The sequence below is a fragment of the Streptomyces ferrugineus genome (assembly GCF_015160855.1).
Taxonomy (GTDB): Bacteria; Actinomycetota; Actinomycetes; order Streptomycetales; family Streptomycetaceae; genus Streptomyces; species Streptomyces ferrugineus.
In genome coordinates, this window is record NZ_CP063373.1 from 7955687 (window position 1) to 8013357 (window position 57671).

General features: G+C 70.7%; 50 protein-coding genes and 5 tRNA genes (1 of these 55 cut by a window edge). 22 read left to right on the forward strand and 33 right to left on the reverse strand.

What is annotated here, in order from left to right; genetic code table 11:
* Positions 1–33: 33 nt before the first annotated feature.
* Complete coding sequence (locus IM697_RS35415) at positions 34–555, reverse strand: DUF4188 domain-containing protein (protein ID WP_194040163.1); 522 nt, start codon at positions 553–555, stop codon at positions 34–36.
* Between the two features lie 89 nt (positions 556–644).
* Here IM697_RS35415 and IM697_RS35420 point away from each other — a divergent pair, with 89 nt between their 5' ends.
* Positions 645–1298 carry a MerR family transcriptional regulator gene (locus IM697_RS35420; RefSeq protein WP_194040164.1) on the forward strand — a complete coding sequence of 218 codons (654 nt, stop codon included), beginning with the start codon at positions 645–647 and terminating at the stop codon, positions 1296–1298.
* 39 nt (positions 1299–1337) lie between these two features.
* On the opposite strand, the gene IM697_RS35425 is transcribed toward IM697_RS35420, so the two are convergent.
* From IM697_RS35425 to IM697_RS35465, 9 genes are all read right to left on the reverse strand, one after another.
* Positions 1338–1410 (reverse strand) — tRNA-Glu (locus IM697_RS35425).
* A gap of 28 nt (positions 1411–1438) precedes the next feature.
* Positions 1439–1510: transfer RNA gene (locus IM697_RS35430), tRNA-Gln, on the reverse strand.
* A gap of 20 nt (positions 1511–1530) precedes the next feature.
* Positions 1531–1603, reverse strand: a tRNA-Glu gene (locus tag IM697_RS35435).
* Between the two features lie 29 nt (positions 1604–1632).
* Positions 1633–1705 (reverse strand) — tRNA-Glu (locus tag IM697_RS35440).
* A 37-nt stretch (positions 1706–1742) separates the two neighbouring features.
* A tRNA-Gln gene (locus IM697_RS35445) sits at positions 1743–1814 on the reverse strand.
* A gap of 92 nt (positions 1815–1906) precedes the next feature.
* Positions 1907–2650, reverse strand: a complete 744-nt coding sequence (locus tag IM697_RS35450; RefSeq protein ID WP_194040165.1) for an HAD family hydrolase — start codon at positions 2648–2650, stop codon at positions 1907–1909.
* 70 nt (positions 2651–2720) lie between these two features.
* Positions 2721–3089 (reverse strand): DUF4241 domain-containing protein, encoded by a 369-nt coding sequence (locus IM697_RS35455; RefSeq protein WP_228044303.1) that lies wholly within the window; start codon positions 3087–3089, stop codon positions 2721–2723.
* A gap of 66 nt (positions 3090–3155) precedes the next feature.
* Positions 3156–4640 (reverse strand): glutamate--tRNA ligase, encoded by a 1485-nt coding sequence (gene gltX / locus IM697_RS35460; RefSeq protein ID WP_194040166.1) that lies wholly within the window; start codon positions 4638–4640, stop codon positions 3156–3158.
* Positions 4633–5418 carry a fumarylacetoacetate hydrolase family protein gene (locus tag IM697_RS35465; protein WP_194040167.1) on the reverse strand — a complete coding sequence of 262 codons (786 nt, stop codon included), beginning with the start codon at positions 5416–5418 and terminating at the stop codon, positions 4633–4635. Before IM697_RS35465 ends, gltX begins: the two co-directional genes overlap by 8 nt.
* Before the next feature lie 247 nt (positions 5419–5665).
* Between IM697_RS35465 and IM697_RS35470 the strand changes: the two genes are divergently transcribed.
* Both IM697_RS35470 and IM697_RS35475 read left to right on the forward strand, forming a co-directional pair.
* Positions 5666–6106, forward strand: a complete 441-nt coding sequence (locus tag IM697_RS35470; protein ID WP_194040168.1) for a peptidase inhibitor family I36 protein — start codon at positions 5666–5668, stop codon at positions 6104–6106.
* Positions 6107–6220: 114 nt separating this feature from the next.
* Entirely contained in the window at positions 6221–7141 is a 921-nt protein-coding gene (locus IM697_RS35475; protein ID WP_194040170.1) for a hypothetical protein, read from the forward strand.
* Between the two features lie 81 nt (positions 7142–7222).
* Here IM697_RS35475 and IM697_RS35480 read toward each other — a convergent pair whose 3' ends face one another.
* Positions 7223–7414 (reverse strand): hypothetical protein, encoded by a 192-nt coding sequence (locus IM697_RS35480; protein WP_194040172.1) that lies wholly within the window; start codon positions 7412–7414, stop codon positions 7223–7225.
* Between the two features lie 604 nt (positions 7415–8018).
* Here IM697_RS35480 and IM697_RS35485 point away from each other — a divergent pair.
* From IM697_RS35485 to IM697_RS35525, 9 genes are all read left to right on the forward strand, one after another.
* Positions 8019–11777, forward strand: a complete 3759-nt coding sequence (locus IM697_RS35485) for a sensor histidine kinase (RefSeq protein ID WP_194040174.1) — start codon at positions 8019–8021, stop codon at positions 11775–11777.
* Between the two features lie 9 nt (positions 11778–11786).
* Entirely contained in the window at positions 11787–12200 is a 414-nt protein-coding gene (locus IM697_RS35490; RefSeq protein ID WP_048580707.1) for a roadblock/LC7 domain-containing protein, read from the forward strand.
* Positions 12201–12314: 114 nt separating this feature from the next.
* Positions 12315–12713: a DUF742 domain-containing protein gene (locus IM697_RS35495; protein ID WP_003997626.1), complete on the forward strand. Its 399-nt coding sequence runs from the start codon at positions 12315–12317 to the stop codon at positions 12711–12713.
* Positions 12694–13269, forward strand: a complete 576-nt coding sequence (locus tag IM697_RS35500; protein WP_030051303.1) for a GTP-binding protein — start codon at positions 12694–12696, stop codon at positions 13267–13269. Before IM697_RS35495 ends, IM697_RS35500 begins: the two co-directional genes overlap by 20 nt.
* A 387-nt stretch (positions 13270–13656) precedes the next feature.
* Positions 13657–16905, forward strand: coding sequence for a sensor histidine kinase (locus tag IM697_RS35505; RefSeq protein ID WP_194040176.1), 3249 nt, complete (start codon positions 13657–13659; stop codon positions 16903–16905).
* A gap of 10 nt (positions 16906–16915) precedes the next feature.
* Positions 16916–17329: a roadblock/LC7 domain-containing protein gene (locus tag IM697_RS35510; RefSeq protein ID WP_004983065.1), complete on the forward strand. Its 414-nt coding sequence runs from the start codon at positions 16916–16918 to the stop codon at positions 17327–17329.
* Between the two features lie 95 nt (positions 17330–17424).
* Positions 17425–18003 carry a DUF742 domain-containing protein gene (locus IM697_RS35515; RefSeq protein ID WP_194040178.1) on the forward strand — a complete coding sequence of 193 codons (579 nt, stop codon included), beginning with the start codon at positions 17425–17427 and terminating at the stop codon, positions 18001–18003.
* The gene (locus IM697_RS35520) at positions 17984–18565 is read left to right on the forward strand and encodes a GTP-binding protein (protein ID WP_031224757.1); all 582 of its coding nucleotides are present in this window, start codon (positions 17984–17986) and stop codon (positions 18563–18565) included. Before IM697_RS35515 ends, IM697_RS35520 begins: the two co-directional genes overlap by 20 nt.
* Positions 18566–18664: 99 nt before the next feature.
* Entirely contained in the window at positions 18665–21676 is a 3012-nt protein-coding gene (locus IM697_RS35525) for an NACHT domain-containing protein (RefSeq protein WP_194040180.1), read from the forward strand.
* 64 nt (positions 21677–21740) lie between these two features.
* On the opposite strand, the gene IM697_RS35530 is transcribed toward IM697_RS35525, so the two are convergent.
* The 3 genes from IM697_RS35530 to IM697_RS35540 all read right to left on the reverse strand — a co-directional run bounded on the left by IM697_RS35530 (position 21741) and on the right by IM697_RS35540 (position 26023).
* Positions 21741–21935: an acyl-CoA carboxylase subunit epsilon gene (locus tag IM697_RS35530; protein ID WP_194040182.1), complete on the reverse strand. Its 195-nt coding sequence runs from the start codon at positions 21933–21935 to the stop codon at positions 21741–21743.
* Between the two features lie 46 nt (positions 21936–21981).
* A complete protein-coding gene (locus IM697_RS35535; RefSeq protein WP_194040184.1) occupies positions 21982–23565 on the reverse strand; it encodes an acyl-CoA carboxylase subunit beta in 1584 nt (527 codons plus the stop codon).
* Positions 23566–23719: 154 nt separating this feature from the next.
* A complete protein-coding gene (locus IM697_RS35540; protein ID WP_194040185.1) occupies positions 23720–26023 on the reverse strand; it encodes a polysaccharide lyase 8 family protein in 2304 nt (767 codons plus the stop codon).
* Positions 26024–26189: 166 nt separating this feature from the next.
* Between IM697_RS35540 and IM697_RS35545 the strand changes: the two genes are divergently transcribed.
* Entirely contained in the window at positions 26190–26744 is a 555-nt protein-coding gene (locus IM697_RS35545) for a YceI family protein (RefSeq protein WP_194040187.1), read from the forward strand.
* A 33-nt stretch (positions 26745–26777) separates the two neighbouring features.
* Here IM697_RS35545 and IM697_RS35550 read toward each other — a convergent pair whose 3' ends face one another.
* Positions 26778–27347 carry a YdeI/OmpD-associated family protein gene (locus IM697_RS35550; RefSeq protein ID WP_194040189.1) on the reverse strand — a complete coding sequence of 190 codons (570 nt, stop codon included), beginning with the start codon at positions 27345–27347 and terminating at the stop codon, positions 26778–26780.
* A gap of 68 nt (positions 27348–27415) precedes the next feature.
* On the reverse strand, positions 27416–28015 hold the full coding sequence (locus tag IM697_RS35555) for a TetR/AcrR family transcriptional regulator (protein ID WP_228044304.1): 600 nt from the start codon (positions 28013–28015) through the stop codon (positions 27416–27418).
* A 77-nt stretch (positions 28016–28092) separates the two neighbouring features.
* Between IM697_RS35555 and IM697_RS35560 the strand changes: the two genes are divergently transcribed.
* The gene (locus tag IM697_RS35560) at positions 28093–29034 is read left to right on the forward strand and encodes a DMT family transporter (protein ID WP_194040191.1); all 942 of its coding nucleotides are present in this window, start codon (positions 28093–28095) and stop codon (positions 29032–29034) included.
* A gap of 261 nt (positions 29035–29295) precedes the next feature.
* Entirely contained in the window at positions 29296–30480 is a 1185-nt protein-coding gene (locus IM697_RS35565) for a Cmx/CmrA family chloramphenicol efflux MFS transporter (protein ID WP_194040194.1), read from the forward strand.
* Between the two features lie 270 nt (positions 30481–30750).
* Here the strand turns inward: IM697_RS35565 and IM697_RS35570 are convergent, their stop codons facing one another.
* Positions 30751–32349 (reverse strand): solute symporter family protein, encoded by a 1599-nt coding sequence (locus IM697_RS35570; RefSeq protein WP_194050017.1) that lies wholly within the window; start codon positions 32347–32349, stop codon positions 30751–30753.
* Positions 32350–32366: 17 nt separating this feature from the next.
* Complete coding sequence (locus tag IM697_RS35575) at positions 32367–32822, reverse strand: DUF485 domain-containing protein (RefSeq protein ID WP_194040196.1); 456 nt, start codon at positions 32820–32822, stop codon at positions 32367–32369.
* Positions 32823–33112: 290 nt separating this feature from the next.
* Here IM697_RS35575 and IM697_RS35580 point away from each other — a divergent pair, with 290 nt between their 5' ends.
* Positions 33113–33895, forward strand: coding sequence for a serine protease (locus IM697_RS35580; protein ID WP_194040199.1), 783 nt, complete (start codon positions 33113–33115; stop codon positions 33893–33895).
* 95 nt (positions 33896–33990) lie between these two features.
* On the opposite strand, the gene IM697_RS35585 is transcribed toward IM697_RS35580, so the two are convergent.
* The 8 genes from IM697_RS35585 to ureA form a co-directional block, all read right to left on the reverse strand.
* On the reverse strand, positions 33991–35346 hold the full coding sequence (locus tag IM697_RS35585; RefSeq protein ID WP_194040201.1) for a hypothetical protein: 1356 nt from the start codon (positions 35344–35346) through the stop codon (positions 33991–33993).
* A 281-nt stretch (positions 35347–35627) separates the two neighbouring features.
* Positions 35628–36062 carry a VOC family protein gene (locus tag IM697_RS35590; RefSeq protein WP_194040203.1) on the reverse strand — a complete coding sequence of 145 codons (435 nt, stop codon included), beginning with the start codon at positions 36060–36062 and terminating at the stop codon, positions 35628–35630.
* Between the two features lie 54 nt (positions 36063–36116).
* Positions 36117–37721, reverse strand: a complete 1605-nt coding sequence (cimA, locus tag IM697_RS35595; RefSeq protein ID WP_194040205.1) for a citramalate synthase — start codon at positions 37719–37721, stop codon at positions 36117–36119.
* A gap of 315 nt (positions 37722–38036) precedes the next feature.
* Positions 38037–39290 (reverse strand): TolB family protein, encoded by a 1254-nt coding sequence (locus IM697_RS35600; protein WP_194040207.1) that lies wholly within the window; start codon positions 39288–39290, stop codon positions 38037–38039.
* A gap of 111 nt (positions 39291–39401) precedes the next feature.
* Complete coding sequence (locus IM697_RS35605; protein WP_194040209.1) at positions 39402–40001, reverse strand: TetR/AcrR family transcriptional regulator; 600 nt, start codon at positions 39999–40001, stop codon at positions 39402–39404.
* A gap of 9 nt (positions 40002–40010) precedes the next feature.
* Positions 40011–41081, reverse strand: a complete 1071-nt coding sequence (locus IM697_RS35610) for an agmatine deiminase family protein (RefSeq protein ID WP_194040211.1) — start codon at positions 41079–41081, stop codon at positions 40011–40013.
* 18 nt (positions 41082–41099) lie between these two features.
* The gene (locus tag IM697_RS35615) at positions 41100–42779 is read right to left on the reverse strand and encodes an urease subunit alpha (protein WP_194040213.1); all 1680 of its coding nucleotides are present in this window, start codon (positions 42777–42779) and stop codon (positions 41100–41102) included.
* Positions 42776–43456, reverse strand: coding sequence for an urease subunit gamma (gene ureA / locus IM697_RS35620; RefSeq protein WP_194040215.1), 681 nt, complete (start codon positions 43454–43456; stop codon positions 42776–42778). Before ureA ends, IM697_RS35615 begins: the two co-directional genes overlap by 4 nt.
* A 145-nt stretch (positions 43457–43601) precedes the next feature.
* Here ureA and IM697_RS35625 point away from each other — a divergent pair, with 145 nt between their 5' ends.
* On the forward strand, positions 43602–45056 hold the full coding sequence (locus tag IM697_RS35625) for a cytosine permease (protein ID WP_194040217.1): 1455 nt from the start codon (positions 43602–43604) through the stop codon (positions 45054–45056).
* Here the strand turns inward: IM697_RS35625 and IM697_RS35630 are convergent.
* Both IM697_RS35630 and IM697_RS35635 read right to left on the reverse strand, forming a co-directional pair.
* Positions 45053–46141 (reverse strand): branched-chain amino acid aminotransferase, encoded by a 1089-nt coding sequence (locus tag IM697_RS35630; protein WP_194040219.1) that lies wholly within the window; start codon positions 46139–46141, stop codon positions 45053–45055. The genes IM697_RS35625 and IM697_RS35630 overlap by 4 nt on opposite strands.
* Before the next feature lie 251 nt (positions 46142–46392).
* Positions 46393–47436, reverse strand: coding sequence for a 3-isopropylmalate dehydrogenase (locus IM697_RS35635; protein ID WP_194040221.1), 1044 nt, complete (start codon positions 47434–47436; stop codon positions 46393–46395).
* 142 nt (positions 47437–47578) lie between these two features.
* On the opposite strand from IM697_RS35635, the gene IM697_RS35640 reads away from it, so the two are divergent.
* A complete protein-coding gene (locus tag IM697_RS35640) occupies positions 47579–49153 on the forward strand; it encodes a purple acid phosphatase family protein (RefSeq protein ID WP_194040223.1) in 1575 nt (524 codons plus the stop codon).
* Positions 49154–49171: 18 nt separating this feature from the next.
* On the opposite strand, the gene IM697_RS35645 is transcribed toward IM697_RS35640, so the two are convergent.
* On the reverse strand, positions 49172–49312 hold the full coding sequence (locus IM697_RS35645) for a hypothetical protein (protein WP_194040225.1): 141 nt from the start codon (positions 49310–49312) through the stop codon (positions 49172–49174).
* Between the two features lie 259 nt (positions 49313–49571).
* Positions 49572–50129, reverse strand: coding sequence for a GNAT family N-acetyltransferase (locus IM697_RS35650; RefSeq protein WP_194040227.1), 558 nt, complete (start codon positions 50127–50129; stop codon positions 49572–49574).
* A gap of 161 nt (positions 50130–50290) precedes the next feature.
* On the opposite strand from IM697_RS35650, the gene IM697_RS35655 reads away from it, so the two are divergent.
* Complete coding sequence (locus tag IM697_RS35655) at positions 50291–50497, forward strand: DUF5988 family protein (protein ID WP_194040229.1); 207 nt, start codon at positions 50291–50293, stop codon at positions 50495–50497.
* A 19-nt stretch (positions 50498–50516) separates the two neighbouring features.
* Here the strand turns inward: IM697_RS35655 and IM697_RS35660 are convergent, their stop codons facing one another.
* From IM697_RS35660 to IM697_RS35670, 3 genes are all read right to left on the reverse strand, one after another.
* Positions 50517–51341 carry an alpha/beta fold hydrolase gene (locus IM697_RS35660; RefSeq protein WP_194050018.1) on the reverse strand — a complete coding sequence of 275 codons (825 nt, stop codon included), beginning with the start codon at positions 51339–51341 and terminating at the stop codon, positions 50517–50519.
* 78 nt (positions 51342–51419) lie between these two features.
* Positions 51420–53051: an L-glutamate gamma-semialdehyde dehydrogenase gene (pruA, locus tag IM697_RS35665; RefSeq protein WP_194040232.1), complete on the reverse strand. Its 1632-nt coding sequence runs from the start codon at positions 53049–53051 to the stop codon at positions 51420–51422.
* Positions 53052–53090: 39 nt separating this feature from the next.
* Positions 53091–54017, reverse strand: coding sequence for a proline dehydrogenase family protein (locus tag IM697_RS35670; RefSeq protein ID WP_194040234.1), 927 nt, complete (start codon positions 54015–54017; stop codon positions 53091–53093).
* 127 nt (positions 54018–54144) lie between these two features.
* On the opposite strand from IM697_RS35670, the gene IM697_RS35675 reads away from it, so the two are divergent.
* The 3 genes from IM697_RS35675 to IM697_RS35685 form a co-directional block, all read left to right on the forward strand.
* Positions 54145–55347, forward strand: coding sequence for a PucR family transcriptional regulator (locus tag IM697_RS35675; RefSeq protein WP_407699566.1), 1203 nt, complete (start codon positions 54145–54147; stop codon positions 55345–55347).
* Between the two features lie 96 nt (positions 55348–55443).
* Positions 55444–56937 carry an ABC transporter substrate-binding protein gene (locus IM697_RS35680; protein ID WP_194040239.1) on the forward strand — a complete coding sequence of 498 codons (1494 nt, stop codon included), beginning with the start codon at positions 55444–55446 and terminating at the stop codon, positions 56935–56937.
* Positions 56934–57671, forward strand: partial view of an ABC transporter permease subunit gene (locus IM697_RS35685; protein WP_194040242.1) — the beginning only. 1041 nt of this gene lie beyond the right edge of the window; the window shows 738 of its 1779 coding nt (coding positions 1–738); its start codon is at positions 56934–56936; its stop codon lies off the right edge, out of view. The genes IM697_RS35680 and IM697_RS35685 overlap by 4 nt, the downstream gene beginning before the upstream one ends.

The window sequence follows — 57671 nt, forward strand, 5'->3', positions numbered from 1 at the left end:
GGCAGGCCCCCTCGTTCCCCCGATCCCCCCGGGTCACCCGGCCCCCTCGGTCACCCCCGCCGCCGACCGGTGCGCGAACCGGTCCTCGGCACGGCGCCCCCGCCTCTCGACGGGCACCTGCCCGTGCGCCGCGGCGAGCCCGAACGCCGGCATATCCGCGTAGATCGACTCGTACGCGCCCTCGGGCACGACATACGCCTCGTGCCAGATCCCCACGTGCCCCCGCGTCCTGTCCGCCCGCTCCTTGCGGTTGATGATCCCCCACACCCTGTGGTGGAACATGTCGGGCGCACTCGCGTACGCGTAGAGCTTCTCCTTGGACTCCCAGTACTGGACGACGTAGTACGTCCGCGGCGAGGCCGTCAGCAGCACACGCCCCAGCAGCCCCCGGTCGCTGTCCCGCGCAAGCTCCCCCAGCATGCGGATCATCGACAGCATGACCGGCAGCCACTGGTGCACCGCCCAGAAGTGGTTGATCCGCATCCCGATGAGCAGGACCACCACATCGCCTTCGGCGTCCGCGGTCGTACGACCCAACACCGGTTTCGCGGACATGGCGGCCCCCAGGCTCCCTCACCGGATAGCGGCGCTATCCTTCTGGTCGGTGATTGGATAGTGGCACTTTCCAATGAGAGGCGCAAGAGATGCGGCTGGCGGAGCTCAGCGAGCGCAGTGGGGTGCCCATCGCGACGATCAAGTACTACCTGCGCGAAGGGCTGTTGCCGCCCGGCCGCCAGATCAACGCCCGCACCGCCGAGTACGACGAGGACCATCTGCGCCGGCTGCGTCTGGTGCGCGCGATGATCCAGGTCGGGCGGGTCCCGGTGGCGACGGTCCGGGAGGTGCTCGGGCACGTCGACGACGACTCCCTCCCCCGCACGATCCGCATGGGCGCGGCACTGTGGGCACTGCCGCAGGTCCCCGAGCCGGACGAGGAGGACGAGTACGTCCGGGGCGCACACGAGGTCGCGGATCAACTGCTTCAGTCGCTGGGCTGGTCGAACGCCCAGGCGCTGGTCACCATCTCGCCCTCCTACCGTTCGCTGGTGGTGGCGATGGCCGCACTCAGACGGCTCGGTTACGACTGGGACCCTCAACTGCTCCTGTCGTACGCCCGGTTGATGCACGGGGCGGCCGTGCTCGACCTGGACTTCGTGGAGACGCACGCGTCGGAGGCCGAGAAGGTCGAGACGGCGGTGCTGGGGGCGATCCTCGTCGAGCCGATACTGCAGGCCCTGCACCGGCTGGCGCAGGAGGAGGAGTCGGCGCGGCGGTACGGCTTCGGAGACCGGGAATGACGAAGGCCCCCCACCGAAGTGGAGGGCCTTCACCGTGCGTACCCCCGACCGGATTCGAACCGGCGCTACCGCCTTGAGAGGGCGGCGTGCTAGGCCGCTACACAACGGGGGCGTGGACTCTGCGTTTCCGCAGGCCCGAGCTGGTCTACCTGGACTCGAACCAAGACTAACTGAACCAGAATCAGTCGTGCTGCCAATTACACCATAGACCAATGTGGTTTAGACCAGTCAGTACCCCCGACCGGATTCGAACCGGCGCTACCGCCTTGAGAGGGCGGCGTGCTAGGCCGCTACACAACGGGGGCCCTAGCGATCCCGAGTTGATCGGAATCAGTACCCCCGACCGGATTCGAACCGGCGCTACTGCCTTGAGAGGGCAGCGTGCTAGGCCGCTACACAACGGGGGCTTTGCAGATGCTGTGCTTAATCCAAAGCGTCTGCGAGCTGGCCTACCTGGACTCGAACCAAGACTAACTGAACCAGAATCAGTCGTGCTGCCAATTACACCATAGGCCACTGGAACGCAAGCCCCTGAGGGGATCTTGTTCTAGTTCGCTCCCCCGGGTTTCCGGCCTTTCGGCCCGCTCCCCGGCGGCGCAGGAAGAACATTACCCGAAGGTGGACGGGGCTCCAAAACGGGTATCCGCGCCGAGGAGCGCGGGGAGTTCGGCGAGGGAGGCGATCCGGTGCGGTCTGCCGTTCGCCGGGGCGGGCGCGTCATCGCTGGTGTACGCGCCGTCACGGTCGATCCACACCGACAGCAACCCGGCGTCCGCGGCGCCGCGCCCGTCGATCTCCGGGTGATCGCCGACGTACGCCACCTGGTGCGGGGCGAGCTCCAGCGCGGCGCAGGCGGCGTGGAAGGCGCCGGCCTCCGGCTTGGAGACGCCGAGCTCCGCCGCGCACAGGATGGCCTCGAAGCGCTCGTGCACGCCGAGCACACGCAGCTTGTGGTCCTGGACGTGGATGCTGGAGTTGGAGAGCACGGCGTGCCGGTGGCTGGCCGCGAGGGCGTCCAGGACCGGCAGGACGTCCGGGAAGAGGGCCCAGGCGGTCTCGTAGTGCGCGATGTACCGCTGGAACCAGGCGTCGGCCTCCGCGTCGCTCAGCTCCTCGCCCAGGAAGACCCGCACCCGGTCCCTGCGCTGCCCCTCGAAGGTCACCGCCCCGGCCGAGAACCGGGCCCACTGCGCGTCGGTGATCTCCCGCCAGCGCGTGATGGCCTGCTCGACGCTGTCGTACCCCGCCAGCAGCCCCTCGGCCGTGAGATGGCCGCGCATGCCGCTGCGGTCGGCACCCGTGTAGTCGAAGAGGGTGTCGTCGACGTCCCAGACCACGGCACGAATGCTCATGATCCGACAGTAGCCCGGGGCACCGGGGCGTGTCCGGTGATTGCGGCCCGTCAGGACCTGTCAGGACGCGTCAGGAAGGGTCGGGTGCGACGAAGAGGGTGCGACCGGTGGCGGCGGAGGTGACCAGGTGGGGTCCCTCCGGCCAGTGACTGTTCTCGAAGGCGTCCCACAGCGGCCCTCCTCCTTCCTCGTCTCCGGGAAGGCCTCCTCGGCCGCGGCGTCGTAGAAGCAGCCGGTGGGGGCGGTCGGACGGCGGCTCCCCGGGCCGGGTGAGCGTCGCGACGGCGGCCTCGACGCGGTAACGGCCGGGCCCGACGGTGACGGTGAACGGCTCGATGTCCCCCGTGCCCAGGTAGACGAACGGATCGCAGGCGACGACGCGGCCGGTGGGCAGGTCGAGCCGCCCGGTGTGCGAGTGAGCCGGAACACTGGTGCGCACCGCTGACAGACATGCCGCGGGGGCGGCAGCCGTCCTGGCTGCCGCCCCCGCGCACGCGCGTGTGACCTACGCCGCCAGCTTCGCCAGCGCCGCGTCGATCCGCGTCAGGGTCTTCTCCTTGCCCAGCACCTCAAGGGACTCGAAGAGCGGCAGGCCGACGGTGCGGCCGGTGACGGCGACACGGACCGGGGCCTGGGCCTTGCCGAGCTTGAGGCCGTGGACCTCGCCGGCGGCCAGGACGGCGTCCTTCAGGGAGTCCGGGGACGTCCAGTCGGCCGCGTCCAGCTTCTCGCGGGCCGTGCGCAGCAGGGCGTCGCTGCCCTCCTTCATCGCCTTCGTCCAGGACGCCTCGTCGAAGACCGGCTCCGGCAGGAACAGGAAGTCGACGTTGTCGGTGATCTCCGACAGGACCTTCAGGCGGGTCTGCGCGTGCGGGGCGATGGCCTGCCACTTCACCTCGTCGAAGGCCTCGGGCGCCCAGGGGGCGAACGGGGCCTGCAGCCACGGGCGGCAGCGCTCGGTGAAGTCCTTCACATCGAGCAGCCGGATGTGGTCGCCGTTGATCGACTCGCACTTCTTCAGGTCGAAGCGGGCCGGGTTGGGGTTCACATCCGCGATGTCGAAGGCCGCGACCATCTCGGCCATCGTGAAGATGTCCTGGTCGGCGGAGAGCGACCAGCCGAGCAGGGAGAGGTAGTTGAGCAGGCCCTCCGGCAGGAAGCCGCGCTCGCGGTAGAGGTTCAGCGAGGACTGCGGGTCGCGCTTGGAGAGCTTCTTGTTGCCCTCGCCCATCACATACGGCAGGTGTCCGAAGGCCGGGATCCGCTTGGCGATGCCCAGCTCCATCAGCGCCTTGTACAGGGCGATCTGACGGGGCGTCGAGGAGAGCAGGTCCTCGCCGCGCAGCACGTGGGTGATCTCCATCAGGGCGTCGTCGACCGGGTTGACGAGCGTGTAGAGGGGCGCCCCGTTGGCTCGTACGATCCCGTAGTCCGGGACGTTCTCCGGGGTGAAGGTCAGCTCGCCGCGGACCAGGTCCGTGAAGGTGATCGTCTCGTCGGGCATGCGGAAGCGGACGATGGGCGTACGGCCCTGGGCCTGGTACTCCGCCACCTGCTGGGCGCTCAGCTCGCGGCAGTGGCCGTCGTAGCCGGAGGGCTTGCCGGCGGCGCGGGCGGCCTCGCGGCGGGTGTCCAGCTCGTCCTGGGAGCAGTAGCAGCGGTAGGCGTGGCCGGCCTCCAGGAGCTTGGCCGCGATGTCCTTGTAGCGGTCCATGCGCTGCGACTGGCGGTACGGGGCGTGCGGGCCGCCGATCTCCGGGCCCTCGTCCCAGTCGAAGCCCAGCCAGCGCATCGAGTCGAGCAGCTGGTCGTACGACTCCTCCGAGTCGCGGGCCGCGTCGGTGTCCTCGATGCGGAAGACCAGGGTGCCCTGGTGGTGCCGGGCGAACGCCCAGTTGAACAGGGCGGTGCGGACCAGGCCCACATGGGGGTTACCGGTGGGCGAGGGGCAGAAACGGACGCGAACGGGAGTGCCGGGTGCGCTAGCCACGCTTGACAACCTTGTTGGTGAGAGTGCCGATGCCTTCGATGGTGACGGCGACCTCGTCGCCGACGTTGAGGGGGCCGACCCCTGCCGGGGTGCCCGTGAGGATCACGTCGCCGGGGAGCAGCGTCATGGCCTCGGAGATGTTGACGATCAGGTCCTCGATGGGGTGGACCATCTCGCTGGTGCGGCCGAGCTGGCGCTGTTCGCCGTTGACCGTGAGCTGGATGGTGAGGTCGGACGCCTTGGCGAGGTCCAGGTCCGTCTCCACCCAGGGGCCCAGCGGGCAGGAGGTGTCGAAGCCCTTGGCCCTGGCCCACTGCTTCTCGCGCTTCTGGACGTCCCGGGCGGTGATGTCGTTGGCGCAGGTGTAGCCGAAGATCACGTCCTTGACGCGTTCGCGCGGGACCTCGCGGCACATGCGGCCGATGACGACGGCCAGTTCGGCCTCGTGGTGGAGGTCCTCGGTGAAGGACGGGTACTGGATCTGGTCGCCGGGGCCGATCACCGCGGTGGACGGCTTGAAGAAGGCGAACGGGGCGTCGGGCACCTCGTTGCCCAGTTCCTTCGCGTGCTCCGCGTAGTTGCGGCCGAAGGCCACGACCTTGTTGGGGAGCACCGGCGGCAGCAGCCTGACCTTGCTCAGCGGCACCTTCGTGCCGGAGAGCTCGAAGTCCGCGAACGGGATGCCCTTGATGATGTCGAGGACGAGCTCGTCCGGCCTGTCGCCCTCGACCGCGCCGAAGGCGACGTTCCCGTCGATGGAGAATCTGGCGATGCGCACGGGATCTTCGCGCCCCTCACTGAGAACTGGTGTGCGTGTCGGTCGCCCGGCCGACCCGCGAGCCGACGCTGGACGCTCCAGGCTAACCGGTCGGGCGGCTTGATCATCGGTCGGCGAGGCGGGGGCCGGCCCGGGCCGTCGCGGGATGTGAACTGGCCGGAAATCGATTGTTGTGATCCGGACAGACACATAAGGTCTTCACGAAATCAACCAGCCGACCACTGGTTCACAAAACAAGGGGGAAGTCATGAAGACATCACGCAAGGTTCTGTCCGCGGCAATCGCCATTCCGGCCGCGGCCGTGGCGGTGTTGGGTATGGCTCCGATGGCGCACGCCGAGGCCAGAGCCACCTGCCCGGACTGGGAAAAGGACTGCGCGGTCTTCTACTACAACAGCAACAACCAGGGCTCTCGGACCGCCTTCACCCGTGACGGCGTGTCCAACCTCGCCGGCTACAAGTTCCTGTCGTCCGGCGCCGGCAAGGGTCTGGACGTGAAGAACAACGCGGCCTCGTTCTGGAACGCGAGCGTGGACAGCATCGCCACGGTCTTCTTCCGCAGCAACTACGGTGGCGCCTGCGACACGTTCGCGCCGCTCGCGGAGGCGAACAGGCTCGCCAAGACCTACAACGAGAATGCCTCGTTCGACTTCGACCGGCGCGGCACCAACTGCTACAAGTGGGACTAGGACGCCATCCGTAGAAAAGCGGCGCTCGACCCCGTGCAGGCTTCCGGCCTGTGCGGGGCTCTGCCGTATCCGGGAAATCCAGAGTCGTGCCCTTTCCCAGAGACGTTTGGACTCATGAGACGTTTGGCGATCCCCGTTCTCTCCCTGTCGCTGCTGGTCGGCTGCGCCTCGCAGGAGTCGTCCGACCGCGGCTCCGCCGAGGCCTCCACCACCGCCCCCGCACCGCGCCCGGACAGCCCGTCACCTGCGGCGTCGCCCGGGAAGGACGACTACACCTTCCGGCTGCCCATCGCCGCGTTCAGCTACACCGACGCCGAGTACGAGGTGATCGGCTCGGCGGAGCAGGTGCTGGCCCGGGACTGCATGAAGGGCTTCGGTCTGACCTATCGGCCGGCCGGGAATTCCACGCCCCCGAAATCGGAGGACCGGCGGTACGGGATAACGGACTTGGAGGGCGCGCGGCGCCATGGCTACCGGGTGCCGCCACAGCCGGACGCGCCGAAAGCGGAACTCACCGAGGACCAGATCAAGGTCCTCTACGGCAAACGGTCCCTGGACAAGGAGGCGGAGGACCGGACGAAGCTGGAGTACGGGGGGAAGGAAATCCCGGACGAGGGATGTCTGGGGAAGGCCATCCTCGACTTCCGCAAGCCCTATGAATACCCGGCGGGATCCGCCGCGGCGAGCCGTATCGCGGGGGAAAGCTACGACGCCTCCCTGAAGGACCCGAAGGTTCGGGCCGTCTTCGAGAAGTGGTCCTCGTGCATGAAGCGGAGCGGCTACGACTACGCCTCTCCGATGGCCGCGATGGAGGCACCGTCATTCCTGGCGGGGGAGGTATCGGCCACCGAGCGGAAAACGGCGGTCGCCGACATCACCTGCAAGCGGAATACCGGCCTCCTGGAAACGTGGTTCGAGGCCGAGTCGGCGATCCAGAAGGCGATGATGAAAAAGGACGCGGCGGCGCTGCGCAAGCTCGACGAGCTGCACGGGAAAAAGGTGAACGCGGCCAGAAAAATACTCGCCGAAGCGTGAGCCGTCGCGTGGGCCGTGGTGTGAGCATGGCTTGCGCGTGGCGTGACGTGGCTCCCCGGGCGGGCCGGGGAGCCGTGGCGACTACTCGGCCGCGGCCGCCGCGCCGACGGGGGCGTCCACCAGGACCGTGCGCCGGGGGTTGGCCGTCTGTGCGGGGAGGTCGACGGAGTGCTCCTGCTGCTGCGGGGTCTGCAGTTCGTCGGCGTCCTCGAGGTGCGCCAGCGTCGTGCGCCGCGGGTTGGCTATGTTGCGGAACATCATCGTCGTCTTCACCGTTGTACCGAGTCCTGTCGTGACGAAGCGCCGGTGCGGGCCCGGGAGAGGCCTGCGGTCCGGCGCGGTTGGCGGAATCATCCCTCTTGTAAAGCGTCAGGCTAAACATGCGATTCCCGCGGGAAGTCGCGAAGACCCCTTGATCAGCGTGTGAGTTTGCTCACGACTCGACAGGCATATCGGTCAATTCAGACCTGCGCACCATGCCAACGAAACGGACATTGGCCCACTGAAGCCATCATTCCGCTCCTGATCATGGCGACTGGGACACCTTCCGCGTGCGAGCGGCTCGCGGGCATAAGTCCGTTATGGGGAAGATTGGTTTCTACGGCTGGTAATCTTGCCCTCACACGGCGTCACGTATGTTACGGCTCGACCTACGGGCCTTGTTGGAGATCCTGCACTGTGCTGGAATTCCACGGACCGCCGCAGGATCGAGCCGGCGCACAGGGGGCGCATCGAGCGCCGAGCGGCGGCGAGAAGGGGGAGCCAGCGCCGGTCAATCACGACCACCAGGGAGCGTGTTCAGGACGCTCCCTAATACGCCGACACCGTGCCCGTCCGTTCAAGCGGAGGGGCGCCTGGTCCAGAGGTTGCGACGCTAGTGCAGGGACGTTTCAAGAGGGATGGCAGCGCTTCGGCGGAGCCGGAGCACGGCGGGACCGACCGAGGTCCCTCGCCCCAGCACGCCCAGAACCCGGGCCCGACCCCGTCCGTCGACGGCGGTGAGCGCTCCGGGCGCCCCGCCGTGTCGGTGTCGCCGAGCGCGGCGAACCCACCCGCTCCGCCCGCCAAGAAGCCGCCGAAGAACCCGACCGGCCCCGGCTCGCGAATAGCCCTGCGCAACTGGCGCATCTCCACGCGTCTGGTGGCGCTCCTGACCCTCCCGGTGGTCGCGGCCACCTCGCTTGGGGCCCTGCGCATCAGCGACAACATGGACGACATCCAGCAGCTCGACAACATGCGGCTGCTGACGGACATGACCAAGCGGGCCACCGAGCTCGCCGCGGCGCTCCAGGAGGAGCGCGACCAGTCCGCCGGTCCGCTGGCGCACGGCGCCAAGGCGACCGACTACACGGTCAAGGGCTACCGGGACAAGACGGACCGGGCGACGAAGAGCTTCATCGAGGCCTCCGAGGAGATCGACAACACCAGCAAGGACGGCAACCTCAAGGGCGTCCGCGACAACCTCGTCCAGCTCGTCGGTGACCTGAGCGACATCGCGAGGATCCGCAACACCGCCTACGAGGCCCAGCGCAACTCCACGCAGACGGTGGAGGCCTACCACCGGCTGATCACCAACCTGCTCGGTCTCTCCCAGGACATGGCGGAGGCGACCAGCAACCCGGAGATGATCCAGAGCACGCGTGCCCTGGCAGCCTTCTCCACCGCCAAGGAGTACGCGTCCATCCAGCGCGCCGTCCTCGCCGCCGCCCTGCCCGCGGACAACAAGTCCGTCGGCGACCTCTCCGAGAACGACCGCCTCTACGCCGAGTCGGCCGTGACGAGCCAGCGGTCCGAGCTGAAGAGCTTCCGCAGCATCTACGGCACCCAGGCCGCCGCCGACCTGCTGCAGCCGATCGAAGAGCGCAACCCGACGATCACGGCCAGCGACAAGTACGCCAACCGCGCGCTCGGCAACCCCAACGCCCTGGTCGACCTGGAGAAGCGTTCGTACCGGGACTGGGTGGACGACAGCACCACCAAGATCCAGGGCATGCGCGCCATCGAGACCACGCTGCTGGAGGAGATGGAGCAGAAGGCCCGCGAGCTGCGCAACGCCTCCGAGCGCGAGGCGATCATCTCCGGTGCGCTGATCCTGCTCGTGCTCGGTGTCTCGCTGGTCGGCGCCTTCGTCGTGGCCCGCTCCATGATCCGCTCGCTGCGCCGCCTGGAGGAGACCGCCACCAAGGTCGCCCAGGACCGTCTGCCCGAGCTGGTCAAGCAGCTCTCCGAGGCCGACCCGCAGGACGTCGACACCTCCGTCGAGTCGGTCGGTGTGCACTCCCGGGACGAGATCGGCCAGGTGGCCGCGGCCTTCGACGACGTGCACCGCGAGGCGGTCCGCCTCGCCGCCGAGCAGGCCCTGCTGCGGGGCAACGTCAACGCGATGTTCACCAACCTCTCGCGCCGCTCCCAGGGCCTCATCCAGCGTCAGCTCTCGCTCATCTCCGAACTGGAGTCCCGCGAGGCCGACCCGGACCAGCTCTCCTCGCTGTTCAAGCTCGACCACCTCGCGACGCGTATGCGCCGTAACGGTGAGAACCTCCTCGTCCTCGCCGGTGAAGAGCCCGGCCGCCGCTGGACCCGCCCGGTCCCGCTGGTCGACGTGCTCCGTGCCGCCGCGTCCGAGGTGGAGCAGTACGAGCGCATCGAGCTGGCCGCCGTGCCGACCACCGAAGTGGCCGGCCGCGTGGTCAACGACCTCGTGCACCTGCTCGCCGAGCTGCTCGAGAACGCGACCTCGTTCTCCTCGCCGCAGACCAAGGTCAAGGTCACCGGTCACGCGCTGCCCGACGGCCGCGTCCTGATCGAGATCCACGACACCGGTATCGGCCTCTCCCCCGAGGACCTCGCGGCGATCAACGAGCGGCTCGCCTCGCCGCCCACCGTGGACGTCTCCGTCTCCCGCCGCATGGGCCTGTTCGTGGTCGGCCGGCTGTCGCAGCGGCACGGCATCCGCATCCAGCTGCGCCCGTCGGACTCCGGCGGTACGACCGCGCTGGTCATGCTCCCCGTCGATGTCGCCCAGGGCGGCAAGAAGCCCGCTTCGGGCAAGCCCGGCCAGAACGGCCCGGGTGGCTCCGGTGGTCCGGCCGCCGCGCAGGCCGCGGCCGGTGCGGCCGCCGCGCGTCGTCAGGCCCAGGCCGGCGGCGGCTCCCTCGGCCCGAGCGCGCCGGGCGGTGCGCTCGGTGCCGGTGCGCCCGGCGGGGGCCGGCTCGGTGCCGGTCAGGGACCGCGGGCCGCGCTGCCCGGGCGGGACGGTGGCGGTCAGCCGGGTGGACCGGGTGCGCCGCGGGGACCGCAGGGTCCGGGTGCTCCGTCGGCCCCGTCGCAGGGCCGGCCGGCTCCGGCCGGTGCGGGCGCCGGCTTCGGTGGCCAGGCTCCGGGCGCGCCGCAGGGTTTGCAGGCCGCGGGCATGAACGCGGACGGCTTCGGCCCGGGCCAGGACGCCTTCGGCGGCAGCCGCGGCCCCGGTCGCGAGCAGTCCCGGCCGGGCTCCTCGGCGCCGCAGTCGCCGCCCCCCGGCGGTGAGAAGGGCCGTCGTGGCCGCCAGCCGCAGCTGCCGCCGCGCGGTGGCCCGCGGGCCGAGCTGCCGGGCGGCAACCCGCCCTCCCGTCCGAGCTGGAGCGACGAGAACGCGCAGCCGCCGGTGCCGCGCACCTCGCTCGACACCCCGCGCGGACACGACGAGGACCCCGCACAGACCTCCCGGATGCCGCGCGTCGACGACCGCCAGGGCCCCGGCTCCACCTCGGAGTTCGCCCGCCCGGACTTCGACGCCCCGGCCCCCGGTACCTACGAACCGCAGAGCACGGGCCAGTTCGCCCGCCCCGGTGCGAACGAACCGCAGAACAACGGGCAGCACAACACCGGCCAGTTCGTCCGCTCGGACGTCTTCGGCTCCCCGGGCGGGCAGCACAACTCGTCGCAGACGGGCCAGTTCTCCGTACCGCAGTCGTACGACGACAGCTCGACGGGCCGGCACCCCCTGCCCGGCCACCAGAACCCCGAGTCCACCGGCCAGTTCGAGCGGCCCCAGGTCAACGGCGGCTACGGCGGCAACTCCGGCCTCGTCGGCCCGGCGCAGCCCCCGGCCCCGCCGCGTCCGCAGCAGCGGCCCGCGCGGCAGGAGCCCGAGGCGCTGCCGCCCGCGACGGGTCCCGGTGACGGGCGCACCCCGCTGTACGACACGTTGGAGACCAACTGGTTCCACGGCGGTCAGCAGGGACGTCAGCCCGGCTCGAACGGCACGGCCCCGGCCCCGTCTCCCCGTCAGGAGAGGCAGGAGCCGCAGGCCCCGGCGGAGCGGCCGCAGCCGTCCTCCGCCCCCCAGCGTTCCGCGTCGACCGCATGGCGCAGCTCACCGAACGACGACCTCGTCCGGCAGGCTGAACGCGTCAGGCAGCCGGCCGCGGGCGGCGTCACCACTTCCGGCCTGCCGCGCCGGGTGCCCAGGGCGAACCTCGTCCCGGGTACGGCTCAGCAGCAACAGCACCAAAGCGGTCCGCAGGTCTCGCGTTCGCCTGATGACGTACGCGGCCGGCTGACCAATCTCCGTCGGGGTATCGCGCAGGGTCGACAGGCCGGCACCGGCCAGACCGGCAGCTTCCCGAGCCCCACTCACCAGCAGGAGCGTTAGTTGAGCCAGATGAGCCAGGCGGCACAGAACCTCAACTGGTTGATCACCAACTTTGTGGACAACACCCCGGGTGTGTCCCACACCGTCGTCGTGTCCGCCGACGGTCTGCTGCTGGCGATGTCGGAGGGTTTCCCTCGCGACCGTGCCGACCAGCTCGCGGCCGTCGCGTCGGGTCTGACCTCGCTGACGGCGGGAGCCTCACGGATCTTCGACGGCGGTAACGTGGCCCAGACCGTCGTGGAGATGGAACGGGGGTTCCTGTTCCTCATGTCGGTCTCGGACGGTTCGTCCCTCGCCGTCCTGGCACACCCCGAATGCGACATCGGCCTCGTCGGCTACGAGATGGCGCTGCTGGTCGACCGCGCGGGCGCGGTGCTCACGCCCGATCTGCGCGCCGAACTACAAGGCAGTCTGCTCCACTGACCCGCCCCGGATCCACCCGCCTCACGAAATCACCGTCGGCCGACACAATCCCCCCACTGGCCTCACCAAGACGGCACGAATGACCGAGACTTGCTGTCCCCGCCCGGAGGATTCATGACCCCGCCCACCGCCTCTCATGATCCGTACGCGGAGCCGTACGAGGATGAGGGCGACCAGCCGCTGGTACGTCCTTACGCGATGACCGGCGGCCGGACCCGGCCGCGCTACCAGCTGGCCATCGAGGCCCTGATCAGCACCACGGCCGACCCGGCAGCGCTCATGGGGCTCCTCCCGGAGCACCAGCGCATCTGTCACCTGTGCCGTGAGGTGAAGTCGGTCGCGGAGGTCTCCGCGCTGCTGTCCATGCCGCTGGGTGTGGCCAGGATCCTCGTCGCGGACCTCGCCGAGGCCGGCCTGGTCGCCATTCACCAGCCGGGCGGCGACGAGAACAACGGCGGCGCTCCGGACGTGACGCTGCTCGAAAGGGTGCTCAGTGGACTTCGCAAGCTCTGAACCAGGCCGGGCGACCACCTCCGCGAAGATCGTGGTGGCGGGTGGCTTCGGCGTGGGCAAGACCACGTTCGTGGGCGCCGTCTCGGAGATCAACCCGCTGCGCACCGAGGCCGTGATGACCTCGGCGAGCGCGGGCATCGACGACCTCACGCACACCGGGGACAAGACCACCACCACGGTGGCCATGGACTTCGGCCGTATCACCCTGGACCAGGACCTGATCCTGTACCTGTTCGGTACGCCGGGTCAGGACCGGTTCTGGTTCATGTGGGACGACCTGGTGCGCGGCGCCATCGGCGCCGTCGTCCTGGTGGACACCCGCCGTCTCGCCGACTGCTTCCCGGCCGTCGACTACTTCGAGAACAGCGGGCTGCCGTTCGTCATCGCCCTCAACGGCTTCGACGGGCACCAGCCCTACACGCCCGACGAGGTGCGCGAGGCACTGCAGATCGGTCCGGACGCGCCGATCATCACGACGGACGCCCGGCACCGGGCCGATGCGAAGAGCGCGCTGATCACGCTGGTCGAACACGCGCTCATGGCACGGCTGCGGTAGCGCAAGTCGGTAGCACCATACGGCAGTTGTCGTAGATGCACCGGAGCCGACTGTGGCCTTTGACACGGTCGGCTCCATTGTTCATAACGTTTCGGCAGAGGAATCGGGTGGTATGGCCACTCGTCGCGGTCAAGCGGTCTCGCTGCGCGCACAGAAGCCCCGTCTTTTGGCGGGGCTCGCTCTTTATGACCGTTTTATCTGGGGCTTACATCACGTGGAATCCTCCTCTTCCACTGTTTGGAAGAGCGCAGGCCGACGTGCTGGAATGCGAGAACTGCCCAATAGTCAAAGACGTACTCAGCGGTACTGCGTACTCCATGGCGAACTGGGCTCTGAGACACTGCGGCACAACGTAGGTGCCGACCCCGCCGGAAGGTTGTTGGTCGAGTGAGGCGAAGCAAGAACAGTCCCGAGCCGTCGGCCCGGGGCAACTTCACCCCGCCGCCGCGCGGAGCGGCGCCCGCCCCTGTGCCCGGATCGGAACCAACGGCGGCGCCCGCGCCAAGCGGCGGCCGCCTCTCGCCGCGCAACTGGCGCGTGCCGACCCGGCTGAACGCGATCCTGCTCATACCCGTGCTGGTCGGCCTCGTCATGGGCGGCTTCCAGGTGAAGAGCTCGATCGACACCTGGCAGGAGGCCGAGGACGCGGAGAACACCGCGCGCCTGGTGGCCGCCGCCCTCACCTACGGCGATGCCCTGCTCGTCGAGCGCGACACCTCCGCCGCCCCCCTGTTGCAGGGCAAGGGCGAGGACGACCCGACGGTCGCCAAGGTCCGCGCCGCCACCGACAAGGCCGCCGACGCCTTCGACGAGGCCGCCCAGAACATGCCGGACCGGCCCAACCTGGAGCGCCGTCTGGAGCGCTTCCGCGAGGTGGAGCCGGACCTGACGGATCTGCGCGCGGCCGCCTACACCGACAAGCTCGACGGCGTGAAGACCGAAGAGGGCTATGTCGAGGTCGAGCACCGTCTGCTGGAGTTCTCCAACGAGCTGGGCCTGGGCACCGGCAACATCACCAGCTACGGCCGTACCGTCTACGCCATCTCGCTGACCAAGGGCGCTCTCTCGCTGGAGCGCTCCATCGGCATGCACATGCTGGTCAAGCCCGGCCCCAAGAACGCGGACCTGGCCAAGCAGCGCATCGCCCTCTCCTCCTACGCCTACCTGGAAGGCATCGCCATCCAGGAGTACCAGAGCGGTGGCACCGAGCAGGACATCCAGAAGCTCGAGGACGCCACGAAGGCGATCAAGGCCGAGGGTGCGGCGATGGCCACGGCGGCCAAGCAGAAGAACCCCGACTACGTGCCGCCGCCCTCCGACCCGACCAAGATGGTCGGGGCGCTGGCCCAGCTGACGTCCACGGACACGAGTGAGCGTGCCGCTCTCGCCCAGCAGGGCATCACCGCCGAGAACTGGTGGGCGGTCAACACCCTCAAGTACAACGCGTACCGCGACATCGAGAACGACCTCGCGGGCACCGCGGTGAACGAGGCCGCCGGCATCTCCGACGACGCCAAGCGCGACGCCCTGATCACCGGTGCCGCCGTCGTGGTCGCCCTGCTCGCCGCGTTCATCCTGGCCGGCATGGTGGCCCGCCAGATGTCCCGCTCGATGCGCCAGCTGCGCAACGCCGCCTTCGGCATCGCCGAGCAGCGGCTGCCGATGCTGGTCGACCAGCTCTCGCGCACCGACCCCGGCCGCGTCGACACCCGGGTCGCCCCGATCCCGATCAACACCCGCGACGAGATCGGCGAGGTCGCCCGCGCCTTCGACCAGGTCCACCGCGAGGCCGTCCGGCTCGCCGCCGAGCAGGCCCTGCTGCGGGGCAACATCAACGCGATCTTCACCAACCTCTCGCGCCGCAACCAGTCGCTGATCGAGGGCCAGCTGACCCTGATCACCGACCTGGAGAACAACGAGGCCGACCCGGACCAGCTGGAGAACCTCTTCCGTCTGGACCACCTCGCGACCCGTATGCGCCGCAACGGCGAGAACCTCCTGGTCCTCGCCGGCGAGGAGCCCGGCCGCCGCTGGGACCAGCCGGTCCCGCTGGTCGACGTGCTGCGCGCCGCCTCCTCCGAGGTGGAGCAGTACGAGCGCATCGAGCTGTCCGGCGTCCCGGAGGCCGAGATCCACGGCCGCGCGGTCACCGACCTCGTGCACCTGCTCGCGGAGCTGCTGGAGAACGCGACGACGTTCTCCTCCCCGCAGACCAAGGTCCGCGTCACCGCGACCCGTCTCCCCGACGGCCGCGTCATGATCGAGATCCATGACAAGGGCATCGGCCTGACCGCCGAGGACTTCGCGGACATCAACCACAAGCTGGCCAACCCGCCCACCGTGGACGCCGCGATCTCCCAGCGCATGGGTCTGTTCGTGGTCGGCCGGCTGTCCGACCGGCACGGCATCCGCGTGCAGCTGCGCCCCTCGGGCGAGCAGGCCGGCACCACCTCGCTGGTCATGCTGCCGGACGCGATCACGCACGGCGGTGGCGGCGGCGAACAGCAGCCGGCCCAGGACGAGTTCACCGTCTCGCAGATCATCCCGGAGCAGCAGTTCCCGGGTGAGAACTTCAACCAGCCGATGCGTACGGCCGCCGAGCTCGGCTTCGACGACAGCGCCTACCCCGGGGTCCCGGACGACATACGCGAGCTGGACCCGGTCGGCCGCTCCCTGATGCGCGAGGAGCGCCGGGCGGCCCTGGAGGCCGAGATACAGGGCCAGCCGCCCGCCCCGGAGCTCCCCGAGGCGCCGGCCTACGCCGACGACTTCCCCGGCCGGTCCGGCTACGACAACCGCCAGAACGACTTCGGCGACCAGACGTCGGCCTACGACCGGCAGCAGGCGTACGAGGAGCAGCAGCAGGCGGCGTACGACGAGCCGCAGCAGCCGTCGTACGAGGAGCAGCAGCAGGCGTACGACGACACGTACTACGCGCCGAACGGCGGACTGCCCCGCAACGACACGTTCTCGTCGGGCGGCGGCTACCCCGAGCCCTCCTATGCGGAGCCGGCCGCCGAGGAGCCCGCGCCCACCGGTGGCTCCGCCCCGGAGAGCTTCCCGGCCTTCCAGCAGCGGCGTCACCAGGACGACTGGCCGCAGCAGGACGGCTACCGCAACGGCTACCCGGACCAGTACGCTCCGCAAGCGGAATCCGCGCAGGCCGATGACGCGGACGAGCGCGACCGCGTAGGCTTCGACCGTCCGGGGACGGCCCCCACCGCCGGCCACGCGATGACCGACGCCGGACTGCCCCGCCGCGGCTCCGTCACGAACGGCACCAACGGCGCACGGCCCGCGCGGCAGGAGACGCCGGCCCCCACCCCGGAGAGCAACGGCGACAGCAGCTGGCGTTCGCAGAACGACGACCGCTGGCAGCAGGCCGCGCAGCTCCGGAAGCCCAAGGCGGGCGGGGTGACCTCCTCCGGCCTGCCGCGGCGGGTGCCCAAGGCCAACCTGGTCTCGGGAGCCGCCGAAACAACCCCCCAGGGGGGCCCACAGGTCTCCCGCGCTCCCGAGGACGTCCGGGGCAGGCTGAGCAACCTGCGCCGCGGTGTCCAGCGGGGCCGCAGTGCGGGAAGTGAAACGAACGGCCAGGGCTTCGGTCCTGACAGCACCTACAACCAGGAGCGTTAGTGTGAGCCCGATGAGCCAGGCGGCACAGAACCTGAACTGGTTGATCACCAACTTCGTGGACAACACCCCCGGGGTGTCGCACACGGTGGTGGTCTCCGCCGACGGACTCCTTCTGGCGATGTCCGAAGGCTTTCCGCGCGATCGAGCCGACCAGCTCGCGGCCGTCGCGTCCGGTCTGACGTCTCTGACGGCAGGCGCCTCCCGCATCTTCGAGGGCGGGAGCGTGAACCAGACGGTTGTGGAGATGGAGCGGGGATTCCTCTTCATCATGTCCATCTCCGACGGTTCCTCGCTCGCGGTTCTCGCACACCCGGAGGCGGACATCGGCCTCATTGGGTACGAGATGGCGCTTCTGGTCGACCGTGCCGGTACGGTCCTGACACCGGATCTGCGGGCGGAGCTCCAGGGGAGCCTGCTCAACTAACAGACAGTCGGTGCGTTTTGGCGTCCCGTGGCCGTAAAGTTTCGGGACGCGGCTCCACATGATGGGTGCCAGGCACAGTCGGAGGAGGAGAGAAAGTGGCAACACCCCCAGACGGTTCGTCATCGGGCAACTGGTCGTACGGTCCTGGCCAGGGCCGGAACGACGGTTCCCAGAACCCGAACCGTTACAACTTCCCCTCCACGCCGAGCCAGCGGCAGCCGTACGCCCCGCAGGGCCCCGGGCCCTCGCCGTACGACCAGCCGCCGGCGCCGCGCATCCAGCCGGTGCAGCCGCAGCGACGCGCCCCTGAGCCGGCGCCCGCCGGGGCGTCGAACAACCCCCTGGTGCGCCCGTACGCCATGACCGGCGGCCGGACGCGCCCGCGCTACCAGCTCGCCATCGAGGCGCTGGTGCACACCACCGCGCAGCCGCACCAGATGCAGGGCCAGCTGCCCGAGCATCAGCGGATCTGCAACCTCTGCCGGGAGATCAAGTCGGTGGCCGAGGTCTCGGCCCTGCTGACGATCCCTCTCGGCGTGGCCAGGATCCTCGTCGCCGACTTGGCGGAGGCGGGCCTGGTCGCGATCCATCAGCCCGGCGGCGACGAGAACGCCGGCGGCCAGCCAGACGTGACACTGCTCGAAAGGGTGCTCAGTGGACTTCGCAAGCTCTAGCGGCGGTCCTTCCCGCTCCACCACCTCCGCGAAGATCGTGGTGGCGGGCGGCTTCGGCGTGGGCAAGACCACGTTCGTCGGCGCCGTCTCGGAGATCAACCCGCTGCGCACAGAGGCCGTGATGACGTCTGCTTCGGCGGGCATCGACGACCTCACCCACACCGGGGACAAGACGACCACGACGGTCGCCATGGACTTCGGCCGCATCACCCTGGACCAGGACCTGATCCTGTACCTCTTCGGTACGCCCGGCCAGGACCGCTTCTGGTTCATGTGGGACGACCTGGTGCGCGGTGCCATCGGCGCCGTCGTGCTCGTCGACACCCGGAGGCTCGCCGACTGCTTCCCGGCCGTCGACTACTTCGAGAACTCCGGTCTCCCCTTCGTCATCGCCCTCAACGGCTTCGACGGCAACCAGCCGTACAACCCGGACGAGGTGCGCGAGGCACTCCAGATCGGCCCTGACACCCCGATCATCACGACGGACGCCCGCCACCGCGCGGACGCGAAGTCGACGCTCATCACCCTGGTGGAGCACGCTCTGATGGCCCGCCTGCGCTAGCGGCTCCGCAGCCGCTCTTCGGCACCTTTCGCTTGCGGCCCTCGTTCCTCCTGTGGGAGGGATGGGGGCCGTGAGTCGTTTTCGGGAGGGGATACGGCGATGAGCGCTGAGGCGGCCGCGTTACGGCTGGGGACGACCGTGGCGAACACGGCGGCGCAGATCTGGCTCGGCGGCAAGCGGCGCGAGCAGGAACGCCACCTGTCCGTCGAGGAGCTGGCCCGGGTGCGGGTGCCCGGTGTGAAGTTCTCGCGGAGCGTGAAGCGGCAGTTCGAGCAGATCGCCGACGCGGTGTTCGACCGCCTGGAGCCGTTCCTGGAGCATGAGTTCCGGGGTCTGTCCTCGGCCGGGGTGGTGGTCGACGCCGTCTGTGACACCTTCGCGGCGGCGGACCTCTCCGACGAGGCGCTGCTGGCGGCGGACGCCCAGCCGGCCGAGCTGATCCGGCGGATCACTCGGGCGGTGCGTGCGCCGGTGGGTCTGAACGAGGCCGAAAGCAGCCTGTACGAGCGGCTCTTCGCCGAGTGCGTGGAGTACTACGTCCGGATCGTGCGCGGTCTGCCGGTGTTCGAGGAGCGGGCGGCTGCGGAACTGCTCGTGCGCACGTCGACGCTGGGCGGTGAGGTGGCCCGTCTGCTGGAGCGCCTGCCGGACCGCTCCCTGTTCGCGCCGGAGGGCACGGACCAGGACACGGCGTTCCGGCGCCGGTACCTGGAGCTGGTCAGCGAGAGCCTGGACGAGGTGGAGCTGTTCCGCCGCGCCTCCGACCGCGCGGCCGCCCAGGTACGGCTGTCGGTGGCGTACGTCAGCCTGCGCGCGACCGGCGACGACAGTGTGTGGCGCCGTACGGCCCGCTCGCTGCCCCGCCTGCGGGCCGACATGAGCGACTGGGAGGAGGCGGGCGGCGAGGGCTCCGGGATGCGGGTGGAGGCCGCCCTGCGCGGCTCCTCCCGGGTGCTGCTGCGCGGCGAGGCGGGCTCGGGCAAGACGACGCTGCTGCGCTGGCTGGCGGTCACGGCGGCCCGGGGCGCCTTCACGGGCGAGCTGACGGAGTGGAACGGCCTGACGCCGGTGTTCGTGAAGCTGCGGGAGTACAGCGGCCGTACGCTGCCGGCGCCGGAGGCGATGCTCGACGGCGTGGCCGCGCCGCTGACCGGGATCATGCCCAGGGGCTGGGTGGAGCGGCAGCTCGACGGCGGGCGGGCGCTGCTGCTGATCGACGGCGTGGACGAGCTGCTCGACCGGGAGCGGCGGGCGGTGCGGGACTGGCTGCGGCGACTGCTGTCCACGTACGGCGGGGTGCGGGTGGTGGTGACGTCCCGGCCGGCCGCGGCGGGCGCGGACTGGCTGCGCCGGGAGGACTTCGCGGCGCTGCACCTGGACCGGATGACGCCGCCGGACCTCGCCGCGTTCGTACGGCAGTGGCATCAGGCGGTACGGGAGCTGGGGGACGAGCTGCCGTGTGGGGTCGACGACCTCCCGCAGTACGAACAGTCGTTGCTGACGAGTCTGAAGGACCGGGCACATCTGCAGTCGCTGGCGGGGACTCCGTTGCTGGCGGCGATGCTGTGTGCGATGCATCTGAACCGGGGGCGGCAACTGCCGCGGGACCGGATGGAGTTGTACCGCAGTGCCCTGCACACACTGGTGCACGACCGGGACGCGAACCGGAACGTGCCGAGCGCGGTGGACAGTGCGCTGAGCCTCGGCGACAAGCTGATCCTGCTGCGGGATCTGGCGTGGCGGCTGTCGGACAACAACCGCAGCGAGATCGCGCTGGAGCAGGCGGCGGTGCATGTGGGGGCGCGGTTGCGGGCGATGCGGCATCTGGAGCCGATGGACGGCGAGTCGGTGCTGCGGCGGTTGCGGGACCGCTCGGGGCTGCTGCGCTCCCCCGCCCAGGGGCGGCTGGACTTCGTGCACCGGACGTTCCAGGAGTACCTCGCGGCGGAGGAGGCGGCCGAAGAGGACCGGATCGGCAATCTGGTCGGACGGGCGCATCTGGATCTGTGGCGGGAGACGGTCATCATGGCGGCGGGGCATGCGAACGCTCGGCAGCGGGAGGAGCTGCTCGGCGGGATCCTGGACCGGGCGGAGCAGGAGCCTCGGTATGCGCGGGCGCTGCGGTTGGTGGCGGCGTCCTGTCAGGAGACGTTGCCGTCGGTGTCGGCGGGGGTGGCGGCGCGGCTGGAGGAGGCGGTGTCGCGGCTCCTGCCGCCGCGGCGGGAGACGGACCCACCGGCGTTGGCGACCGTGGGGCCGAGTCTGCTGCGCAGGCTGCCGCGGTCGGGGGCCGGGCTGACGGAGAAGGCCGCGGCGCAGACGGTGCGGACTGTCGCGCTGATCGGTGGGGAGGAGGCGTTGGGAGTTCTGGAGGGGTTCGTGGGGGACGGCCGAGACGACGTGGTCCGTGCCCTCATCGATGCGTGGGCCTACTTCGACGCGGAGCTCTACGCGGACCGAGTACTGTCGCGGATGCCCCTCAAAGCCCGATCGGTCAAGCTCACCCACTCCGGCCAGTGGCGGCCTCTGACCCGGCTGGAGTCGGTCACCAGCCTGGAAATCGGCTACCCCTTCATGGAGTTCGCGGCCCTGAGTGAGCTGTCGGCACTGACCGACCTGGTCCTGTTCGAGCTGCGCGGCGAGGTCGACCTTCAGGTGCTCCGGAGCCACCCCGCTCTGGACTTCCTCGCCCTGATCGGCGACATGTCGGTGAAACACCTCGGAGCCCTCCGCGAACTGGAGCGGCTGAAGGCCCTCTTTCTCTACCTCGGCGACACCTCTCAGCTCGGCGACCTGCGACTCGGAGAAAGCGTCCACACCGTCGGGCTCTCGAGCGTGGGAGCGTCCACGGACCTGTCCGTTCTCGGCGGCTGCTACCACCTGAGGACCCTGCACCTGTTCGCCGACGAACCCTGTCTGCCCAAGGGACTGCACACGGTGTTCGCACTGGCTGGTCTGCGCCTGACCCTCCACGGCTTGGACATCGCCGCCTGGCTGGAATCGCCGGACTTCGCACCGCCCAAGGTGCGGCAACTCAGCTTGCACCGCTGCGTCCTGCCGTCAGATCCCGGCGCCCTGGAGTTCCCCGGCGTCGACGTCCACATCCACTGAACACGCACCACGGCCCCGCCCTCCCCCGGTGGGGGAGAACAGGGCCGTGGCCACACTCAGGAAGTCAGCGCCAGCTGTGCGGTGCCCGGAAGCCCGGCTCGCGCTCCAGGCGGCGCCAGCCGGCCTTCGCGCGGCCGCGGTGGGCCGGGGTGGTGGCGGAGGGCTGGGCGGCGGCGCGGGCCAGGAGGATCGCCGTGATGGCGGCGACTTCCTCGGGCTCGGCGTGGCCCTTCTCGACGCGGATGTCAGGGAGGTTCATGGGTGTCAGTCTCCGTGAGAGAGGTTTCCGCAGCGGTACCGGTGGGTTACTGCGGGGGGTTGCCGTGCTTGCGGGACGGCAGGTCCGCGTGCTTGGTGTGGAGCATCGCCAGGGAACGGACGAGGACTTCGCGGGTCTCCGCGGGGTCGATCACGTCGTCCACCAGGCCCCGCTCCGCCGCGTAGTACGGGTGCATGAGCTCGGACTTGTACTCCTTGACCATGCGGGCCCGCATGGCGTCGGGGTCCTCGGCGTCGGCGATCTGACGGCGGAAGATGACGTTGGCCGCGCCTTCCGCGCCCATCACCGCGATCTCGTTCGTCGGCCAGGCATAGGTGAGGTCGGCACCGATGGACTGGCTGTCCATCACGATGTACGCACCTCCGTACGCCTTGCGCAGGATCAGCGAGATCCGCGGCACGGTCGCGTTGCAGTAGGCGTAGAGCAGCTTCGCGCCGTGGCGGATGATTCCGCCGTGTTCCTGGTCGACGCCGGGGAGGAAGCCCGGCACGTCCAGGAAAGTGACGATCGGGATGTTAAAAGCGTCACACATCTGGACAAAGCGCGCAGCTTTTTCCGACGCCTCGATGTCCAGGACGCCCGCCAGCACCTGCGGCTGGTTGGCGATGATGCCCACCACCTGGCCGTCCAGCCGGGCCAGCGCGCAGATGATGTTCCGCGCCCAGCGCTCGTGGACCTCCAGGTAGTCGCCGTCGTCGACGATCTCCTCGATGACCTTGGCCATGTCGTACGGCCGGTTGCCGTCCGCCGGGACCAGGTCGAGGAGCACGTCGCTGCGGCGGTCCGGGGCGTCCGTGGACTCCGCGCGGGGCGGGTTCTCACGGTTGTTCTGCGGGAGCAGCGACAGGAGGTAGCGCACCTCGGCGATGCACGTCTCCTCGTCGTCGTACGCGAAGTGGCAGACGCCGGAGGTCTCGGCGTGCACGTCCGCGCCGCCCAGGCCGTTCTGGGTGATCTCCTCGCCCGTCACCGCCTTGACCACGTCCGGGCCGGTGATGAACATCTGGGACGTGTCGCGGACCATGAAGACGAAGTCCGTCAGCGCCGGGCTGTACGCCGCACCGCCCGCGCACGGGCCGAGCATGACGCTGATCTGCGGGATGACGCCGGACGCCTTGGTGTTGCGCTGGAAGATGCCGCCGTAGCCGGCGAGGGCGGAGACGCCCTCCTGGATCCGGGCGCCGGCGCCGTCGTTGAGGGAGACCAGCGGCGCGCCCGCCGCGATGGCCATGTCCATGATCTTGTGGATCTTCGTGGCGTGGGCCTCGCCCAGCGCACCGCCGAAGATGCGGAAGTCATGGGCGTAGACGAAGACCGTACGGCCCTCCACCGTGCCCCAGCCGGTGATGACACCGTCGGTGTACGGCTTCTTGGCCTCCAGACCGAACCCCTGGGCCCGGTGCCGGCGCAGTTGCTCGACCTCCCGGAAGGAACCCGGGTCCAGGAGCAGCTCGATGCGCTCCCGGGCGGTCAGCTTGCCCTTGGCGTGCTGCGCCGCGGTCGCCTTCTCGCTCGGGCCGGCCAGCGCCTGGGCACGGATCTCGTGCAGCTCGGCCGTCCGCCCGCGGGCGTCGATCGGCTCACCCGGTGCCTCATCCAAAACGGTCATGTAGCGACCTTACGAAGGACGCGCTGGAAAGCGAGCCGTTGACTCCGTACAGTCTCCGGACCCATTTCCTGGTACCACTGAACAGAACCATGACGGCATGCAGCCTTTCCGACTGCTCAGAGGGCGTGTGGGTTGTGGAGGTCACACAAAGCCGTCAGGCGAGAGCCACCTCACATCGATGGGTCGCGCATACCATCCCCGGAGTGACACGGATGCTCAGCCGGCGTCCCGTCGAGAGGATCTCGACCGAGTCGTCCGCCCGCAGGACCCGCCGTACGGGGTGGTCCCAGCCGATCTCCAGCGGCTCTCCCGTGCGGGGCGGCTCGCTCACGCAGAGCGTAGCGGTCCGGCCCCGGCGGCGGAGCAGGACACTCGCGCCGGCGGAGGCGGTGAGCGGGCCCGCCGTGCCCGGCTGCCAGAAGTTGGCGGCCGTCAGCCCCAGGGAGGGGACCTGGACCGCCTGGCGGGCGGCGTCGTTGGCGAGGACCGACAGCCACCTCCGGTCGGCGGCCCGGGCGGCCACCTCCGCGCGGCGGGCGCCGGGCATGAGCAGATAGAGGTAGGTCGCGTCCTCCGGGTCGGTGCCGTGGTCGAGCCACAGGGTCTGCCAGCGGCGCGTGCGGCGCTCGGCGGTGCTGGTGGTGTTGATGTCGGACCAGGCGCCGGTGCGGTCCTCGCGCAGGGTGCGCAGTGCGCCGTACGGCACCACCCAGCCGCCGTGGCCCTCCAGATGGGCCCAGCCCCGGCCGCGTACGAGGGCCGGTGTGCCCCGCTCCCCCAGGTTGCGGTTGTCGACGACGGTCTCGACGGGGACGCCGTCCGTGCAGGTGATCCCGGCACCGAGGCAGAGCACGGCGTCGGCGACGCAGAACCACGACTTGCGGGCCCGCAGCGTCGAGCCCAGCCCCTTCAGGTGCTGTCCGATCGCCGCGTACTCGCCGTCGGTGGTGCCGCCGACCCATCGCACGCCGGGCTTGGGCTCGCCCCACTCGCCGCCGGCCTTGTCGGGGAGGTGGAGCGTGGAGACGGTCGTGCCGGGGAGGCGGTACCAGTCGACGGTCGGCCAGTACCAGTCGGTGTACTGGTCGCCGAGGCCGTCCGCCCACCAGTAGAGCATTCCGGCGCCGGTGTGCCAGCCGCGCGGGTTCTCGCCGTTGCCGCACTCGTAGTACGCGATGCGGTCGCTGGCCATCGCGATGTTCGCGACGAAGCGCGGGCGGCGGTGGACGGCCCGGTCCATGGCGGCGAAGAGGTGGTGGCCGGTCGGGTCGGGGGTCGCGGGGACCGGGGACCCGGCGACCGCGTGCAGCCGTGCCAGGTCGGCGACGCCGAACTGAGGGGCCGTCAGGATCGGTGTGACGGCGTCCCGTTCGATCCATCCCTTGACACGGCCGTACCAGCGCTCGCGTTCCGCGGTGCTCGCGCCGGCCGCCAGCAGAGCGATCGCGGCGATGATCCCCTGCCCGTGGTAGTGGTCGCTGCGCATCACCCGCCGGTCGTCGCCCTTGAGGAGACCGCGGCTGATGGCACGGCCGTTGACGCTGTCCATCACCAGTCCGTCGTGGATGAGGGGAGCGTAGGCGCGCTCGACGCTGTCGAGGACGATCTGCCTGCCCGGGTCGGTCACCTCCCACTCGGATCCGGCGAGCAGGGCGAAGAGGCGGCCGAGGCCGTCGAGGAGGACCTGGCCGTAGGTGCCGGAGTAGGCGACCCAGGTGTGCTGCACGAAGGAGCCGTCGGAGTAGAGGCCGTCGCCCTCGGTGACGTACGGGAAGACCGGGGAGAGCGCGTCGCGGGCGAGGGCGATCTTCGCCGGGGCGCGGCCGAGGATGCCGCGCAGGGCGACGCTGCGGCACAGGTCGACGCGGTTGGCGCCGGTGGAGGTGCCGGAGTAGTCGGTGAGCATCGCGTCCGGGACGAAGTGGTCGACGGCGGCGCAGGCGGCGTCGATCCGGGCGTCGGTGAGGTGGTCGTGGAGGGCGGCCGCGATGTCCGTCAGCAGGCGCGGGCTGCCGATCTGCCACTCCCACCAGTTGCCGTAACGGGTGGTGGAGGGGTTGTAGACGGTGGCGGAGAGATGGTCGAGGCCGCGCAGTACGTCGGCGAGGAGGGCCGGGTCGGCGGTGGATCCGGTGCCCTGCTGGACGTAGGCCCGGGTCATGGTCCACAGGCGGCCGTAGCTCCGGGTGATGCCGGCGGGCGGGTCGAAGGGCTGGCCGGGCCACAGCGAGGTGGGGGTGGGGGCCATGGTCGCCCGGTAGCCACGGGCGAGGGTGCCGGTCTCGGCGAGGCGGGCGGCGTACGGCTCGGCGGCGGGGTCGTAGCCGGTGCCGAGGGCGATGTCGAGCCAGCGTCGGCGGAGGGTGTCGTAGGGGTCGGCGACGGCGCCGCGGGCGGCGGGAGCGGCCGTGGCCAGGAGCGCCGTCGCGAGTAAGACGGCTCGGCGGGTCGGTCCCATGGGTCCCCTGGAGGCTCTCCGGTGTGGGTTCATGCCCTGGGCATCTACCACCTCAGAGTAGTCACGCCAACACTTTGCGGATGATGTTGAATCCTGAACGGAATAGCCCTAAGGTCGGTCGCGTTGATGTGGTTCAACGTTCAACATTCTCTCGAAGGAGCACGTCATGGTGAACCCCGACCTCTCCGCCCTGACCGGTGACTACACGATCGACACGGCCCACTCCACGATCGGCTTCACCGTCCGCCACGCCATGGTCACCAACGTCAAGGGCAAGTTCCTCGACTTCAGCGGCTCGCTGCACCTGGACGGCAGCGACCCGTCGGCGTCCACCGCGTCCATCGACGTCAAGATGGAGAGCATCGACACCGGCTCCGCGGACCGCGACGGGCATCTCAAGAGCGCGGACTTCTTCAAGATCGACGAGTTCCCGACGATGACGTTCCGCTCCACCGAGGCGGCGGCCCTCGGCGGCGAGGACTACCGCATCAGCGGCGACCTGACGATCCTCGGCACCACCCGGCCGATCAGCATCGACCTGGAGTTCAACGGCGCCGCGAAGGACCCCTTCGGCAACGAGCGCGTCGGCTTCGAGGGCAAGGCGGAGATCCTGCGCTCGGAGTGGGGCCTGACCTGGAACGCGGCGCTGGAGACGGGCGGCGTGCTGATCTCCGACAAGATCAAGCTGAACTTCGACATCTCGGCGATCAAGAACGCCTGACGTTTCCTCTCACGGGCGCCGGTGGGCCTTCGCTCACCGGCGCCTCGCCAGTTCCCGGAGGATCGCGGCGACTTGGGCCTGCCGGATGCGTGCGGTCCGGGCGCGCAGGAGGCCGAGCATGATCTGGTAGCGCTCGGTCCTGCCGAGCCCCTCGAAGGCCGCCCGGGCGCGGGGGTCCTCCTCCAGCGCGGCGGTCAGCTCGTCCGGGACGTCGGCTTTGCGCTGCGACTCGTACGCCGCGTCCCAGCGCCCGTCCGCCTTGGCGGCGTCCACCTCGGCGAAGCCCGCCGGGCGCATACGACCCTCGGCGGCCAGTTCCGCCACGCGCCGCACATTGACCATCGACCAGAGGCTGCCGGGACGGCGCGGGGTGATGCGCTGTGCGTAGTACGACCCGTCGATTCCCTTGCGCTGCCCGGTGATCCAGCCGTGGCACAGGGCCACGTCGTTGACCTCGGCGGCGGTGACGGAGGGGATGCCGGAGCCCTGCTTGGCGACCTTGACCCAGAGGCCGGGGTGCGGGGCGGGGTGCTCCGCCAGCCAGGAGTCGAGGGCGGGGGCGTCGACGAAGGCTCGGGGTTCCGGATCGCGGTGCGGGCTCATGACGCAAACCGTAGGGGCGAAATAGGTCAGAAGCCGTCCTCTATGAGTCGTCCTCGATAAGTCGTCCTCTATATCCGGAGGAGCGCCTCCGCCTGGTCGCGGGCGTGCGCGATGGGGTCCGGGAAGGTGTTCAGGCCGTGGGCGACGAGCGCTCCCTCGTGCAGGAGCATCAGCGTCCGGCCCAAGCGGTCCGGGTCGTGCGCGGCGGCGTCCCGGGCGAGACGGGTGAACAGGGCGAGCATCCACTCCTTCTGCCCGGCGATGATCGGGAAGGCCGGGTGGGAGGGGTCGCTGATCTCCGCGTGCGCGTTGACCATGCTGCATCCCTTGGATCCGTACTCCGCCGACCAGGCGCGGGAGGCGTCGAACACGGCCAGGACACGGGCCTGCGGTGTCGCCCGCGCCGGGTCGAGGTGGTCGTCGAGGTAGCGCGCGAGGAAGGCCCGCCAGCGTTCGTCGCGGCCGGCCAGATACTCCACGACGATCTGCTCCTTGGAGCCGAAGCGGTCGTAGAGGGTCTTCTTGGTCACCCCCGCCTCCGCCGCGATGAGGTCCACTCCCACGGCGTGAATGCCGCGCTCGTAGAAGAGCCGCTCGGCGGCCTCCAGGGCGCGCCGCGCGGCGCGCGTCATCGTGACCCGGTGCGGCCGCTGCTCCATGGTGCTCATGGCAGGCAAGTATACCGATCTGTATAATTTCTTGTCGGAGCCAGGTATACCGATCTGTTTAGTTGGGGTGGTCGGGCGTGAACGCTCTGCTGTCGATCGCCTTCGTCCTGTGCTGGAGCTCCGGATTCATCGGGGCCAAGCTCGGCGCGGGCAGCGCGTCCGCGGTCACGGTCCTGATGTGGCGTTTCCTGCCGCTCGCCGTGATCCTGCTCGTCGTTGCCGCCGTGGTGGGCCGCGCGTCATGGCGGGGTCTGACCGCGCGGGACGTCGTACGGCAGACCATGATCGGCGCGCTGTCGCAGAGCGGCTATCTGCTCACCGCCTACTACGCCATCCAGCTCGGCGTCTCCAGCAGCACCACGGCCCTGATCGACGGCGTCCAGCCCCTCGTCGCCGGGGCGCTGGCCGGACCGCTGCTGCGGCAGTACGTCTCACGCCGGCAGTGGCTCGGCCTGTGCCTGGGGGTGAGCGGCGTCGTCATCGTCACCACGGCCGACGCCACGGCGGCGACCGGCGTCGCCGCGTGGGCCTATCTCGTCCCGTTCCTCGGCATGCTCGCGCTGGTGGCGGCCACGTTCCTGGAGAGCCGCTCCCGGGCACCGGTCCCGCCCGGGGTGGCGCTGACCGTGCACTGCGCCACCAGCGCCGTGCTGTTCACGGTGTTCGCCGTGAGCGCGGGAGCGGCCGAGCCGCCGGCGGAGGCGGCCTTCTGGGCCGCCGTCGCCTGGCTCGTCGTCCTGTCCACCTTCGGCGGGTACGGGCTGTACTGGCTCATCCTGAGGCGCTCGGGAGTCACCAAGGTCAACACGCTCATGTTCCTCATGGCACCGGTCACCGCGGTCTGGGGAGCGGTCATGTTCGGTGAGCCGTTCGGCGCTCAGACCGCCGTCGGCCTGGCCGTCGGGCTCATGGCCGTCGCCATCGTCCACCACGGCGACCACGGGCGACCCCGAACGCGCACCACACGATCCTCCCGGGTGGCCGGTCCCCCACGCCCCACTTGTCGGCGAGCGCCGTGACGAGAAGGAGGCCGGGACCGCCCCCGCCACTTGGAGCAGCTTCGTCGGACGCACCGCCCGCTGAAAACATGTGGACCCGCCCCGTCGGGTCCACATAACCTGCCCCCGTGTCCAGCCCCGAAGCCTCCAGACTCCGGCCACCGGCCTTCCGGTGGCTGCTCGTGATGTCGGGCTGATCTCAGGGCTCACTCCCACTCCGCTGCCGGACGGCCGTCTCGACGTGCCGTTTTCGACTACGACTTCGGGGTGCGGAGTTCTTTCATGCCGTTCGCTCTTCTTCTGCTGGGCCTTGCCGTCTTCGCCCAGGGAACGTCCGAGTTCATGCTGTCCGGGCTGGTGCCGGACATCGCCCGGGATCTGGGGGTCTCCGTGCCCGCGGCCGGTGCGCTCACCTCCGCCTTCGCCGTGGGGATGGTCGTCGGTGCGCCGCTCATGGCCGGGCTCGCCCGGCGGTGGTCGCGGCGGGGTGCGCTGCTCGGGTTTCTGGGCGTCTTTCTCGGCGTCCACGTCGTCGGGGCGGTGACCGACAGCTTCGGGGTGCTCCTGGCCACCCGGGTCGTCGGTGCGCTGGCGAACGCCGGGTTCCTGGCCGTCGCCCTCGTCACGGCCGTCCACATGGTCGAGCCGGACGCCAAGGGACGGGCCACCTCCACCCTGCTCGGTGGAGTCACGCTCGCCTGTGTGGTGGGAGTGCCGGCCGGGGCGTCGCTGGGTCAACTGTGGGGGTGGCGTGCCGCGTTCTGGGCGGTGGCGCTGGTGTCCGTGCCGGCCGTGGTGGCGGTGGCGAAGTCCGTGCCGGACGGGGTCGGGGACACCGCGCGGCCCGCGCTGCGGGGTGAACTGGCGTCGCTGCGCGGTCCCCGGCTGCGGCTCGCACTGCTGCTGGGCGCCCTGGTGAACGGGGCGACCTTCTGTACCTTCACGTATCTCGCGCTCCTCGTCACGCACGTGACCGGGCTGGGCGGCGGGTGGGTGCCCTTGGTGCTCGCGCTGTTCGGGGCCGGGTCCTTCGTGGGGGTCACGGTCAGGGGGCGGTTCGCCGACCGGCGGCCCGGGGTGGTGCTGGGCGCCGGCGGGATCGCGCTGTGCCTCGGATGGGCCGCCTTCGCGCTCGGCGCCGGGACGCCGGCCGTGGCGCTCGGGCTCGTCTTCGTGCAGGGGGCCCTGTCCTTCGGAGTCGGGTCCACGCTCATCTCCCGGGCGCTCTACGCCGCGCCCGGCGCCCCCACGCTGGCGGGCGGCTTCGCGACGGCCGCGTTCAACGTGGGCGCGGCGCTGGGGCCATGGCTCGGCGGTACGGCCATCGGGGCGGGCCTCGGGTACCGGTCGCCCCTGTGGGTCAGCGCCGTGCTGGTCGCGCTGTCGCTGGTGGTGGCGGGCTGGTCGGCTGCGCGGCGTCGCCGGGGCGCGGCCCGGGGTCGTACTCGGGCATCAGCGTCGGTGTGACCGCCATGTCCCGACCCGGTTCCACGTGGATCGCGATCGCCTCGTACGAGGTGGAGAAGGGGGTGGCCACAGCCCTCGGCCGCCGTTCGCGCCTGACTGCGTGACCGCGGCATCGACTGGATGCCGTTCGGAGCGCGGACGCGGTCCGCCGGGACCGAGCGTGCGGTCGTGGGTCCATCCCGGTCAGTCGGCAGCCGTCGTCGGCCGGCCGTCGCCGCCGGGCTGGTGGCATGCCGCCGGGGAGCGGTGTGCCACCAGCCTCCGGACGGATCACTGCTTGTCCGTGCCGACCAGCGCACGCACCTCGAACTCCTCGAACACCTCCGGTTCCTGGGGCTTGCTCAGCACCGAGCCGAGCCAGCCCAGCAGGAAGCCCGCCGGGATCGACACGATGCCCGGGTTCTGCAGCGGGAACCAGGCGAAGTCGGAATCCGGGGAGAGCGAGGTGGGGGCGGAGGAGACGATCGGGGAGAACACCACGAGGAGCACCGAGCAGGCCAGACCGCCGTACAGGCTCAGCAGCGCGCCTCCCGCGGTGAAGCCCCGCCAGAACAGGCTGTAGACGATCGTCGGCAGAATGGCGGACGCCGCGATCGCGAAGGCCAGGAACGCCAGTGTCGCGGTGCTCGTACCCCAGGACAGCAGGGCCAGCATCATGCCCATGACACCGATGGCGGCCGCGGAGAGCCGGGCCACGGCGACCTCTTCCGTCTGCGTCGCCTTCCCCTTGCGGATCACTTCGCCGTAGAGGTCGTGGGCGATCGAGGAGGCCGCGGCGAGGGTGAGTCCGCCGGCCACGCCGAGCAGCGTGATGAAGGCCAGGCTGGACAGGAGCGCCACGAGTACGCCGCCGCCGAGTTCGTACCCGAGCAGGAGCACCGCCGCGTCGCCCCTGGGGTCGACGCCCGCGATCTCCTCCCGGCCCACGATCGCCGTGGCGCCCAGGCCCAGCACGCCCGCCATCAGGCACACGAAGCCGATCAGCCCCACGGCCCACACCACCGAGCGGCGCAGGACACGCGTGGTGCGCGGGGCGAGCAGCCGCATCATGATGTGCGGCAGGGCGGCGAGCCCCAGCACGATGGCCAGTTGCAGACTGAAGAAGTCCAGCTTGCTGGCGGTGCTCTCGCCGTATCGCAGGCCGGGGCCGAGGAAGCGCTCGCCCAGGGCGCTGTTGTCGGCGGCGGACGACAGGAGCTTGTCGATGTTCCAGCTGAAGTGGTGCAGCACCATGACGGCGGTGACTCCCACCCCGGCGACCAGCATCACGGCCTTGACCACCTGGATGACCGTGGCACCCGGCATGCCGCCGATCGCCGCGTACACCACGACGATGGTGCCGATCACCACCACGCACATCGCCCGGACGGTCCCGCTCGGGGCGCCGATGAACTGCGCCAACAGGGCGATGCTGCCCACGAGTTGGGCGACCAGGTACAGAAGGCACACGGCCAGGGTGCACAGGGCGAGCGCCAGCCGGACCGACCGCTGTCCCTGCGGCAGCCGCAGCGCGAGGTTGTCGCCCAGCGTGTACTTGCCGGAGTTGCGCAGGGGTTCCGCGATCATCAGCAGCGCCATCATCCAGGCGACCACCGTGCCGCCCAGATAGAGCAGACCGTCGTAGCCGGTCAGCGCGACGATTCCGGTACTGCCCAACAGCGTCGCGGCCGACAGGTAGTCACCGCACATGGCGAGCCCGTTGCGCAGCGGAGACATGTCGCGGTTGCCGAGGTAGAACTCGCCGATCTCGTCCCGCTGCGGGGCCGTCAACAGCACGGTGAACAGGGTGACGACGACGACGGCGATGAACAGGATGAGCGTCAGCTGCAGAGTGGACCGGTCGGTGACGCTCGCCGCGTGCTGCACCAGTTGACCGGCTGCTTGCGTCACCACGTGCCGAACCGCCTTCCCGCGGGGGTACGGCGCTGCTGCTCCCGCGCCTGTGCCTGTGCCTGTGCCTGTGCCTGTGCCTCGTTCTCGTGCAGTCGGGCCCGCAGGCGGTGGGTCACCGGGTCGACCCGTCGGCTCATGTGCCGGGCGTAGAGCCAGATCGTCACGCCCATGACGAGGAACTGACAGAGGCCCAGAGCCAGCCCGATCGTCAGATGCCCGACCAGCGGCTGGTTCAGCATGCCGGCGGCGAAACTCGACAGGAGAACGTACGCGAGGAATCCACCCGTCGAGACAAGCGTCGCCGCCGCGCCGAAGGAGCGGTATGCGCTGCGCAGCGTACGAAGTTCAGGGGAGTCGCGTATGGACTCCGGACCTGGGGGTCGTCCTGGTGGAGGGGGTGGGGGCGGGGGCGGGTAGTAGCCGTCGTTCGGCGGTGGATACAGGGACATAACGCACCTTCTTTGCTGCCTTATGTCGCACACGTGGCCGGTGTGAACACCTGGGGAATGAGTCACGTTCCGGTCGCGGACGGTGAGGGAGGGGGAAGCGGAGTATGACAGCGCAACCCTTGAACTATCAACCAGGCTGGACGCTACTGACCCTTCGGCCACGGCTGGTTTTCGCCTCTTGTGCGGACACTCGCAGCATTCCCATAATCCAGTAGCTTGGCATGTTCTCGTCATTTCTCCCCCGCACGGCTCCATCGACCGAGTGTCAACCCCCCACGGAAGGCATCACGTTGAAGAAGCTCCTCACCGCGCTCAAGAGATGCGCGGCCCTCGGCGCAGCCGCTCTCGCGATCGTCAGCCTTCAGCCCGTCTCGGCCGCGCAGGCCGCCGACTCCCGTGTCGTCGGCGGAACCCGCGCCGCGCAGGGCGAGTTCCCGTTCATGGTCCGGCTCTCCATGGGCTGTGGCGGCGCGCTCTACACCCAGCAGATCGTGCTCACCGCCGCGCACTGCGTGGGCTCGACCGGTCCCAACACCGGCATCACGGCCACCGCCGGCGTCGTGGACCTGCAGTCCACCAGCGGCCGGGTCCAGGTCCGCTCGACGTACGTGTACCGGGCCCCGGGCTACAACGGCAACGGCAAGGACTGGGCGCTCATCAAGCTCGCCCAGCCGATCAACCTGCCGACGCTGAAGATCGCCACGACCACGCAGTACAACACCGGCACCTTCACCGTCGCCGGCTGGGGCGCCAACCGCGAGGGCGGGGCCCAGCAGCGCTACATGCTCAAGGCCAACGTGCCGTTCGTCAGCGACGCCCAGTGCCGTTCCTACAGCGGCTACGGCGGCCTCGTCGCGAACGAGGAGATCTGCGCCGGTCTCCCCTCGGGCGGCGTCGACACCTGTCAGGGCGACTCCGGCGGCCCGATGTTCCGCCGCGACGCCAGCAACGCCTGGGTCCAGGTCGGCATCGTGAGCTGGGGCATAGGCTGCGCCCGCCCGAACGCCCCCGGCGTCTACGCGGAGGTCTCCACCTTCGCCTCGGCGATCGCCTCGGCGGCGTCTTCGTTGTGACTCACCGGCGCGCCTGAGCGGTTGGGCCTGTGTGCGGGCCCGGTGTCCTCGGATGCCGGGCCCGTGGCGTGTTCTCCGGCTCTCCGGCGTGGGGGTCAGAAGCCCCCGCCGTCGAAGCCGCCGCCACCGCCGAAGTCCCCGCCCCCGAAGCCGCCACCGTCGAACCCGCCGCCGAAGTCCCCGCTGTCGAAGTCGGCCCCGGAGACGTCGCCTCCCTCATAGCCCCCGCCGCCATAGCCGTACCCGGCGCCGTAGTCGGCCGCGTAGGACGGGGTGGCCATCAGGCCGCCCAGCATCGTGCCGACGAGGAGGGCGGGAAGGAGGCCGCCGCCGAAGTAGCCGCCGGCCCAGGGGCCGTAGGCCGGGCCCGCCTCCCAGTACGGGCGGCGGCCGCGGTCGGTGTCGACCTCGCGGATCACGGGGTCGCGGCCCTCGGCCAGACGGGCGCGGTCGGCCGCGCAGACCGGGACCTCGCGGGGGGTGCCGCCGGGGGGCGTCCAGGTATCGTCGGTCAGCGAGGGGCCGTGCCGGGGGTCGAAGAAGCAGGGCGGCCGGCGTTCCGGCAGCGGCCGGTGCTCCCGGCGGGCGGCGAGCTGGGTGAGGGAGAAGCGGCCGTCCTCCAGGGCCTGGGTGACCGCCTTGACGTGCTCCGGCTTGGTGGCCGAGTCCATCAGACGTTTCGCCTGGTCGTAGGCGTCCAGGGCATGCTCGTAGTCCGAGCGCATCGCGTCGTCGGCGCCGGGTTCCGCCGGGTGGAAGTCCAGTCGGTCCAGTTCCTCGCCGAAGGCGGTGATGTCCTCGTCGACGACGACCCGCAGCTTCTCCAGCGCCGCCCGCTGCTCCTCCTCGTGGCGTCGCCGGTTGCGCCGCACCAGCGCGTACGCGCCCGCGCCGCCCGCGGCCAGCACCGCGCCGACGGCGATCAGACCGCTCACGTCCACGCCGTCGCCGCCCTCGCTCCAGCTCGCCGGTGCCGTGCCGTCCACGTTGCGCAGTGCCGTGTCGACGAAGTCGTTGAGCTGGGCCTTGGGGTCGCTGGCGCTCCGCACCGAGGTGACCAGGTTGTCCACCGCCTGCCGGGACATCACCGACGCGTCGGCCGCCGCGTCGAAGCGATCGCCGACGCGGGCGCCGTACAGGCCGGTGACACCGGTCTCCGTGCGGAGGTTCAGCAGGAGGTTCTCGGTGGGCTGGTCGGATGGGAGGACGGCGACGAAGACCGGCTTGTCGGCGTCCTCGATCTTGTCGGCGAGCGCCTCGGCGTCGGCCGACGACAGCTGGTCCGAGGCGGCGGGGTCCACGTAGACGGGACCGTCCCGCAGCGCCTCGGCGACCTGGGAAAGGTCCGTGGCCGCATGTGCGCCGGGCGCGCCGGCCATGAGCACCGCCGCGGTCGCGGCGACCGGCACGATCAGCGAGCGCATGAGGCCCCGGAATCGCGGAGTCCTCATACCTTCGACGCTACCTGATGAAGAGCGCGAAGGCGCCGGTCCCGGTGGCCCGAATCCCACCGGGACCGGCAACCTCTGGCCCCACCGCCGCTCAGGCCGCCCGGTACGCCGCGCCCAGCCTCTCCACCGCCGCCCCGTACCCGCCGGTCAGCAGCAGGTGGTCGGCCTCGGCGACGCTGGACGATCAGACGCGCCTCGAGGGTCGCCGCGTCCCCGACGTCGATCGGCAGCCAGGGGGCGACCAGGAGTCCTGTCGCTGCCGGGCCACAGTGCCTTCCGGCTCAGTCGTACGGCTGGCCGATGCCCAGCAGGTTGCCCTCGCTGTCGTGGAACCAGGCGGCGCGCTCCCCGCGGTAGCCCTTGCCGGGATAGTGCCCCTCGATGTCGGCGATGCCGTTCGTGGTGCGGAAGCCGGGTACGTCGACTTCCTCGAACCGCACGCCACGCCGCCTGAGTTCGGCCACCACCGCCTCGACGTCCTCGACCTGCCAGCCCATCTGGGTGAAGGTGCCGGAGGAGGCGCCCATCGACCGGTAGACGGCGAACTCCGTGTCCCCGCACCTGTACAGCAGCCCGCCCGGCCGCTCGTCGACGGGCTCCAGACCGAGTTTCTCGGAGTAGAAGCGCCGTGCCCGCTCCAGATCCTGGGCGGGCAGCCGGGTCGCCACCTGTCCTCGGGCCAGGAAGCTCCGGGCATCCGTGTCCTGGTCGTCCATGGCTCCAGTGTGCCGTGGACGACGGACAGGAGGCAGCGGCGAGGTCCGTTCGGCCTACTCCGCCGGCGTCACCCCGGCCCGCAGCAGTCCGTAGGCGTACGCGTCCTCCAGGGCCTGCCACGACGCGGCGATGACGTTGTCGGCCACGCCCACCGTGGACCACTCCCCCGTGCCGTCGGACGTGGAGATCAGGACGCGGGTGGTGGACTGGGTGCCGTGGACGCCCTCCAGGATGCGGACCTTGTAGTCGACCAGGTCGAGCTTGGCGAGCTGGGGGTAGATCTTCTCCAGGGCCACGCGCAGGGCGCGGTCGAGGGCGTTGACCGGGCCGTTGCCCTCGGCCGTGGCGACGATGCGCTCGCCCTTGGCGAAGAGCTTGACCGTGGCCTCGTTGGCGTGGGTGCCGTCGGGGCGGTCCTCGACGATCGCGCGCCAGGACTCGACCTCGAAGTACTTCAGGGGCTTGCCCTCGACCTCGGCGCGCAGGAGGAGTTCGAAGCTCGCGTCGGCCGCCTCGTAGGTGTAGCCCTCGAGCTCGCGCTCCTTCACTCGCTCGACGACGCGGCCGACCAGCTCGCGGTCGCCGCCGAGGTCGATGCCGAGTTCCTTGCCCTTGAGCTCGATGGAGGCGCGGCCGGCCATGTCGGAGACCAGCATCCGCATGGTGTTGCCGACCAGCTCGGGGTCGATGTGCTGGTACAGGTCCGGGTCGACCTTGATCGCGGAGGCGTGCAGGCCGGCCTTGTGGGCGAAGGCGGAGACGCCGACGTAGGGCTGGTGGGTGGAGGGGGTGAGGTTGACGACCTCGCCGATGGCGTGGGAGATCCTCGTCATCTCACGGAGGCGGCCCTCGGGGAGGACCTTCTTGGCGTACTTCAGCTCCAGGGCGGCCACGACGGGGAAGAGGTTGGCGTTGCCCACGCGCTCGCCGTAGCCGTTGGCCGTGCACTGGACGTGGGTCGCGCCCGCGTCGACCGCGGCGAGGGTGTTGGCGACCGCGCAGCCCGTGTCGTCCTGGGCATGGATGCCGAGGCGGGCGCCGGTGTCGGCCAGGACCGTCGACACGACCGCCTGCACCTGGGCCGGGAGCATGCCGCCGTTGGTGTCGCAGAGGATGACCACGTCCGCGCCGGCCTCCGACGCGGTGCGGACGACCGATTTCGCGTACTCGGGGTTGGCGCGGTAGCCGTCGAAGAAGTGCTCGCAGTCGACGAAGACCCGGCGGCCCTGGGAGCGCAGGTACGACACCGTGTCCTCGATCATGGCCAGGTTCTCGTCGAGAGTGGTGCGCAGGGCGAGTTCGACATGGCGGTCGTGGGACTTGGCGACCAGCGTGACGACGGGCGCTTCGGAGTCCAGGAGCGCCTTGACCTGCGGGTCCTCCGATGCCTTGGCGCCCGCGCGGCGCGTGGAGCCGAAGGCCACCAGCTGGGCGTTCTTGAAGTCGATCTCCTGCCGGGCGCGCGCGAAGAACTCGGTGTCCCTCGGGTTGGCCCCGGGCCAGCCGCCCTCGATGAAGCCGACGCCGAACTCGTCCAGGTGCCGTGCGATGGCGAGCTTGTCCGCGACGGTGAGGTTGATGCCCTCCCGCTGCGCGCCGTCGCGCAGGGTGGTGTCGAAGACGTGGAACGAATCGTCGAGCTCGCTGGTTGCGGTCATGGTGTCAAGGCTCCTGTGTTGGATCCCAGTGGATACGTCGTTGCCGGAATGACCGGCTCCACAGTCCTCCCATGGTCCCTCGCGCTGCGCTCCCGGCTGCAGGTGGGCCAGAAATGCGAAAAACCCCTCGCGGGTGCGAGAGGTCTGCGCGCGGGTCGAGGACGACGGTGTCCGCCCGTACGTGGTCGTACGTGGCGGTCACTGCGGACCGGCGCGCCTGCTGCCAATAATCATGGCGAACGAGAGCACGGGGGCAGTCTGGCACACACGGCCCCCGGGCTCACCGTCCGTCTCAGGATGCGAGCACTGCGTTGATCACCGCCGTCGGTGGACGAAGCCGTCGTGGTGGCCGTTGGTGTCGTCCGGGACGAGCTGGGCGGAGCGGCTGCCGAGGCCGATGCGGCCGGCGCCCGCGCTCACCTCGTAGACCGTCACGTACTCGTCCGTGACCGGCCCTCCGGTGACGGACGTGCTGATCAGACGGGTCGCGCCGGTGCGCAGATCGCGGAGGTACACGTTGTCCGGCCCGTACTGCCCGTCCGCCTGGCGCGGTTGCGCCTCGTAGGCCAGATGGCGGCCGTCCGGGCTGAGCAGCGGGGAGTCGAGCAGGCGCTCACCGTCGGGTCCGGGGGCGATCCGCCGGGTGGCGTTCGCGCGCAGATCGCGGATGTAGAGGTCGGAGCCGTCGGACGGGACCAGGTCGTCGCCGGTGTACTTGAACGCGACCGTCCGGCCGTCCGCCGAGAGGGAGACGGGCATCGCGTACCGCTGGGCGGGGGTGCCGTCCGCCTTGACGTTGACCTGTTCCTCGGTGCCCGTGCGGCGGTCGTGCACCCACGTCACGCCGTCCCCGCTGCGCGGCACCAGCTGGGTGTACGCCACATAGCGGCCGTCGGCGCTGATGTCGTCGAGCAGCGCGGGGTTGGCCGGTCGGTCGCCGTTGCTGATCCGCTCCGTGCTCCCGGTGCGCCGGTCGTAGGCGTACACGGCCCCGAAGAGGTCGCGGGCGCCGCTCTCCATGCGGTCGGCCTTGGCGTTGAAGACGATGTGGCGGGCGTCGGCCGACATATGGGCGCCGGCCGCGAAGGCGGAGCCCCCGTCGAAGGCGACGCTGATCCGCTCGGTGCCGCCGGTGCGCCGGTCGTGCAGGTAGACGTCCTCGGCCGCGTCGTTGGTGGGCGGCGGGTCCCAGGGGACCAGGTTCCGTGCGGTGGAACGGAACAGGACGTAGCGCCCGTCGGCGCTGATGGCGGCCGCCGAGGACGGATGGTCGGCCTGGGTGCCGTCCGAGGCGACGCTGACCCGCTCGACGGTCCCCTTGCGCAGGTCGCGCACGAAGACGTCCGCGTAGCCGTTGGTGTCGCCGGGCACCAGATTGGTCGCGTACGACGTGAAGGCCGCGAACCGGCCGCCGGCGCTGAACCGCGGTCCGTACGAGTCGCCGTCGCCCTGGTCCCCCGCCGCGGTCAGCGTGACCCGCTCGGTGACCGGTTCCGGGGCCGGGGAGGCCGCTGTCGCGGACGCCGCGATCATCGTCCCCGCGAGTACCGCCACCGAGATCCCGCGCATGGTTCTCAACACGATTCCCCCTGTTGTCGCGTCTGCTCCCTGGGCCACGAGGCAAACGCACCACGCGCTACAGGGTCAATCCGACATATTGCGTACAACCTGGACGTGGACTCAGGAGTCCGCGAGGAGGCTGTCGTCCAGGAACTCCCGTACGTGGCGCATGACTTGCGCCCGGTCCGTGCCGCGCAGCCCGATCGCCACATGGATGGAGAACCCGTCGAGCAGCGCCCGCAGCCGGGCGGCGAAACGGTCCGGGTCGACCGGCCGGAACTCGCCCCTCGACACCCCTTCCGCCAGCAGCGCCACCAGGTCGCGGTGCCAGGCGCCCTCGATCGCGGCCTGCCGGTCGCGGGCGTCGTCGTCGGCGTTCTTCGAGCGGTTCCAGACCTCCAGCCACAGCGTCCAGTGCGGATCGCGGTGGCCTTCGGGGACGTACAGGTCGACGTACGCCTCGAGCCGCTCGCGGGCGGGGGCGGTGCGGGTCAGCAGCCGGCCGCGCTCGGCGCCGAGCCGGCCCTCGCTCCACTCCAGGGTCCGCAGCAGCAGCTCGTCCTTGGAGTGGAAGTAGTAGAGGAGATGGCCGCTGCTCATCCCGACCTCACGGCCGAGCGCCGCCATGGTGAGCTTCTCCAGTCCGCGCTCGGCGATCATCTCCATGGCGGCGGCGAGCACCTCGTCGCGGGGCGGCGCCTGCCTGCGCCCACCGGCCATCTGCGGCTCCTAGATCCTCGGCTGCTGCTGTGTGACGCAGTGAATGCCTCCACCACCCGCGAAGATCGTACGGGCGTCGACGAGCGTCACCGTCCGCTCCGGGAACAGCCGCCGGAAGATGCCGGCCGCCAGCTCGTCGCGCGGGTCGTCGAAGCCGCAGAGGACCACGCCGCCGTTGCAGAGGTAGTGGTTGATGTAGGAGTAGTCGGCCCAGTGGCCGTCGGCCTCCAGGACGGTCGGGGCGGGCACCTCGACGACCTCCAGGCGGCGGCCGCGGGCGTCCGTCTGCGACCTCAGCAGGCCGACGGTCTCCCGGGTCACCTCGTGGTCCGGGTGCGTCGGGTCCGGCTGCACATGGGCCACGACCACGCCGGGGCGGGCGAAGGCGGCGACGATGTCGACATGGCCCAGGGTGCCGAAGCCGGTGGGGGTCCCCCCACGCCGTTCAGGCAGTGGGGGAGGATAGTCGCCGGTCAGGCCGCGCGGCAGCCAGATCGCCTTGCGGGTGCCGAGCATGGCGTGGATCTCGGCCTCGACCTCCTCCCGCGTCCAGTGCGGATTGCGCTCGGGGCCGAGCTGGACCGTCTCCGTCAGCAGGACCGTCCCCTCGCCGTCCACATGGATCGCACCGCCCTCGTTCACCAGTTCCGAGGCGTACGTCCGCGTAGCCCCCGCCAGGTCCGAGACATGCGCGGCGATCTTCGCGTCGTGCTCCCAGCGGGCCCAGCCCTGGGCGCCCCAGCCGTTGAACGTCCAGTCGACGGCGGCGAGTTCACCGGTGGCGTTGGTCAGAAAGGTCGGGCCGATGTCCCGCATCCAGGCGTCGTCGAGGGCCCGCTCGACCGTCTCGACGCCGTCGCCGAGCAGCTCGCGGGCCCCGGCCGACTGTCCGGGACCGCACACCACGGTCACCGGCTCGAAGCGGCGCACCGCGCGGGCGACCGAGGCCCAGGCGATCCGGGCGGCCGTGAGGTCCTCCGGGTCGGCGAAGGTCGTGTTGGGGCCGGGCCAGGCCATCCAGGTGCGCTCGTGCGGGGCCCACTCGGCGGGCATCCGGAAGCCGTCGGCGGCAGCAGACATGAGTGATCCTCACAGTCCTTACAGGAAGTACAGGCGGTTGAGGGAGACGGAGTCGGCGGGCTCGGAGCGCAGCGGCTCTCCGTCGAGGGTGACCAGACCGGTGTGCTGGTCGACGTCGACCGCTCCGGTACGGGAGTTCAGGCGCAGGTCGGCGGGCCCGATGCCGCGCGTGCCGCGGACGGCGACCCTGCGGCGCCGGGTCGGCATGGTGTCGCCTCCCTGGTCGACGGCCGCCTGGGCGACGAAGGCGACCGAGAGGTCGGCGGGTGTGGCGCCGTACGCCCCGAACTGCGGGCCCAGGACGAGGGGTTCGCAGGTGTCGGTGGCGGCATTGGGGTCGCCCACCACGCCGTACGCCGGGAACCCGGACTTGAGCACGAGCTGCGGCTTGGCGCCGAAGTACTCGGGCCGCCACAGCACGATGTCGGCGAGCTTGCCGACCTCGATCGAGCCGACCTCGTGGGCGAGGCCGTGGGCGATGGCGGGGTTGATGGTGAGCTTGGCGATGTAGCGCAGGACGCGCTCGTTGTCGTGGCCGTCGTCCGGGGCACCGGACTCGGCCTTCATCTTCCCGGCCATCGCGAAGGTACGGCGGACGGTCTCGCCGGCCCGGCCCATGCCCTGTGCGTCGGACGAGGTGATGCCGATCGCGCCCAGGTCGTGCAGCACGTCCTCGGCGCCCATCGTCCCGGCGCGGATGCGGTCGCGGGCCATGGCGGCGTCGCCGGGCAGGTCGGTCTTCAGGTCGTGGACGGAGACGATCATGCCGTAGTGCTCGGCCACGGCGTCCCGGCCGAAGGGCAGGGTGGGGTTGGTGGAGGAGCCGATGACGTTGGGGACACCGGCCATCTTCAGCACGTTCGGCACGTGTCCGCCGCCGCAGCCCTCGATGTGGAAGGCGTGGATGGTGCGGCCCTCCAGCACACGCAGGGTGTCCTCGACGGACAGGCACTCGTTCAACCCGTCGCTGTGCAGGGCGACTTGGACGTCGTGTTCCTCGGCGACACGCAACGCCGTGTCCAAGGCTCGGGTATGGGCGCCCATGTCCTCGTGCACCTTGAAGCCGCTCGCCCCGCCCTCGGCGAGGGCCTCCACCAGGGGGGCCGGTGCGGACGACGAACCACGCCCGAGGAAGCCGATGTTGACCGGCCAGGCGTCGAAGGCGTTGAACGCGTGCCGCAGCGCCCAGGGCGAGTTGACCCCGACGCCCCACACGGGCCCGAACTCCTGCCCGATGATCGTGGTCACCCCGGAGGCGAGCGAGGCCTCCATGATCCGCGGCGACAGCAGATGGACGTGGGTGTCGACGGCGCCGGCGGTGGCGATGAGCCCCTCGCCGGACACGATCGACGTGCCGGTCCCGACCACGACGTCGACCCCGTCGAGGGTGTCGGGATTCCCGGCCCGCCCGATCGAGCAGATCCGGCCTTCCCTGATCCCGATGGAGACCTTGCGGATCCCCAGCGCCGCGTCGATCACGACGACGTTGCTGATGACCACGTCACAGGTCTCCCGGACGGCGGCCGCCTTGAGGTGCAGTCCGTCCCGGGCGGTCTTGCCGAACCCGGCGAGGAACTCGTCGCCGTAGCGCTGGGAGTCGGACTCGACGCGGATGGTCAGGCCGGAGTCGCCGAGCCGGATCCGGTCGCCCGCGCGCGGGCCGTGAGTGGCGGCGTAGGCGTAAGGGTCGATGCTCATCGGTCTGCTCCCAGATATCCGCAGGCGGCGGCCCTGCGCAGGGCCTCTTCCTTCGCCCCCGGCGCGTCCAGCGCCCCGTCGACGAGCCCGGCGAACCCGATCGCGATCCGCTCACCCCCGATCGGTACGAGCCCGACCTCGACGCTCTCCCCCGGCCCGAACCGCACGGAGGACCCGGCGGGCACGGCGAGGCGCATGCCGTAGGCCGCCCCCCGGTCGAAGTCGAGCCGCGGGTTGGCCTCGAAGAAGTGGAAGTGGGAGGTGACGGAGACGGGCACGGTGGCGGTGTTGGCGACCGTCAGCCGCGCGACCGCCTCCGGCTCGGCGTGCTCCGGCCCCGGCAGCAGTGCGCCGGGGGCCCGCGGGCCGAGTCCGCCCCCGATCGGATCGGTCACCACCGCGAGTCGCGAGCCGTCGTCGAACACGGCCTCGACATGCACCTCGGTCACCACGTCCGCGACGCCCGGCAGCACGTCGTCCGGCCCGAGCACGGACCGTGCCCGCTCGACGGCCTCGGCGAGACGGACGCCGTCCCGGGCGGCCTCGCACACGGTGTCCGCGATCAGCGCGGTCGCCTCGGGCACGTTCAGCCTCAGTCCCCTGGCCCGGCGGGCCCGGGCCAGCTCGGCGGCTCCGAAGAGCAGCAGCCGGTCACGTTCCGTGGGGGTGAGTCTCATGACGCGGGCACCTCCTTGCCTCCCGACGATTAGAGCATCACTCTAAACACGAAATTCCCGCAACGAAAGTGTTGACCTAAAGCAGCGAGTATCTGACATTGAACACCGCTCAAACTCTCTGGCGGCCGATCGAAGGAGACCAGCCATGCCGATGGAACAGCGCGGAGTCGACACCATCCCCGAGGAGGAACGCACCAGCGGCCCACGGGACCTCGTCTCGATCCTGCTGGGATCGAACCTCTGCCTCGGAGTGATCGTCTTCGGCTGGCTGCCCCCGGCGTTCGGCCTGGACTGGTGGTCGTCGGTGAGCTCGATCGTGCTGGGCACCCTGGTCGGCACGGCCCTCACCGCCCCGCTGGCCCTGATCTCCCTGCGCACCGCGACGAACCTGTCCACCTCCTCCGGCGCCCAGTTCGGCGTGCGCGGCCGCCTGGTCGGCTCGGTGGTCGGCCTGCTGCTCGCCCTCGGCTACACGGCCCTGACCGTGTGGATCGGCGGCGATGTGATGGTGGGCGTGCTGGGCCGGCTGTTCGGACTGCCGGCGAGCGGGGTGTCGCACGGCGTGGTCTACGGGCTGCTGGCCGCGGCGACCGTGGTGGGCGCGGTGTACGGCTACCGGGTGCTGCTCGCCCTGTCCCGCGTCCTCGCGATCGGCATGACGGCCCTGCTGCTCCTCGGCGTGTTCGCCTACGCCCCGCACTTCACGACGGACGCGCTGCCGGAGACGGGCGGCTATCTCCTGGGCGGCTTCTGGCCGACGTGGCTGCTTGCGGCGGTGGCGGCGGGGCTGTCCGGCCCGATCGCGTTCATCACCCTGCTCGGCGACTACACCCGCTACATCTCGCCGGCCCGCCACTCCTCGCGCCGGGTCCTGCACGCCACCTGGCTCGGACTGATCCTGGGCCTGCTGGTCCCGCAGTTGTTCGGCACGTTCACCTCGTACGCGGCGCGGGCGGCCCTCGACTACGCCGGCCCCCTGGTCGACGCCTCCCCCACCTGGTACCTGCTGCCGCTGCTGCTGGCCGCCTCCGCCGGCTCGGTCGGCAACGCGGGCCTGATGCTCTACTCCATGGGCCTCGACCTGGACGCCATCCTCCCGCGCGCCTCCCGCGCCCGGGCGACGTACGCCGTCGCGGTCGTCGCGACCGCCTGCGTCTTCGTCGGCCACTACGCCTCCAGCGCCCAGGACGCGATGACGTCCTTCGTCCTGCTGCTGACGGCGATCGGCACCCCGTGGGCGGTCATCACCCTGATCGGCTTCGCGCGCTGCCGTGGCGTCTACGACGTGGAGGCCCTCCAGGTCTTCAACCGCCGGGCGCGGGGCGGGATCTACTGGTTCCGGGCCGGCTGGAACGTCCCGGCGACCGTGTCCTGGGCCCTCGGTGCGACGGTTGGCGTGCTGGCGGTCTCCCTGCCGTCGTACGAGGGCCCGCTGCTGGGGCTGACCGGCGGGGTGGACTGCAGCTTCCTGCTGTCGGGGCTGGTGGGGGGTCTGCTGTATCTGCTGCTGACGGTCGGCGACCGGGCCGCGGCGGGCGAAAGGGCCGTGGCGAACCCGAACCCCGAGTCCGCCACGGCCCTGCCGGTCAAGGCCGATTAGCCCAGCTTGTGCATCCAGCCGTGCTTGTCCTCGGACTTGCCGCGCTGGATGTCGAGGAGGGCCTGGCGGAGCTTCATCGTGACTTCGCCGGGCTCTCCCCGGCCCTGCTGCCACTGGGCGCCGGTCCGCTTGACCGTGCCGACCGGCGTGATGACGGCGGCCGTACCGCAGGCGAAGACCTCGGTGAGGGTGCCGTTCTCGGAGTCGCGCTGCCACTGGTCCACGGAGACGCGGCCCTCCTCGGCCTCGTAGCCGAGGTCGCGGGCGACGGTGAGGAGGGAGTCACGGGTGACGCCCTCCAGGATGGAGCCGGTGAGGGACGGGGTGATGATCTTGTCGCCGTACACGAAGTACAGGTTCATACCGCCGAGTTCCTCGACCCACTTGCGCTCGACCGCGTCCAGGTAGCAGACCTGGGCGCAGCCCTCGGCGGCGGCCTCGGCCTGGGCGAGCAGGGACGCGGCGTAGTTGCCGCCGGTCTTGGCGTCGCCCATGCCGCCGGGGACGGCGCGGACGTGGTCCTCGGAGACCCAGATGGAGACCGGCTTGACGCCGCCGGGGAAGTAGGCGCCGGCCGGGGAGGCGATGACCATGAACAGGTACTCGCTGGCCGGCTTCACGCCCAGGCCGACCTCGGTGGCGAACATGAACGGACGCAGGTAGAGGGACTCCTCGCCGCCGTGCGCCGGCACCCACGCCTCGTCCTGGCGCACCAGCGCGTCGCAGGCCTCGATGAACGTCTCCACCGGCAGCTCCGGCATGCCGAGCCGGCGGGCCGAGGACTGGAAGCGGGCCGCGTTCTTCTCGGGGCGGAAGGAGGCGACGGACCCGTCGGGCCGGCGGTAGGCCTTCAGGCCCTCGAAGATCTCCTGCGCGTAGTGCAGGACCATGGTGGCCGGGTCGAGGGAGATCGGCGCGTACGGCACGAGCTCGCCGTCGTGCCAGCCACGGCCCTCGGTCCACTTGATCGTCACCATGTGGTCGGTGAAGTGGCGTCCGAATCCCGGGTTGGCCAGTATCGCCTCGCGCTCGGCGGCGGAGAGCGGGCTGGCGGAGGGCTTGAGCTCGATCGTGGGCGTCGTCATGAGTAGATGTCCTTCACCGGTTTGATTGTGGCGGGCCGCGCTCACGCCAGTACTGCCAGTGGCCAGTGCTAGGACGTCCGAGCATTCCCTCATTCCGCGGCTCCGCGTTCGATTATCGCAAGCGGGGGGTCACGGAAGAAACGGCGTGAATGCGACCCAAGGGCTGATGGTGTCACCCGGCGGCGGACATGGGGAAGCCGCCGGCTGCAGATGCGACCCGGCGGCTTCGAAGAGGTTCGAGCGGCGCGGGGTCAGCCGGCTACTCGTACGGCCAGCGCGTCGCCGATCTCCGACGTGCTGCGGGCGGGCTTGCCGGTGCGCTCCGCGAGGTCGGCGGAGACGGCCTCGTCGATGCGGGCGGCCTCGGCGTCGTAGCCGAGGTGGCGCAGGAGCAGGGCGACGGACAGGACCGTGGCGGTGGGGTCGGCCTTGCCCTGGCCGGCGATGTCGGGCGCGGAACCGTGGACCGGCTCGAACATCGACGGGAAGTCGCCGCTCGGGTTGATGTTGCCGCTCGCGGCGACGCCGATGCCGCCGGAGACGGCCGCGGCGAGGTCGGTGACGATGTCGCCGAAGAGGTTGTCGGTGACGATGACGTCGAAGCGCTCGGGCTGGGTGACCAGATAGATGGTCGCGGCGTCGACGTGCATGTACTCAGTGGTGACCTCGGGGTACTCCTCGGCCACCTTGTCGAAGATGTTGGTCCACAGGTGACCCGCGAAGGTCAGCACGTTGTTCTTGTGGATCAGCGCCAGCTTCTTGCGCGGGCGGGCCTGCGCACGGGCGAAGGCGTCGCGGACGACACGCTCGACACCGAAGGCCGTGTTCACGGAGACCTCGGTGGCGACCTCGTGCTCGGTGCCCTTGCGGATGGTGCCGCCGTTGCCGGTGTACGGACCCTCGGTGCCCTCGCGGACCACGACGAAGTCGATGGACGGCTCGCCCTTCAAAGGCGTGTCCACACCCGGCAGCAGCTTGCTCGGCCGCAGGTTGACGTGGTGGTCGAAGGCGAAGCGGAGCTTGAGCAGGAAGCCGCGCTCCAGGACACCGGAGGGGACGCTCGGGTCACCGATCGCACCCAGCAGGATGGCGTCGTGCTTCCTCAGGGCGTCGAGGTCGGCGTCGGTGAGGGTCTCACCGGTGGCGTGGTAGCGCCGGGCGCCGAAGTCGTACTCCCTGGTCTCCAGCTTCACATCCTGCGGGAGGACGGCGGAGAGGACCTTGAGGCCTTCGGCCACGACTTCCTGCCCGATGCCGTCACCGGGAATCACTGCGAGATTGAGGCTGCGAGACATGTCGGCACCCTACTCCTCGTCCCATGGGATGACATGAGGTGTCCGCGATGCGGACGGCCGGACGGGGGACGGTGCTTGTGCGTCGACTGGTGTTCACCCGTATGTGTGACGGGTGTTGGCGTCCGCTGGGAACTTCTCCGACATGGACATCCCTGACTTCGGCATCCCGCCCCGGCTGGCCCGCCGTATGACCATGGCGGAACAGCACGAGTACCTGCGTACGAAACTGACCCGGCGTCGCACGCTGGTGACGGCCGGCGCGGTGGCGGGCGGGCTGCTCACGGGCTGTTCGGGGTCGGGTTCGGGGTCGGGATCGGACACCGGTGGGCCGAAGCCCTCCGCGTCCACCCTCACCGAGGTGCCGGGCTCCGCCGTCGCACCCTTCGGCCGCCATCTCGCCTTCGGCGCCGACCCGAAGACCCAGATGCGGGTCTCCTGGCAGGTGCCGACCGCGGTGCACAAGCCGTACGTCCGGATCGGGCTGCGCCCGGACGACCTGGACCGCGGGACCGAGGCGGAGCTGCGCGACCTGAAGACCCCGGAGCTGGCGGGGATGCGCGCGGCGGTCGAGCAGTACTACCTGCACGCGGCCCTGGACGGTCTGCGGCCGGGCACGACGTACTACTACGGCGTCGGCCACCAGGGCTTCGACCCGGCGTCCCCGGGGAACCGGGCCACGATCGCCTCCTTCCGCACGGCGCCCGCGTCCCCGCCCGAGCGGTTCGTGTTCACCGCGTTCGGCGACCAGGGCGTCGGCACGCACGCGGCCGGCAACGACCGCGCCCTGCTGCGCCTGGACCCCGCCTTCCATCTGCACGCCGGGGACATCTGCTACGCGAACCCGACCGGCAAGGGCAAGGACACCGACACCTTCCGGGCGGACATGTGGGACGAGTTCCTCAAGCAGACGGAGTCGGTGGCGAAGTCGGTGCCGTGGATGGTGACGACCGGCAACCACGACATGGAGGCCTGGTACTCGCCGGACGGCTACGGCGGCCAGCTCGCCCGCTTCTCGCTCCCGGACAACGGCTTCGACCCGCGCACGGCGCCGGGGGTGTACGCGTTCACCTACGGCAATGTCGGGGTGGTCGCGCTGGACGCGAACGATGTGTCGTACGAGATCCCCGCCAACTTCGGCTACTCGGAGGGGCAGCAGACCAGGTGGCTGGACCGCAAGCTCGGCGAGCTGCGGGCCGACGGCTCGGTCGACTTCGTCGTCGTCTACTTCCACCACTGTGCCTACTCGACGTCGACGCACGCCTCCGACGGGGGCATTCGCGCCGAGTGGGTGCCGCTGTTCGCCCGGCACGAGGTCGACCTGGTGATCAACGGGCACAACCATGTGTACGAGCGGACGGACGCCATCAAGAACGGCGAGGTCGGCAGGCCGGTGCCGATCGGTGCGACGACGGACCCGAGGCGGGACGGGATCGTGTACGTCACGGCGGGCGGCGGCGGCAAGGACCTGTACGGCTTCCCGAAGGGCGTCGAGGAGAGCTACGAGGGCCATCTCGCCGGTCGGGAGTCGGTCGACTCCTTCACGTGGACCAGGTCACGCGACACCCGGGCGGAGAGCGTCGAGTGGTCGCGGGTGCGCTACCGGGGCTTCTCCTTCCTCTCCGTGGAGGCGGAGAGCGGCGCGAAGCCCCGGCTGACGGTGTCGGCGCTGACCCCGGACGGCGAGCGCGTCGACCACTTCGAGGTGCGGCGCGGCTGAGCGGTCCTGGGGGGCGGGTCAGGCGGCCTGGTGGCCGGTGCTCCCGCCGTTGTCCCGGCGGTCGAGCGCGCGCTGCAGCGCTGCCGCGGCGTTCCTGCGGTCGGACTCGCTCGTGCGGGAGATGTGACGGACTCGACGGCGGGCGGTCGTCTCGGCCATGGGAAATCGACTCCTTCGACAATCCGGGAGTGCAGACAGGGGTTACGAGACGCCGGGTGGGGCGGGGAGCGGTGCCGCAGGGGTTGCCTGCACGGGGCTCGGCTCACGACCGCCATTCGCTTGATCGAGCGAGACGTTCGGCTCCTACAAAACTAAGGGAGGACGGCGAGTCTGTCTCCACAATTACTCGGACTTCCTACTATCTGAGACGGTGGAGTGGGTCACACGCCACTGACCTGCGCTTTTACCGATGCCCCCGTCACAGCACATCGCCGTCCCGCCAGTCGAAGACCAGCTCGAACGCGGGGTCCAGCGGCCCGGCGAGCGCGGTCCGCACAAAGATGCTGCCCTCCTCGTCGGGCAGCCGGACGACCCCGTCGAGCCCGAGCGCACAGACCCGCCCGGACCACACCTGCCAGCCGCGCCCGGCATACAGCGCGGCCCCCTCGTCGCTGGCGGAGAGCATGCCCGCGTCGTAGGCCCGGTCCACGACCCGCTCCAGCTCCGCCATCACCCGCCCGCCGAGCCCGCAGCGGCGCACGTGCGGCCGTACGGCCACCGCCTCCACGTACCCGACCCGCAGCCACCGCTCCCGGTGCCGCACCCGCCGCATGATCACCGACCCGTGCCCGACGAGCCGCCCGGCGGTGTCGTGGACGAGGGCGTGGAGGCCGCCGAGGCCATGCTCGAAGTCCTCGTCGGAGAAGTCGCCGTCGAAGGCCTCGTCCAACAGGGCGCGGATCACGCGCAGTTCGGCGGGGGTGAGGTCCGCGGTGTGTGCGGTGCGCACGCTGAAGGCGGCTGCGGTCGTGGTCACCCGACCAGTATCGGCACCGCTGACGAACGGGTGCCGAGGACCGGCCACCGGGGCCAGGATGGACGGACGCCGCCGGAGCGGCCCGGCCCGTGCATCGCCCACTCGGCTGATCCTCCGGGCGGCACGGGACGGACAGTCACGACGAGGGGAACGGTGAGGTCATGAACGACACGGCGAAAGTGTTCCTCGAGGGCGGCCCGGACGACCTGCCCGACCGGATCGTGCCCACGCCCTCTCCCGGTCCGGACGTGAAGATCGAGCTGCGCAACGGCTACGAGCACTTCCGGCCGACCTCGCGCCGGGCGGACACCGCCGAGGGCGAGCTCCCCGTGTACGAGTGGTGGGAGCGGACGGAGATGCCGGGCTAGCGGAAGGGAGCACGGCGGCTCACCGGAGCGCGGTCGCCACCGCTTCCCGGAAGCCCTTCGGGTCCTCCACCCAGGGCAGGTGCCCGGCGTCGGGCAGGGTCACCCGGTCCGCCCTCGGCAGCGTCCGCTCCAGCGAGTCGACCGCCGAGCGTGGCCGGATGTCGCCGGCCCCGTCGACGATGAGCACGGGCAGGTCCAGGGCGCGGCAGGCGGCGTACAGCTCGGGGGTGCCCCAGCCGTGTCGGACCTCGGCGTTCAGGGCCGTGTTGCACTCGGTGTTGATGCCGAACCACGGGTCGGCCATCCGCGCCGCGTGCTCCGGCGCCCGCGCGCGGTCCTCGAACTCGGCGGACCACTGGAGCACCGCGCGCTCCGGGTCGTCCTTGGGCAACTCCTGCCAGCGGGCGAGCCGTTCGGGATCCTCGCCCAGCCGCGCGAGGAGCCGCTCCTCGTAGGCCGGGTGCCAGTCGGTGACGGGGTCGATGCCGGTTCCGGCCACGTACACCAGCGTGCTCACCCGCTCCGGGTGCGCCAGCGCGTAGGCGAGCGCCAGCTGCGCACCCCAGGAATGCCCGAGCAGCGCCATGCGCGCCGGCCCGAAGTGCCGCCGTACGGCGTCCAGGTCGGCCACGAACCGCTCGGTCGTCCAGGGCCCCGCGCATCGCTCGGAGCGGCCGCAGCCGCGCTGGTCCCAGCGGATCACCGTGGCCAGGTCGTCGAGCAGCGCGGCCACGTCCTCGAACATGTCCCACAGCCCGGGCCCGCCGTGGCACAGCACCAGCGGCTCGCCCCGGCCGGACGCGCTCGCCCACAGTCGTACGCCGTCGTCCGTCGTCACCGTCATCACCGTCATCACCGCATTGTCCACGCACGAAAGGGCCGGGTCCGTTCAGGACCCGGCCCTTCACCGCGAGTTGGGGTGTCAGCCCATGTGCGGGTAGGTGTAGTCGGTCGGCGGGACCAGCGCCTCCTTGATGGAGCGGGTCAGGGTCCAGCGCATCAGGTTCTGCGGGGCGCCGGCCTTGTCGTTGGTGCCGGAGGCCCGGCCGCCGCCGAAGGGCTGCTGGCCGACGACGGCGCCGGTCGACTTGTCGTTGATGTAGAAGTTGCCGGCCGCGTAGCGCAGCTTGTCCATGGTGTACCTCGCCGCCGCGCGGTCGCCCGCGATGACCGAGCCGGTCAGGGCATAGGCGGACACCGACTCCATCTGCTCCAGCATCTCGTCGTACTTGTCGTCCTCGTAGACGTGCACGGCGAGGAACGGGCCGAAGTACTCGGTGGTGAAGACCTCGTTCTCCGGGTCGGAGCACTCGACGACGGTCGGGCGGACGAAGTAGCCGACCGAGTCGTCGTAGGAGCCGCCCGCGACGATCGTGCAGGACGCGTCCTGCTTGGCGCGGTCGATGGCGGCCTTGTTCTTGGCGAAGGCACGCTCGTCGATGACGGCGCCGATGAAGTTGGACAGGTCGGTGACGTCACCCATGGTGATGTAGTCGACCTCGGCGGCGAACTCCTCCTTGAAGCCGGAGTTCCAGATCGAGGCCGGGATGTACGCCCGGGAGGTCGCGGAGCACTTCTGGCCCTGGTACTCGAAGGCACCGCGGGTCAGCGCGGTCTTCAGCACCGCCTTGTCGGCGCTCGGGTGGGCGACGACGAAGTCCTTGCCGCCGGTCTCGCCGACGATGCGCGGGTAGGAGCGGTACTTCTCGATGTTGTTGCCGACCGTCTTCCACAGGTACTGGAAGGTCTTGGTCGAGCCGGTGAAGTGGATGCCGGCGAGGTCGCGGTGCTCGAGAGCCACCTTGGAGACCTCGATGCCGTCGCCGGTGACGAGGTTGATGACGCCCTTGGGCAGACCGGCCTCCTCCAGGAGCTGCATCAGCAGCACGGCGGCGTGGGTCTGGGTCGGGGACGGCTTCCAGACGACGACGTTGCCCATGAGCGCCGGGGCCGTGGGCAGGTTGCCCGCGATCGCCGTGAAGTTGAACGGCGTGATCGCGTAGACGAAGCCCTCCAGCGGGCGGTGGTCGAGGCGGTTCCACACACCGGGGGAGTTGGCGACCGGCTGCTCGGCGAGCAGGTCACGGGCGTACTTGACGTTGAAGCGCCAGAAGTCGATCAGCTCGCAGGGCGTGTCGATCTCGGCCTGCTGGGCGGTCTTGGACTGGCCGAGCATGGTGGAGGCGGCCAGCGTCTCGCGCCACGGGCCGGACAGCAGGTCGGCGGCGCGCAGGATGATCGCGGCGCGGTCGTCGAAGGACATCGCGCGCCAGGCCGGCGCGGCGGCGAGGGCCGCGTCGATGGCGTCCTGGGCGTCCTGCTGGGTGGCGTTGCCGTAGGTGCCGAGGCGGGCCTTGTGGTTGTGCGGCTGCACGACGTCGAACCGGTCGCCGCCGCCCATCCGCTTCTCGCCGCCGATGGTGCACGGCAGGTCGACCGGGTTCTCGGCGAGCTCCTTGAGCTTGGTCTCCAGCCGGGCGCGCTCGGGCGAGCCGGGGGCGTAGCCGTGCACCGGCTCGTTGACGGGGGTGGGGACCTGGGTCACAGCGTCCATGGGTTCCGTAACTCCTTGCTTGAGCGGGTGGATCGGGGCTCAGCCCTTGCTGATCATCGAGCGGGCGAAGAACCGCAGGTTGGCGGGCTTCTCCGCCAGGCGGCGCATGAAATAGCCGTACCAGTCGGTGCCGTACGCGGTGTAGACGCGCATCCGGTGGCCCTCAGCGGCCAGCCTGAGGTGCTCGTCGCTCCTGATCCCGTACAGCATCTGGAACTCGTACTCGTCGAGCTTGCGCCCGGCGCGCCGGGCGAGTTCCTGGGCGATGGAGATCAGGCGCGGGTCGTGGGAGCCGATCATCGGGTACCCGGTGCCCTCCATGAGAATCCTCAGGACCCGGACGTACGCCTTGTCGATCTCGTGTTTGTGCTGGTAGGCGACCTCGGCGGGCTCCTTGTAGGCGCCCTTGACGAGCCGCACCCGGCTGCCGTTCGCGGCGAGGCGGCGGGCGTCGGCCTCGGTGCGGAAGAGGTAGGCCTGGATGACGCAGCCGGTCTGCGGGAAGTCCTTCCGCAGCTCCTCGTGGATGGCGAACATCGAGTCGAGGGTGGTGTGGTCCTCGGCGTCGAGGGTGACGGTGGTGCCGATCGCGGCGGCGGCCTCGACGACGGGGCGGACGTTGGCCAGGGCGAGTTCATGGCCGCCCTCCAGCGCCTGCCCGAACATCGACAGCTTCACGGACATCTCGGCCCGGTCGCCCAGCTCCAGCTCCTTGAGCCGGTCGATGAGCGCCAGGTAGGCGTCGCGCGCGGCGGCGGCCTGCTCGGGTCGGGTGATGTCCTCGCCGACGACGTCCATCGTCAGCTCCAGGCCCCGGTCGCTGAGGTCGCGGATGATCGGCACGATCTCGTCGACCGTCTCGCCCGGGATGAAGCGGTCGACGACCTGCTTGGTCACCGGGGCCGCCGAGATCAGGCGTCGCATCCGGTCGCTGCGCGACGCGGCAAGAATCACGGGACCCAGCACGGGGCACCTCCACAAACAGCAGATAGAACCACCGTGAAAACTAAGGATCCCTCCGATCGTCGGCCATCGACAGCTGTCACGCATCCGTGCCGCAGATCTCAGACAGATGTATGACGGCCCTGCGGTTATGCGGGAGAATGCCCAAGTGGCAGCCGATTACAAGGGTGACTACCAGGAGCTCGTCGACGAGATCTCGGAGCTCCTGGGCGCCCCCGCGACACTGGAGAACCGGGACTTCGAGCTGATCGCCTTCGGCGCCTACGACACCGAGGACGAGCTCGACGCGTCGGCCCTGGACCCCGTGCGCACCCGCTCGATCCTCACGCGCCGCTCGACGGCGGCCGTACGGACCTGGTTCGAGGGCTTCGGCATCACACGGGCGACCGGCCCGGTGCGGATCCCGCGCACTCCGGAGGCCGGGGTGTACCGCGGACGCATCTGTCTGCCGGTACGCCACAGGGGTGTCGTCCGCGGTTACGTCTGGCTCCTGGACACCGATCCGGGCCCGACCGAGCGGCAGCTCGCCGCCGCGATGGAGGTGACCGCGAGGATCGGCTCGCTGCTCGCGGACGAGGCGCAGCACGGCGCGGACCTCAGCCGGGAGCTGCGGGCGGTGCTGACCGCGGAGCGGGGCTGGCAGGGCGACATGGCGGTGGCCGAGCTGCGCACGGCCCTGGGCTCGCGCGCGGACGGCGTCCATACGGTGCTCTGCGTGGCCCCCTGGCCCTCGGCCGACCCCGACGACGCCCCGTCGGTGCGGACGGTGCCGCACGCGACCGCGCTGTGCACCATCCCATGGGGGCTGACGGGCCAGAGCCTCGCGGTCCTGGTACGGCTGCGCTCGCCCGAGGTGCACACGGCGGCGCTGGCGGCGGCGTCCCGGCTGCTGAAGGAGACCCCGGCGGCGGGGCCGCCCGCCCGAGTTGCGGCCGGTTTCGGCGAACCGCGCACCGGCCTCACCGAGCTGGGCACCGTCTGGCAGGAGGCGTCGGCCGCGGCCCGCGCGGCGCTGGCGGAACCGCGGCTCGGCCCGGTGGCCGAGTGGTCGCGCATCGGCCCGTACCGCCTGCTGACCTCCCTCGCCCCGGGCACGGTCCACGACCCCGCGGTCGCCCCGCTCCTCTCCCCCGCCCACCACGAACTCGCCCGCACCGCCGAGGTCTATCTCGACTGCGCGGGCCAGGCCGGCCGCACGGCCGCCGCACTCGGCATCCACCGCCAGACCTTGTACTACCGCCTCTCCCGGGTCGAGCAACTCACCGGCCTTGACCTGGACGACGGGGAGGACCGGCTGCTGCTGCACATGGCGTTGAAGGGGGCGCGGCTGTAGCCGACGATCAGGACACCCGGAATATTGGAAATGATTGTCATCATGCTACGGTCACTGCAAACGCTCTCTTGACCGCACCTTTACCCGGAGTGTCCCGTGCGCCTGCCCGCCCGCCGTCTGCTCCCCGTCACCGCCGTCGCCGCGGCCTCCGCACTGCTCACCGGCTGCTTCGCCGGGGCGGAGTCCACTGCGGACGCGGCGGGCGGCAAGCGCATCCGTGTCGCGATGATGCAGCCCCCGCGCTCCGGGCTGTCCCCGCTCTCGGACGACGCGTTCAAGCTGTCCCGCTGGTCGACGGCCGAGACCCTGGTGAAACTGGACGCGGACGGGGACGCCCAGCCCGCGCTCGCCACCACGTGGCAGCAGTCCGGCCGCACCTGGACCTTCGAGATACGCGACGGCGTCACCTTCCACGACGGCACGAAGCTGGACGCGGACGCCGTGGTGCGCTCCCTCACCGAGGCCGCCACCGCGTCCCCGAAGCCCCGCATCCTCGACGGCGTCGAACTGACCGCGAAGGCCGCCGGGAACAAGGTCACCGTCACGACCGCCACCGAGGACCCCCTGGTCCCGCAGCGCCTCAGCTCCCCCCAGCTGTCGATCCTGGCGGCGAAGGCGTACCGCGGCAGGGCGGTCGACCCCGTCGGCGCCGGCACCGGCCCCTTCGAGCTCACGAAGGTGGGCGGCACCGCCTCCGCCACCCTCGACCGCTACGACGCCTACTGGGGCGGCAAGGCCAAGGCCCCCGGCATCGACGTGAAGTTCGTTCCCGACGGCACCGCCCGCGCGGCGGCGCTGCGCAGCGGCGAGGCCGACATCGTCGAGGCGATCCCGGTCTCCCAGGCCGCGGTCCTCGACCAGGACCTGATCACCGAGGTCCCGATGCCGCGCACCAACACCCTCTACCTGAACACCGGGAAGGGCGCCTTCAAGGACGCCTCACTGCGCGCGGCGGCCCGCGAGGCGATCGACGCCGAGGCGATCGTGAAGGGCGTGTACGAGGGGCGCGCCGATGTCGCCGAGGGCCTGCTCGGCCCGGCGCTGCCGTGGGCGGCCGAGCTGCGGAAGCCGGTCACCCGGGGCGCCGAGGCCGGCCGGCCGAACGGCGCCGCGATCACCATCGGGACGTACACCGACCGCTCCGAGATGCCCGAGGTCGCGGCCACGCTGCAGCAGCAGCTCCAGAAGGCCGGGTTCAAGGTGAAGCTCGACGTCCGCGAGTACACCAACATCGAGTCCGACGCCCTCGCGGGCCGGTTCGACGCGTTCGTCCTGTCCCGCGCCACCGTCCTCGACTCCGGCGACCCGGCGGCCTACCTCTACAGCGACTTCGCCTCGGGCGGCACCTTCAACCTGTCGCAGTTCACGGACAAGGGCGTCGACGAGGCCCTGAAGAAGGCCTCCGACACCGAGGTCGGCGACGCCCGCCGCGCGGCGGTCATCGCGGCCGAGGGCGCCGTGCTCGCCGCTGACGCGGCCGTGCCGATGCTCCACGAGCGGGTGATCCAGGGCGACGCGGCCGGGGTCGTGGACGCCGCGCACGACCCGCGTGAGCGTGCGCTCGTCACGGTGGACACCCACGTCAAGTGAAGTCCGCCGTACGGAAGTCGGTCAGCACGGCCGCGCTGACCCGGATCGTCTGTCTCATCGCCGTCCTGGCCACGGTGGGCCTGCTCCCCTGGCTCTCCCGCCGGGACCCGGCGCTCACGGTTCTGCGTGCCCGTTCGGCCGAGCAGGAGGCGACCGAGGAGGCCCTCTCCGCGATCCGCGAGGACCTCGGGCTGGACGCCGGTCCCCTGTCCCTGCTGGGGAGTTGGGCCGCCGACCTGCTGCGCGGCGACTTCGGCACCTCCTGGGTGTCGGGGACCGACGTGCTGCCGTCCGTCGTCGCCGGGCTCCAGGTGTCGCTGGGCCTGATGGGCGCGGCCCTCGGCGTGGCGGTCGTGCTGGCCGCCGCGCTGGTGGCGCCGGTGCTGGTGCGGGGGCGGGGGTCGGCCGGGGCGTTCGCCGCGATGCTGGCCGCCGTTCCCGAGTTCCTGCTGGCCACGGTCGCGCTGCTGGTGTGCGGGGTGTGGCTGGGGTGGCTGCCGACGGCCGGCTGGGCGGGCCCCGAGTACCTGGTGCTCCCGGCGCTCGCCCTCGGCGTACCGGCGGGCGGTCTGCTGGGCCGGCTGGCCGCGGACGCGCTGCCCGCCGTACTCGACGAACGGTGGGTGGAGCTGTGGCGGGGCGCCGGGGTGAGCCGGGCCCGGGTCGCCGGGGCGGCGCTGCGGCGCGTACTGCCGCCGCTGGTCCCGCAGTTCGGGATGGTCGCCGTCGGCCTG

Coding starts and splice junctions, on each gene's coding strand:
- IM697_RS35415 (WP_194040163.1), bottom strand. CDS start 555: ATGTCCGCGAAACCGGTGTTGGGTCGTACGACCGCGGACGCCGAAGGC.
- IM697_RS35420 (WP_194040164.1), top strand. CDS start 645: ATGCGGCTGGCGGAGCTCAGCGAGCGCAGTGGGGTGCCCATCGCGACG.
- IM697_RS35450 (WP_194040165.1), bottom strand. CDS start 2,650: ATGAGCATTCGTGCCGTGGTCTGGGACGTCGACGACACCCTCTTCGAC.
- IM697_RS35470 (WP_194040168.1), top strand. CDS start 5,666: ATGAAGACATCACGCAAGGTTCTGTCCGCGGCAATCGCCATTCCGGCC.
- IM697_RS35475 (WP_194040170.1), top strand. CDS start 6,221: ATGAGACGTTTGGCGATCCCCGTTCTCTCCCTGTCGCTGCTGGTCGGC.
- IM697_RS35490 (WP_048580707.1), top strand. CDS start 11,787: ATGAGCCAGGCGGCACAGAACCTCAACTGGTTGATCACCAACTTTGTG.
- IM697_RS35495 (WP_003997626.1), top strand. CDS start 12,315: ATGACCCCGCCCACCGCCTCTCATGATCCGTACGCGGAGCCGTACGAG.
- IM697_RS35510 (WP_004983065.1), top strand. CDS start 16,916: ATGAGCCAGGCGGCACAGAACCTGAACTGGTTGATCACCAACTTCGTG.
- IM697_RS35525 (WP_194040180.1), top strand. CDS start 18,665: ATGAGCGCTGAGGCGGCCGCGTTACGGCTGGGGACGACCGTGGCGAAC.
- IM697_RS35530 (WP_194040182.1), bottom strand. CDS start 21,935: ATGAACCTCCCTGACATCCGCGTCGAGAAGGGCCACGCCGAGCCCGAG.
- IM697_RS35535 (WP_194040184.1), bottom strand. CDS start 23,565: ATGACCGTTTTGGATGAGGCACCGGGTGAGCCGATCGACGCCCGCGGG.
- IM697_RS35540 (WP_194040185.1), bottom strand. CDS start 26,023: ATGGGACCGACCCGCCGAGCCGTCTTACTCGCGACGGCGCTCCTGGCC.
- IM697_RS35545 (WP_194040187.1), top strand. CDS start 26,190: ATGGTGAACCCCGACCTCTCCGCCCTGACCGGTGACTACACGATCGAC.
- IM697_RS35550 (WP_194040189.1), bottom strand. CDS start 27,347: ATGAGCCCGCACCGCGATCCGGAACCCCGAGCCTTCGTCGACGCCCCC.
- IM697_RS35555 (WP_228044304.1), bottom strand. CDS start 28,015: ATGAGCACCATGGAGCAGCGGCCGCACCGGGTCACGATGACGCGCGCC.
- IM697_RS35565 (WP_194040194.1), top strand. CDS start 29,296: ATGCCGTTCGCTCTTCTTCTGCTGGGCCTTGCCGTCTTCGCCCAGGGA.
- IM697_RS35575 (WP_194040196.1), bottom strand. CDS start 32,822: ATGTCCCTGTATCCACCGCCGAACGACGGCTACTACCCGCCCCCGCCC.
- IM697_RS35585 (WP_194040201.1), bottom strand. CDS start 35,346: ATGAGGACTCCGCGATTCCGGGGCCTCATGCGCTCGCTGATCGTGCCG.
- IM697_RS35590 (WP_194040203.1), bottom strand. CDS start 36,062: ATGGACGACCAGGACACGGATGCCCGGAGCTTCCTGGCCCGAGGACAG.
- cimA (WP_194040205.1), bottom strand. CDS start 37,721: ATGACCGCAACCAGCGAGCTCGACGATTCGTTCCACGTCTTCGACACC.
- IM697_RS35600 (WP_194040207.1), bottom strand. CDS start 39,290: ATGCGCGGGATCTCGGTGGCGGTACTCGCGGGGACGATGATCGCGGCG.
- IM697_RS35605 (WP_194040209.1), bottom strand. CDS start 40,001: ATGGCCGGTGGGCGCAGGCAGGCGCCGCCCCGCGACGAGGTGCTCGCC.
- IM697_RS35610 (WP_194040211.1), bottom strand. CDS start 41,081: ATGTCTGCTGCCGCCGACGGCTTCCGGATGCCCGCCGAGTGGGCCCCG.
- IM697_RS35615 (WP_194040213.1), bottom strand. CDS start 42,779: ATGAGCATCGACCCTTACGCCTACGCCGCCACTCACGGCCCGCGCGCG.
- ureA (WP_194040215.1), bottom strand. CDS start 43,456: ATGAGACTCACCCCCACGGAACGTGACCGGCTGCTGCTCTTCGGAGCC.
- IM697_RS35625 (WP_194040217.1), top strand. CDS start 43,602: ATGCCGATGGAACAGCGCGGAGTCGACACCATCCCCGAGGAGGAACGC.
- IM697_RS35630 (WP_194040219.1), bottom strand. CDS start 46,141: ATGACGACGCCCACGATCGAGCTCAAGCCCTCCGCCAGCCCGCTCTCC.
- IM697_RS35635 (WP_194040221.1), bottom strand. CDS start 47,436: ATGTCTCGCAGCCTCAATCTCGCAGTGATTCCCGGTGACGGCATCGGG.
- IM697_RS35640 (WP_194040223.1), top strand. CDS start 47,579: ATGGACATCCCTGACTTCGGCATCCCGCCCCGGCTGGCCCGCCGTATG.
- IM697_RS35645 (WP_194040225.1), bottom strand. CDS start 49,312: ATGGCCGAGACGACCGCCCGCCGTCGAGTCCGTCACATCTCCCGCACG.
- IM697_RS35655 (WP_194040229.1), top strand. CDS start 50,291: ATGAACGACACGGCGAAAGTGTTCCTCGAGGGCGGCCCGGACGACCTG.
- IM697_RS35660 (WP_194050018.1), bottom strand. CDS start 51,341: ATGACGGTGACGACGGACGACGGCGTACGACTGTGGGCGAGCGCGTCC.
- pruA (WP_194040232.1), bottom strand. CDS start 53,051: ATGGACGCTGTGACCCAGGTCCCCACCCCCGTCAACGAGCCGGTGCAC.
- IM697_RS35675 (WP_407699566.1), top strand. CDS start 54,145: ATGCGGGAGAATGCCCAAGTGGCAGCCGATTACAAGGGTGACTACCAG.